Genomic DNA, 57,671 nt, shown 5'->3' with positions numbered 1-57,671 from the left:
GAGCAATTTTCTATCTTCTAATTCTTGCAGGACGAGCAAAGAATATGTTCAAAAAACTTCGTGGCATGTTTTCGAACGACCTATCTATCGATTTAGGTACTGCCAACACTTTGATTTATGTAAAAGGCCAAGGCATCGTCCTAGATGAGCCTTCAGTAGTTGCTATTCGTCAGGACAAAGGTCGTGGCGGAAAAAGCGTTGCAGCGGTGGGTCATGCTGCGAAACAGATGCTCGGTCGTACACCTGGCAATATTTCTGCAATTCGTCCAATGAAAGACGGCGTGATTGCCGACTTCTACGTAACGGAGAAAATGCTGCAGCACTTCATCAAGCAAGTGCACGAGAACAGCTTCCTAAAACCAAGCCCTCGCGTGTTGGTGTGTGTACCATGTGGTTCAACCCAGGTTGAGCGTCGTGCGATCCGTGAATCAGCGCTGGGCGCGGGTGCGCGTGATGTGTACCTGATTGATGAGCCTATGGCCGCGGCTATTGGTGCCGGCCTGCGCGTGTCAGAGCCGACGGGCTCGATGGTGGTTGATATCGGTGGTGGTACCACAGAGGTTGCCGTGATCTCACTCAACGGTGTGGTTTACTCTTCATCAGTGCGCATCGGTGGTGACCGTTTTGATGAGGCGATCATTAACTACGTTCGTCGTAACTACGGCAGCTTGATCGGTGAAGCAACAGCTGAGAAGATCAAGCATGACATCGGCTCGGCTTATCCGGGCGACGAAGTGCGTGAAATCGAGGTTCGTGGTCGTAACTTGGCCGAGGGTGTGCCGCGCAGCTTCAGCCTCAACTCGAATGAGATCCTTGAAGCCCTGCAAGAGCCGTTGACAGGTATTGTTTCTGCAGTCATGGTTGCGCTAGAGCAATGTCCACCTGAGCTGGCGTCGGATATCTCTGAAAACGGTATGGTCCTCACTGGTGGTGGCGCGTTGCTGCGTGACCTTGACCGTTTGATTGCTGAAGAGACAGGTATCCCAGTGGTGATCGCAGAAGATCCTCTGACCTGTGTTGCCCTTGGTGGCGGTAAGGCTCTAGACATGATGGATATGCATGGCGGCGATCTATTCAGTGAAGAGTAATGACACCAGCACTCAGTTGTTGTAAGGGGGGGCGTTGACTCCCCGTTTAATGATCGAGGAACTCTCATAATATGAAGCCGATTTTTGGCAGAGGACCTTCGCTTCAACTACGTCTCTTTATTGCCGTTGTACTATCAGCCAGCCTTATGCTGGCTGATAGTCGTTTAGATGCGTTTTCAAGTGTCCGTTATTTTCTTAATACTCTAGTGTCCCCTTTGCATTACGTGGCGGACACGCCTCGTCGTATGTTTGATGACTTCTATGATCGCTTTCATACTCGGGGTCAGTTGCGTCGCGATAATATGGCGATGCGTCAAGAAGCGCAGATCCTGCAAAGTGAGTTGCTCTTGTTGCAGCACTACAGAGAAGAAAACCAACGCCTGCGCAAACTGCTTGATTCACCATTCATTCGCGATGAACGCAAGGTCGTGACCGAGGTTATGGCGGTGGATACCACGCCATACAGTCGCCAAGTAGTGATTGATAAAGGCTCTTTAGATGGTGTGTTTGAAGGGCAGCCGGTGATCAATGAAAGTGGTGTTGTAGGGCAGGTAACCTTTGTTGGCTCGCACAACAGCCGTGTTTTATTGCTTGGTGACAATCATAGCGCGATACCGGTCCAGGTGCTGCGCAACGATATCCGCGTGATCGCCTCCGGCTCTGGCTCGATTGATTCCATCGAGCTTGACCATATTCCAACCAGTACAGATATCCAAGAAGGGGATATGCTGGTCAGCTCTGGATTGGGTGGCGTCTACCCAGAGGGCTATCCAGTTGCCGTCGTTAGCTCTGTCAATAAAGATACACGCCGTGAATTTGCTTCAATCCAAGCCGAGCCAACCGTCGATTTTGAACGCCTGCGTTACTTGCTGCTGGTGTGGCCAAGTGATGAGCGAGGTGAAAGAGTCAATCATACCGTAGAGGAAGAGAGTAATGAGGACTAGCTCGCTCGGTGGGCGTCTGATTATATACGCAACGTTCTTTATCGCCTTAGTGCTGCAGATGTTGCCTTGGCCTGGTACCTTCGATGTTTTTCGTCCAGCATGGTTGTTACTTGTGGTCTGTTACTGGGTGATGGCGTTGCCGCATCGAGTTAACGTTGGCACTGCACTGATCCTTGGTTTGTTGTGGGATATACTGCTCGGATCTACCCTAGGCATTCGCGGTATGATGTTCTCTATTATCGTGTATTTAGTTGCGCTCAATTTTCTTGTTCTGCGTAACATGGCGCTTTGGCAGCAGGCATTATTGGTTGCGATATTGGCTATGCTATTGGAGATACTGGTCTTTTGGGGCGAGTATCTGATTCAAGATATCGTGTTTAACCCGTCCTCATTATGGAGCGGATTGGTGACGTTTGTCCTCTGGCCATGGATGTTTTTACTCCTTCGCCGCGTGCGACGTCACTGGCACATAAAATAACCATCCAAGAGAGGTTAGCAGGTGACTGAAAAACGGTTGATATTAGCCTCTGGCTCGCCGAGACGAGCCGAACTGCTCGAGCAACTAGGCTATCGTTTCGAGATTATTAAACCCGAGGTTGAAGAACGTCAACTGGCGGGAGAAAAGCCGTATGACTATGTCGTGCGGCTATCACAAGATAAAGCTCAGGCAGGTTTGGGCCTGATCAGTGATGATCAGGCGGTAGTGATTGGCTCTGATACGATAGTGGTCAGTGGCGACACCGTGCTTGAGAAGCCTTGTGATCTGCAGAACTCAAAACAGATGTTGATGCAACTGTCAGACAGCCAGCATCAAGTCATGACAGCGGTGACCGTCGTGTCTCGGAAACAAATTTATACCAGTGTCGTGACGACCAAGGTGTGGTTTAAGCCATTAAGCGAACAAGAAATCGAACAATACTGGCTATCGGGAGAACCTCACGATAAAGCAGGCAGTTATGGCATCCAGGGGCTCGGTGGGCGCTTCGTGACTCGCATTGAAGGAAGTTACCACGCGGTGGTTGGTCTGCCCTTATACGAGACCGACCAGTTGCTGCACAAGTTTTTATAAATAGGATTGGGGTGCACATGAGTGCGGAGCTATTGATTAACGTGACACCGAGCGAGACTCGGGTTGCGATGATTGAAGGAGGAGTCCTTCAAGAAGTCCATGTGGAGCGAGAAGCGAAACGTGGCATCGTCGGAAATATTTATAAGGGCAAGGTCAGCCGAGTGCTGCCAGGGATGCAAGCGGCCTTCGTTGATATTGGCCTAGAGAAGGCGGCATTTTTGCATGCGTCTGATATTGTGCCACACACAGAATGCGTGGCCGAAAATGAGAAGAAGCAATTTCAGGTACGAGACATCTCTGAGCTGGTGCGCCAAGGGCAAGATATTGTGGTCCAGGTGGTGAAAGATCCGCTCGGCACCAAGGGTGCTCGCTTGACTACCGATATCACATTGCCATCGCGTTACTTAGTCTTTATGCCAGGTGCGAGCCATGTTGGCGTGTCACAGCGTATCGATAGCGAAGAAGAGCGTCATCGCCTAAAGAAGGTCGTATCACAATACTGCGATGAAAACGGCGGGTTTATTATCCGCACGGCAGCTGAGGGCGCTGAGTGTAAAGAACTGGCTCAAGATGCTAAGTTCCTTAAACGCTTGTGGACTAAGGTGCAAGAGCGCCGCAGTAAGTATATCACTCGATCGACCTTGTATGGTGAGCTTGGTTTATCTCACCGAGTATTACGTGACTTCGTGGGTACTGAGCTGACCAAAATCTTGGTGGACTCACGCCTAGAGTACGAAAACTTGTTGGAGTTCTGCAGTGAATATGTCCCTGAGCTTGCCGAGAAGCTGGAGCTTTACGAGGGCGATAAACCTATCTTTGATATGTACGACACCGAGAATGAGATTCAGCGCTCTCTCGAGCGCAAGGTGGAGTTGAAGTCTGGCGGCTACCTGATCATTGATCAAACCGAGGCGATGACCACGGTAGATATCAACACTGGAGCCTTTGTCGGTCGACGTAATCTTGAAGAAACCATCTTCAATACCAATGTTGAGGCCACGCAAGCGATCGCACGTCAATTACGACTGCGTAATCTTGGCGGTATTATCATCATAGACTTTATTGATATGGCTTCTGAAGAACACCGTAAGCGAGTACTTACATCGCTTGAGTCTGCTCTCAGTGCAGACCGAGTTAAAACCAATATCAATGGCTTTACTCAGTTGGGGCTGGTTGAGATGACTCGCAAACGCACGCGTGAGAGTATCGAGCACGTACTTTGCACGGGATGCCCAACTTGTGAAGGGCGCGGTAGCGTCAAAACAGTCGAGACGGTCTGTTATGAGATCTTGCGTGAGATCACGCGAGTGAACCGTGCCTATGATGCGGATAATTTCGTGGTTTATGCCTCGCCTGCGGTTGCAGATACGCTTGAGGGTGAAGAATCGCATGCTTTAGCTGAGCTGGAAATCTTTATCGGTAAACAGGTACAGGTACAGGCGGAGCCACTCTACATTCAAGAACAGTTTGACGTTGTGATGATGTAGGGGCTCTCGTGAGTAAAGCAATGACGCGCTTATGGCACTGTATTTTGTGGCTGTTGGTTTCGGTGATGGTGATGTTGGCCATTGCCGTCACCGCCTTGCGCGTGACGTTACCTAAACTGAATCAATTTCAGGATGAAATCCACCTTTTCGTCAATCAGTACACTGGACTCGATCTTGAGATCCAGGATGTGCGTGGTTATTGGCGTAACACCCACCCTTCAATTTCACTGCAAAGCATTCATGTCGACTTGCCAGCTGACACAGAAATTCAGCTGGTTGCTGAGCGTCTGGATATTGAGTTTGATATCATCCAGTCCTTGTTCAGGCTCAAGCCTGTCGTGGCTGAGCTCAATGTGCATGGACTCGATCTCAACCTGCAGTCGGTTGATTTGTTCAACCCTGTCAATGAGGCTGGCGAAGTGGGACAGCCTCGCGATACCAAAGCGCAACTAAAGCAGATTGAACAACTGTTTTTGCGTCAGCTCGATGACTTTTCTCTTTATGACTCACGGATTGCGTATCTTGGCATCGACGGTGAGTTGCGCGCCCTAGACATCGATAAACTACGTTGGCGAAATATTGGCAAACGCCACCTAGCAGAGGGCGTGGTGAGTATCGCCGATGCCAATATCAGTGCCCTCAAGGTGAGTGCTGACTTTCGTGACCATGGCTCATTAGCGGATATTTCTGGGGAATTCTATCTTGAGGCAGAATCTCTGTTTGTGACCCCATGGCTCAACAGTTACCTGCAAAGTGAGACGGGTATCCAGAGCGGTCACTTGAGCTTTGCAACTTGGATATCCCTAGCCAATAGCCGACCGGTTGATGCTTATCTTGAGTTCAACCCATCTGAGTTGATTTGGCAAGAAGGTGCTCAACATGAGCTGATGCTTGAATCTGGTGTATTTAAGCTTTTTCCAACTGAAAATGGCTTGCAGGTGAGTGGGCACTCACTCGAGCTACGAACCGACGATATTCAGTGGCCGGAGCTGGACTTGGCGTTTGATCTGTCTAGTACCGGTTGGCGCTTGAATGTCTCCGAACTGGACATTCAAGCGGTGACACCACTGGTGAAGTTGTTACCAGACTCTGAGCAAGCCTCACAAACCATTGAACAACTGGCCCCTTATGGTCGGGTGGAAGATTTGCGCATCTCGATGAGTGAGGGGATTGACTCTCTCACCTATTCTGTCGACGTGCACAATTTAGGTATCGCCCAGTGGGGCCTATTGCCAGAGGTGCACAAGGCGAACCTATCGCTATTTGGCAATGCCTATCAAGCGCGAGCGACGCTGTCGTTATTCGATGATGTGCTGCCTTATGGCGATGTTTTCCAAGCCCCCCTGAATATGCGCCAAGCCCATACCGATATCGTTTGGCAGCGCGATGAGAGCGGCTGGTCACTGTGGGCTGACAAAGTCACAGCAGCGACCCCTGATATTCAGGTATTGGGTGCGTTTCGCTTAGACTTTCCTAAACAAAAAAGCCCGTTCCTTTCTTTCTATGCTGAGGCAGATCTGTTTGATGCTGGTCAAGTGTGGCGTTACCTGCCTACGCGTGCTTTGGGGTTGGGACTCACGGATTATCTGTCAACCGCTATTCAGGGTGGTCGAGTCGAGACCGCCAAACTGCTTTGGTATGGCGAATTAGGCGACTTCCCCTACCGTGATAACGAAGGAGTGTTTCAGGCATGGGTGGGGCTGCGTGAAGCAAAATACAGCTTCGAAACCTCATGGCCTGCTTTGACGGATATGCAGCTTGATTTGTTATTCGAAAATGAGTCGATGTACCTTGATTCAAGATCGGCCAAATTAATGGACATTGAGGCCTCTCGCGTAGTGGGGCGCATACCTGCATTACACAGTGATGGGCATATTGAGATTGAGGCGCGGGCAATCGGTCCCGGCCCAGCGGTGCGTGATTACATGACGGCCTCACCTTTGGTTGATTCTGTCGGGGCCGCACTAACTGCGATTGATGTTCAAGGTGAAGTCGAGGCGAGTTTTCAACTCAATATACCCTTTGAAGGCAGCGAAGAAGCACGCGCATGGGGCCGCGCAGAGCTAAGCGATAATCTTGTTACGATAGATACCCCGCCGATGGTACTCGAGTCGGTCAGCGGCACGATTGAATTCGATAATGACGTCGTGCGCTCGACAGGGCTGGATGCGCAGCTGCTCAGCCAACCTGTTTCAGTCGACTTTAGTGGTGAAAATGCCGGCCGTGGCTATGCGGTTAATGTTGATGTGCTAGGGGATTGGCAGATTAAGCCTCTTTATCCCTATGTCGGCCAGCAATGGCTTGAGCCTGTCACTGGGCATGCGCCATGGAATGTTGGCATAGATATCCAGCTCAATGATGTTGGATTCACCTATCAAATTGACGGTGAGGCGCAGTTGAGTCAGTTAGCAAGTGCTCACCCATACCCACTTAATAAGCCTTTGGGTAAAGCCGGCAAGCTGCGACTGGAAGCCTCGGGTAATCAGGAAATGATTTCTGCGCGCTTGCAACTGCCACAGGCCAAGTACCAAGCAGAAATTGATATCCGCCCACAAACGCCAGTTCTAGCAGCAACCCATTTAGTCGTCGGCAGTGGTAGCTTTAAAATGAGCCCGATTGTGGGTCACACTGCGCAGATCCGAGCGAATCGATTTAACCTCGATCACTGGATGAGTGCGGCAGAGCCGAGTCAAGGTAAGCCAAAGGCTGCGCTTGATGAGCTCAACACGCCGGAGATCCCACTTCCTCAGCGAATCGATTTGGATGTTAAACGGCTCTCTTTTGCCACCATGGATTGGCATGATGTGAGCTTTAACGCACGCAAACGTGGCCAAAATTGGCGTTTTAATCTTGATAGCCAACAAGCCAAAGGGCACGCCAGTTTTGAAGGCGGAGATCAACTCAATATCGCTCTTGAGCAACTGAATATCTTTGTGCCGGCCCTTGAAGACAATGCCGATCAAGAGCCTAAGTTGGTAGAAAGTTTGGAGTCCGATCAACCTTTGATCTCTGAGCATGATCGCCATCTGCACGCCAGTTTGCCCAACATTGATCTGCAGATTGATGATTTTTGGTTGCAGGGCTACAAGGTTGGTAAGGTCAATGTGGACTTGCGTCGTGAGGGGGATACCCTCAATTGGCGCACGATTAAGATCCAAAGTGGCAGAAATCAAATGGATCTTTCGTCACAATGGACGTTGACGGAAGATCAAAGCTATACAAAGCTGAAAGTAGACATCAAGGGTGAAAACAACAGTGATGTGATGGAGCGCTTTGGGATCAGCTCAGGTGTCCAGCAAGCCCCATTTGAGTTGCAAGCCCAAAATCAATGGCAAGGGGCGCCTTGGTCAATGCGTATCGATACCCTGCAGGGTAATGCCAGTGTTAAGCTGGGTAAGGGCATGATCTCTGATGTTTCGGGTGCGGCACGTCTGCTTGGTATGTTTAGTCTCGATTCGATCATCCGTCGTATGCAGTTAGACTTCACTGACGTGTTTGATCGTGGCATGGCCTTTAACTCCATTACCGGCCAGGGGGAGATTCGTAATGGCGTGTTTGTTACCAACGATATCCGTATGGATGCGATTGCAGGAGAGATGATCATCAAGGGACTGGCGAATCTCAACGACCAAACCGTGGATGCCGAGGTGACCTTTACACCGGATATCACCTCGGGGATCCCGGTACTGACCGCTTTCGCCGTTGCGCCACAGACAGCGCTGTATGTGTTGGCGATCACCACGGTGGTATCGCCTATTGTTGAGGTTTTCACCCAAGTTAATTATGAAGTCAAAGGCCCGTTTGATGCACCGTCGGTACGGGAGATATCTCGAAGCCAAGGCGAGTACACCTTGCCAGAGGAGCTAAGAGGCAAGTAAACCAATAAGGAAGTGGATGACATGGAGCGTGTCGGCATCATACAGATGACCTCGGGACCTGACCCGATAGAAAACCTGACGTATATTAAAGAGCAAGTCTTTCACCTGGCAAAGCGCGGCGTTAAATGGATAATGACGCCTGAGAATGCGCTGGTGTTTGGGCGCAAGAGTGACTATCACGCCGTGGCTGAGCACTTAGGGGTTGGCGCACTGCAACTGGAACTCGGCTTGCTCGCCAAAGAGGCCGGGGTATGGCTGATCATCGGTAGCATGCCAATACGCAGAGCCGGGGGCGTGTCCACCTCAACCTTGGTCTTTAATGATCAAGGGCTATTGGTAACACACTACGATAAACTGCATATGTTTGACGTCGATGTCGACGATGCCCACCGCAGTTATCGTGAATCGGAGACCTTTACGGCAGGCAATGCCGTAGAGTGTATCGATACGCCATTTGGTCACCTTGGGCTGTCTATCTGTTACGATCTGCGTTTTCCACAGCTCTATTCAGAGCTGGTTCGCCTCGGTGCAAATATCCTCTTGGTTCCAGCGGCATTTACCGCGGTGACAGGAGCGGCGCACTGGCGCTCTCTATTGACCGCGAGAGCGATAGAAAATCAGGCCTATGTGGTGGCGGTTAATCAAACCGGACGACATCCATGTGGGCGAGAAACCTGGGGGCACTCGATGGTTGTGAGTCCTTGGGGAGAAGTGATCATTGAGTTGGGGCAGCGGGCACAAAATGGGATTGCGGAGATAGATCTTTCCGTGGTGAAAGAACTAAGACACAATATGCCAGTCACTCAACATTCAAGATTTCAAAATCGATTGATCAAGTAGAATAACTTTTAATAAGAGCAATTTATGAGCATAGACCGCATTGAAGAGGCCCTATTGGCCCCAGCAGGATTAACTGAACAAGATATTGCCGATACGCTCTCCAGTATCGCGACACGTCAGATTGACTATGCTGATATTTATTTCCAATCCAGCTGGCATGAGTCACTGGTGCTGGAAGACAGCATTATTAAAGATGGCTCGTTCAACATTGACCGTGGTGTTGGTGTTCGTGCGATAACGGGGGAGAAGACCGGTTTCGCCTACTCTGATCAAATCCAACTCGATAGCCTTAAGCAGAGCGCTATTGCCGCTCGTGGTATTGCTCAGCAAGGGCAAAACGGCTCGGTGCAGGCGTTTAAACGCAGTGATAATCAGGCCTACTACCAAGCGGTCAATCCGCTCAAGTCTTGGCAAAAAGAGCAGAAAACCAAATTACTGAAAGAGCTTGATGCCTACATTCGTACCAAGGAGCCACTGATCCAAGAGGTGTCGATTAGCCTTAACGGCGTGCATGAAAATATGCTGGTGGCGGCGACAGATGGCACCTTTGCTGGAGACATTCGCCCACTGGTGCGCCTATCGATCAGCGTGCTTGCCCAGCGCGGCGAGCGCCGTGAGCGTGGTAGTGCGGGTGGCGGTGGCCGCGTGGGTTATGATTTCTTCCTTGATGATCTTGAGGGTCAACAGCGTGCTTACCACTTTGCCGATGAGGCAATTCGCCAAGCGATGGTTAACCTCGATGCTGATGCCGCGCCTGCTGGTACGATGCCGGTCGTGTTGGGTAATGGCTGGCCAGGCGTTTTGCTGCACGAAGCGGTTGGCCACGGACTCGAGGGGGACTTTAACCGTAAAGAGTCTTCTGTCTTTAGTGGCAAGATCGGCGATCAAGTGACTTCGAGCCTGTGTACAATTGTTGATGATGGCACCATGGCCCATCGACGTGGCTCGCTCAATGTCGATGATGAAGGCGTTAATGGTCAGTACAACACCCTGATCGAGGGTGGCGTGCTCAAAGGCTACATGCAAGATAAGCTCAATGCGCGCCTAATGGGTGTTAACCCAACCGGTAACGCTCGTCGTGAGTCATATGCCCACCTACCAATGCCACGCATGACCAACACCTACATGCTACCTGGTGAGCATACCCCTGAAGAGATCATCTCTACGGTGAAGAAAGGCCTGTACGCGCCAAATTTTGGTGGCGGTCAAGTCGACATCACCTCAGGTAAGTTCGTATTCTCAACCTCAGAAGCCTACTTGATTGAAGATGGCAAGATCACCCGCCCAGTCAAAGGCGCCACCCTGATCGGGTCAGGTATCGAAGCGATGCAGCAGGTATCCATGGTCGGTAATGATCTCGACATCGATCGCGGTGTCGGCGTGTGCGGCAAAGCCGGCCAAAGCGTCCCAGTCGGCGTCGGCCAACCGACACTCAAACTCGATGCTATCACTGTTGGCGGAACCGAATAACTAAAAAGCAGCCTCAGGGCTGCTTTTTTATTCCCTTCGGGAAGAGGCGAGAAGCGAGATCGCGTTGCTGCGAGAGTCGAGATTTAACCACGAACACTACTCGCCTCTCGACTCTCGATTCCCGCCTCTGCCTTAAAGGCCATCACGCTCAATCGGGCAGCTCATACAGCGGGCGCCGCCGCGTCCTCGGCCGAGTTCGTTACCGGGAATAGGCAGAACCTTGATCCCTGCTTTATCGTACTTTTCATTGGTGTAGACGTTGCGCTCATAGCCAATCACGACGCCAGGTTTGACGGTTAGCACGTTGTTGGCATCGTTCCACTGCTCACGTTCGGCCTCGTAGCTATCACCGCCGGTGGTGATAATTTTTAGGTAATCGAGTCCTAGTGCGAGCTCAATCGCGTGGATAAAGCTTGGTACTTGCTCAACCTTTACCGCGCCATTTTTCGGTGACAGTCGCCAAGTCGGCAGATCGTCGCGCATGATCTCAGGGTAGATAGAAAAGGTGTCGACATCGATATGGGTCATGACGGTATCAAGGTGCATGCATGAGCGATGTTTGGGCAGCTCAACCGCAATCACTTGTGTTGCTTGGCCATGCTTGAACAGCTGCGCTGCTAGGTTCTCAACCCCTTGAGGCGTGGTGCGCTCTGACATACCAATCAATACTGCACCCTTGCCAATCACCAGAACATCACCGCCCTCAATGTTGGCGTTGTCATAATGCAGGTCCTCATCACCGAAGTACTTGACGAAATCTTGACCTGCGAATACCGGGTGCCAGCGATAGATCGCACGTAAGTGATTGGTTTCACGTTGACGTGCAGGTTTCATCATTGGATTGAGGGAAACCCCGCCGTATACCCAGCATGAAGTATCGCGAGTGAAAAGGTGATTGGGTAGCGGTTCAATGACGAAATCGAGTGGGCGGTGCATCTTAGGCAGCATTGATGAGGATTTGAGCTGCAACTCTGAGTAAGCAAGACCACCTAGCAATACCGTCGCGAGGTGTTGGTTGTCCATCTCTGCCAAGTAACCTCGCAGATCATGGGCGAAAGTGGGGCCATAGCGAAAGTCTGAAATTTGATTGGTCAGTAGCCACTGCTTTGCCTCTGGCACCGCTAGGGTCTCTTCAAGCAAGTCGTGCAGCAACAGAACCTCAACATCTTGCTCGCGCAGGGTATTGGCAAAGATATCGTGCTCTTCGCCTGCAGCCTCAACCGCAAGCACGTCATCAAACAGCAGCTCGTGACAGTTAGATGGCGTTAGGTGGGTGAGGGCGCGCTCTGGGCGGTTGAGCAGTACTCTTCTTAGCTGTCCAACCTCTGAACCCACGTACAACTTACTCATTGTGTATCCTTACTTGTTTGTCCTAGGGGTATTTATGACAAGCTTGATATCAAGATGCAAGTTAAAAAATACCGCTCTCATCCTGTTAAAGGAACAAAATTAAGCAATTAATTTTGTATTTATGCAAAATGGCCAAACAAAGATTCAATGCACTACAGCTGAGAGTTAGATCACAAAAATGACTGGCTATGCGATGTGAATGACTCAAACTGGCAGTCTATGCGTTCAAGAACCATATCGAAGCGATACCTTGCCATAGGGGGACACTCAAGCGATTGCACAATATCCTAAATTGCGCGGGTGAGCTCGCTAAGGGGATTGGACGGAGAGTGAGCGTAAAACATCGATTTATGAGTGAATATCTGGTATTTGGCAAGGATCCGTGCCATATTTCCACGCAAACTCATATCTTTAAATTATTCCACCTTGGAGTCCCTTACTATGTCTCATGAAGATGAATACATGTCTGTTGAAGAGCTGATTGAATTTCAGAAAGAAGAGACACGCGATATTATCCAAGCGCTGCTAGAAGATGGCAGTGAGCCAGATTCCCTGTATGAGATTGAGCACCACCTGTTTTCCGAAGATTTTGACAAGCTAGAAAAGGCGGTTGTTGAAGCGTTTAAGATGGGCTTTGAGGTGCTTGAGGCAGAAGAGACCGAAGACGAAGATGGCAACAAACTGCTTTGTTGTGATGCGACCATGGAGTCGGCATTGAACGCTGAAGCGATTGATGCTCAAGTCGAAAAGCTGGTCCACCTCGCTGAGAAATACGACATCATCTACGACGGCTGGGGCACCTACTACGAGGGCGAAGATGCCATTTACCCAGAGGAAGATGACGAGCAAGAGTAGTCTTTGTTAAGCGCTACCACAAACTCAGCATCTTGAGTGTAAAGAGAAAAGGTCGAGCTGATGCTCGACCTTTTGCTTTTCAACAATGGATACTTTGAATTATTAACAACACCAACATCAGCATAAGCATCGGCAAAAATCTGTGCCTTGAGGTTAGGTGGGGTTAGCGTTAGTATTTGCAGCTCGAATTGATCACAAAAAGATGGACTGGGCGGTGTTAAGAGTTGCCATTAACGGATTTGGACGAATTGGGCGTAATGTTCTTCGTGCAGTGTATGAAAGCGAAAAGGATCAGCAGATCAAAGTTGTGGCGGTCAATGAGTTAGCTCAGCCCGACGCCATGGCACACCTGCTGCAATACGATACCAGCCATGGGCGGTTTAAAAAGCGCATCAGCAACGATCAAGAGCATATCTATGTTCACCATGACACCGGTGAACGGGATTCAATTCGTATCCTGCATTTAGCTGAGATTGAGCTGCTGCCTTGGCGCGACCTTGAGGTTGATATCGTCCTAGACTGCACGGGTGTGTTTGGCTCTCAAGCCGATGGACAAGAGCACATCAAAGCCGGCGCAGGCAAAGTCTTGTTTTCACACCCAGGGGCGACGGATCTGGATAACACCATCATTTATGGCGTTAATCACACCAGCTTGCGCGCAGAAGATAGAGTCGTCTCTAATGGCTCTTGCACCACCAACTGTATCGTACCCATCATCCAGGCACTGGATGACGCCTTTGGTATCGATTCTGGCACCATCACTACCATCCACTCGTCGATGAACGATCAACAAGTGATTGATGCCTATCACTCTGACTTGCGCCGAACCCGCTCGGCTAGCCAGTCGATCATCCCAGTTGACACAAAATTACATAAAGGTATCGAAAGAATCTTTCCGAAATTTTCCAACAAATTTGAAGCGATTTCGGTGCGCGTACCGACGGTAAACGTCACTGCGATGGACTTAAGTGTCACAATTAACGCAAATGTGAAAGTTAATGACGTAAATCAAGTCATTATTGATGCCTCTCAGTGTACATTAAGGGGCATAGTTGACTATACTGAAGCGCCGCTCGTTTCCATCGATTTTAATCATGATCCCCACAGTGCGATCGTGGATGGAACCCAAACACGAGTGAGCAACGGGCATCTGGTTAAGATGCTGGTCTGGTGTGACAACGAATGGGGCTTTGCCAATCGAATGCTGGATACAGCGCTGGCAATGCGGACATCAAGCGCCAGTTCATAAAACCGGGAGATTTATTTATTTTTTACTTGAAAATAAATCAAATATCTCCATATTCGATAGTAGTTTGAAGGATTAACGAGTTCGGCCGGATGCCGGGCTTAACAAACACTTTAATTATTTAGTTGAGAGGACAACATGTCTGTAATCAAGATGACTGACCTGGATCTAGCAGGTAAACGCGTATTTATCCGTGCTGACCTAAACGTTCCAGTGAAAGAAGGCAAAGTAACTTCTGATGCACGTATTCTAGCATCACTTCCAACCATCAAGCGCTGTCTAGAAGCTGGCGCTAAAGTTATGGTGACGTCACACCTAGGTCGCCCAACTGAAGGTGAATACGCAGAAGAATTCTCTCTACAGCCAGTAGTAAACTACCTAAACGACGCACTAGACTGCGACGTGAAACTAGCAAAAGACTACCTAAACGGTCTTGAGCTAAACGCAGGTGAGCTTGTTGTTCTAGAAAACGTTCGCTTTAACAAAGGCGAGAAGAAGAACGACGAGGAGCTATCTAAAGCTTACGCAGCACTATGTGACGTATTCGTAATGGATGCATTCGGTACTGCTCACCGTGCACAAGCTTCAACGCACGGCGTTGGCATGCACGCTCCAGTAGCATGTGCAGGTCCTCTACTTGCTAACGAGCTTGAAGCTCTAGCAAAAGCAATGGACAAGCCAGCTCGCCCAATGGTAGCTATCGTTGGTGGTTCAAAAGTATCAACTAAGCTAACTGTGCTTGAGTCACTATCAAAAGTGGCTGACCAACTGGTTGTTGGTGGCGGTATCGCAAACACCTTTATCGCAGCAGCTGGCCACAACGTAGGTAAGTCTCTATACGAAGCAGACCTAGTTGACACAGCGAAGAAGCTAATGGATGAGTGTGCAATTCCAGTTGCAACTGACGTTGCTTGTGCAAAAGCATTCGACGAGAACGCTGAAGCTGAGATCAAGAACGTGGCTGACGTTTCTGACGACGACATGATCTTCGACCTAGGTCCAGACTCAACAGCTGAGCTTGCTGAGATCCTGAAAAACGCTAAGACTATCCTATGGAACGGTCCTGTTGGCGTATTCGAATTCAAGAACTTCGAAGCAGGTACGAAAGGCATCTCTGAAGCGATCGCCGCTTCTGAAGGCTTCTCAGTTGCAGGCGGTGGTGACACACTAGCGGCTATCGATCAGTTCGGCATCAAAGCGGACGTATCTTACATCTCAACAGGCGGCGGTGCTTTCCTTGAGTTTGTAGAAGGTAAAGTACTTCCAGCGGTTGAAATGCTAGAAGCACGCGCTAAGTAATTTTGTAAAGCGGGGGACGAAAGTTTCCCGCTTTTCTATTTTCTGCAGGCGGCGACAAAATTTGCTAAATTTTGATCACTGCAGGTAAGCAGAAGCAAAAGTTTAAACGTAACAGTTATTATTTAAACGACAGATATAAATAGGATTGGATCCATGTCTAAGATCTTTGATTTCGTAAAGCCTGGTGTTATCGCTGGTGATGACGTACAAAAAGTATTTGAAGTAGCAAAAGAGAACAACTTTGCTCTTCCAGCGGTAAACGTTGTAGGTACTGACTCTGTAAACGCAGTTCTTGAAGCAGCAGCTAAAGTTAAAGCACCTGTTGTAGTTCAGTTCTCTAACGGCGGCGCAGCGTTCTTCGCAGGTAAAGGCCTTAAGCTTGAAGGTCAAGAAGCGCAGGTTCTTGGCGCAGTTGCTGGTGCGAAATACGTACACGCAGTTGCTGAGTCTTACGGCGTACCAGTGATCCTACACACTGACCACGCAGCTAAGAAACTTCTACCTTGGATTGACGGTCTACTAGACGCGGGTGAAGAGTTCTTCGCTCAAACTGGTAAGCCACTATTCTCTTCTCACATGCTAGACCTTTCTGAAGAGTCGCTAGAAGAGAACATCGAAACTTGTGCTAAATACCTAGAGCGCATGGCGAAGATGGGTATGACTATCGAGATCGAACTAGGTTGTACTGGTGGTGAAGAAGACGGCGTAGACAACACTGATATGGATCAGTCTGAGCTATACACTTCTCCAGAAGACGTTGCTTACGCATACGAGAAACTAAGCGCTGTTTCACACCGCTTCACTATCGCTGCGTCTTTCGGTAACGTACACGGCGTTTACAAGCCAGGTAACGTTGTTCTTACTCCAACTATCCTACGTGACTCTCAAGCACACTGTGCTGAGAAATTCGGTATCGCGTCTAACGCACTGAACTTCGTATTCCACGGTGGTTCTGGTTCAACTGAAGCTGAGATCCAAGAGTCTATCGGCTACGGTGTAATCAAAATGAACATCGATACTGATACACAGTGGGCAACATGGGACGGCGTTCGTGCATACGAAGCTGACAACCGTGACTTCCTACAAGGCCAAATCGGTAACCCAACTGGTGACGACGCGCCAAACAAGAAGTACTACGACCCACGCGTATGGCTACGTGCTGGTCAAGCGTCAATGGTTGCACGCCTAGAGAAAGCGTTCGCTGACCTAAACGCAGTAGATGTACTATAAGTTAGCCCTTGGCTTTCTTTTGGGGCCGCCTAGCGCGGCTCACTGATTGATAAAAACCTGCTCATTGAGCAGGTTTTTTTATGCCCACCTTAAAACAATTAACTATCTGCTAACAAAAATCTGGAATTAATTTAAGAAGTTGCATACGCTTGTTAGCAAACAGTTTAGCTCGAGGAAAACGAGACTGTTGATTGTGTGGCGTTCGCTCGCCACAACAAAAACCAAAGGTGTTCGCCAGTATCAAGTTAGGTTGTCGGTTACCGGTTTGTAATGCCAGATAAGCTCTACATTAAGCTATATAGATTGGATTTTAAGGGGTAACTATGTCAACCGAATCTATTGATATTGAAGAGTCCTTGGTCAACGGGGTGGCCGAGGCAGAGAAGTGGTTTAGTAATAACAGTGACCTGATCATTCAGTATGGGGTGAATATCATCTCGGCACTACTGATCCTGTTTATCGGTAACATCATTGTTAAGGCAGTGGCCAACAGCGTTGCCAAGCTGCTCAAGAGCAAGGATATGGACAACGCGGTGGTCGAGTTTGTCCATGGTCTAGTGCGTTATCTTCTATTCGTGATCGTTCTGATTGCGGCATTAGGACGGATTGGGGTCCAGACCGCATCGGTCGTTGCTGTGATAGGTGCCGCCGGTTTGGCGATTGGTCTTGCTTTACAAGGCTCGCTATCTAACTTCGCCGCTGGTGTGTTGATCGTTGCCTTCAGACCGTTCAAGTCGGGTGATTATGTAGAGGTAGCTGGTGTGGCCGGTAACGTCGCCTCGATTCAGATCTTCCAAACGGTTTTGACTACGCCGGATAACAAGATGGTTGTGGTGCCGAATGCTGGTGTGATTAATGGGCCCATCACCAACTATTCGCGCCATGATAAGCGTCGCGTCGATATGGTGATTGGAGTGGCTTATAACGCCGACCTGCAGTTGACCAAAAGCGTGATCCGAGAAGCGCTTGAGAAAGATGAGCGTATCCTCAAAGACCCTGACATTACCATTGGCGTTCTTGAGTTGGCTGACTCTTCGGTCAATTTTGTTGTTCGTCCATGGTGTAAAACAGCGGACTATTGGCCAGTGTACTTTGAGTCGCATCAGGCGATCAAAGAAGCACTCGATGTAGCAGGTATCGAGATCCCATTCCCACAACTGGATCTTCATATGGATAAGGCGCCCGCTTAACTGCCCGCGCTCGCGAGGTCGTAAAGACCTCGCTTTCACTATTTAGATAACATGGACAGGGTTGGGCAGTGTGGCTAGCAACTGCTCCAAGCCCTTACCACTTAGTGCAAAGGTGATATCCGGCTTACCTGGGGTGTAGAAAACTTCATCATGGCTTAGCAGGCGTTTATCGATCACTAGGCTAACACTCGCATCTAGGCCAAACGGGCACACGGCGCCAGGAAAGCAACCGATCTGGCTCTGCATCTCTTCATCACTGCAGATTGTGACGCGCTGACCGAGCACATTTTTTATCGCCTTGCTATCCATACGCGAGTCTTTGTCGGTGACAAAAACGGCGTACGTATTGGAGTTCTTGGTCTTGAGAAACAAGCTTTTGCTGTGAGTCCCTTGCCAGCCAAGCTGCTTGGCGACTTTAATATCGGTGGCAAAGTCAAAAATGGGTTCATGGTGCCACTGTTGATAAGCGATATTGTGCTTCATCAGCTGATCTTGATTCCAATTAAAAAGGCGTTGGCAACTTTGCTCTATCCCGAGCGTTATCATTTTAAGTTCATCCTTGTTGGTTAGTATCCACGGCCCTAGAGTAAATCGATGGGTGCACGATAGCCAAGAGATATTGACGGTTAGGTTGAATTAATTGTCGAGTTTCCGGTCAATAGGGTAGGGCATTGATAGCACTAAGTGAAAAAGGATTGATGTAATGATGATGAACTCTTTTCGATGGACAGGTTTTTCTTTTATCGGCTGGTTGAGCTTGGCTGTAATTTCAGTGATGCCAGTAAGATTGGCAATGGCGAATCAGCTTGATTTTGCCCATATACAAACCAGTGGATTTGGCGAGGTAAAGGTGGTGCCAGACCAAGCTTTGCTGAGATTGCGGGTAGAAGAGCATGGCAAGACAGCAAAAGAGGTGAAATCTGCTGCAGACTCGAGCGTTAACTCGCTGCTTGAGTTATGGCTAAGCGCGGGCATCAAGCGTGAGCAAATCGAGAGCTCAAACCTGCATATCGCCCCTCAATACCATTACGCGAAAAATGATCGTCCCCGCGAGCTTGCAGGTTACAAGGCCTCTCGCAGTATTACGCTGCACGTCGATGATATTAGCCAGCTTGAACAATATATGGACATAGCAATGACCGCTGGTGTTAATCGGGTTGATAGTATCACGCTACAATCCTCGCAGTTTGAGCAGCATCAACAGCGAGCCTTACAGCTGGCGATTGAGGATGCCAAAGCCAAAGCAGCCCGATTGGCGGCAGGCTTCGATCGAAAGGTCGAGCAAGTTTGGCGGATTGACTACTCACCCGCTCGAGTTCAACCGATGAGGGCGCAAGCGATGGACAGTCAGGTTAAGACTGACTCGTATCAAGATCAATCGATAGCGATCAACGAACGCGTCGACGTGATATTTAAACTGGCGCAGTAAGACTAATGCTTAAGCACTTGTCCCCAAGTCATGCCTCATCGGACTGCATCTCGGTGTCACTTGGGTATAATGTGCCGCATGAATCTGGACCTGCAGAGGCACAGCAATCGATGCAAGAGAGAGATTATAGGTGAGACCACTGCGACTGCTTGGTTTATCCACTCTAGTTTTTATTACTTTGTTGGTGGTGATCTTTGCTAATTACTACCAGCGATATTTAGACAGTAAGGCCGCTACACTGGAGTTTGCTGTCACTGAGTCGCAAACTCAGTTGAACCATATCAAAAGCGAATTCGCTCTACTGCGTGGGAGGTTGATCGCGGCCTCGCGCTTGTTAGCCAATAGTCAGCCCCTGAACGATTATCTAAGCTACCCCGAAGAGGATAGTCGTACTGTCTTGTATAATTTTTGGCTAAATGTGGCTGATAAGCAGGAGTGGTTTTCTTCAATTCAAGTACTTGGCCTCGAGGGGCAAGTACTGCTGGCAATTGATGACTTAAATGGCAGTAAGCAAGCTGACGCCGGAAGTCATCAAGCGCACAATGACGTAGCGGAGTATTTTGATTACCTGATCAATATCCCCGATGGGCAGTTAGCGACTTGGGGAATAGAGACCAGTTATCAGTATGGTGGTGAGACACAACTGTCCCCATCCCTAAAGATCATGATGCCTCTTGTGTATCGTGATCAACGGCTGGCTTATTTGGTCATTGATATCGACCTTGAACAAGTTTCGTCTCGATTGGCCTTTTCAACTGATCCCACCCTAGTTGCGGATTTGATCTCTGGGGATGGTCAGTTTGTCAATCCCCTATCAAGGTATAAGCGAGCGGATTTGTTTGCCACACAATACCCAAACTTTTGGCAGGCGATGCAAAGCAATCCGGAGTTTGGTTACCGAATACAAAATGGAGCTCTGTCTATCTATGCATTTGTCGGTGTTGTTAGTGAGCCCGCATTGTATGCAGTGATCCATATGAGCCCAGAGCAATTAGCGCAGCGAGCAGAGCAAGATATTAGTGCCATCGTTCAAGAGGCGATGTTTGTGGTCGTGCTGCTACTGATTATTTTATTGCCAACCACCTACTTGGTGTTTATCTCTTCGAAAAAAAGTCTCGAGAGCAAGCTGGCTATGGCGGCTCTCGAGGGAGTCTCAGCTGTGATGATCACCGATGAGTATGAGCGCACTGTGTTGGTTAACCGTGAGTTTACGCGCTTGACGGGGTATGGCGAGGCGCATGCCAAGGGAAGAGCGATGCTCGACGCTCTGCTTGGCGCTGAAGGGTCTGATGTGTACAGCAAGATTGAAGCTGAGCTCGCGGGTGACCGCCTATGGGAAGGAGAGCTCGTGCTAACAAAACGCGATGGGGGAAGTGTCGCGGTGATATGTCGCATCCAGGCTGATTTATCGCGCCGGGGAGATCTCAACTACTACATTTTTTCGTTTGTCGATATCGATCAGCGCAAAAGGTTAGAAGATCAATTGCGTATATTGAGTGAGAGAGATGATCTTACTGGACTTTGGAATCGGAGAAAATTTGAGAGTGAGCTAGACAGAGTCGCCTCATTGATTGAGCGCTATCCTGAGTCTCCGACCTATTGTCTGGCTCTGATCGATATCGATCATTTTAAACGCATTAATGACCAACAAGGCCACGACGAGGGTGATCGCACCATTCGAGATGTCGCGCAAGTGATCACGCGTAGTGTCCGAGATACGGATTTTGTTGCTCGAGTGGGTGGGGAAGAGTTTGCGCTTATACTCCCTCATACCACACTCAGTGAGGCGCAAAGTCTATTGGAGCGGGTGTTGATGAGTGTTGCGAACGAGCCTAAGCTCAAAGTCACGGTGAGTATTGGCTATACCGACATGACATCGGATAGGCAGCGCAGCTATAAGTGGGCAGATATCGCCTTGTATGAATCTAAAGCGCTGGGGCGTAATCGAGTGTCTCAATGTCTCAGTAACGAAGAGTATATGTAGACTTGAAACAAAAAATAGGCGAACTGAAGATAGAAAAACAAAAAAGAGAGCCGAGGCTCTCTTTTTTCTTAGCAAGTGTTCAGCGAATTATAGTACGTGAACAGATGCAGTGTTAGTTGTACCAGAAGCAACTAGAGCACCAGAAACCATCACTACGATGTCGCCTTTCTTACCTAGGCCAGTTTCTAGAGCGATCTCTTTACCAGCTACGTAGAATGCGTCAGTGCTGTCGATAGACTCAACAACAACTGGAGTAACACCTTTAGTAAGAACTAGCTGAGCAGCAGTCTTAGTGTTAGTCGTTACCGCGATGATGTTTGCAGTTGGGAAGTATTTACGTACAGAACGTGCAGACTTACCAGCTTCAGTAGCAACAACGATTAGTGGAGAAGCTAGCTTCTCAGCTGTGTCTACTGCGCCTTTACATACTGCTTCAGTGATGCGTAGACGTGGGCTGTCTAGACGAGAACCTAGCTCAGCTTTTAGAGCGCCGTCAGTACGAGCACAGATTTGCGCCATGATAGCTACAGATTCAACTGGGTACTTACCTTTAGCAGTTTCGCCAGAAAGCATTACTGCATCAGTACCGTCCATTACTGCGTTAGCAACGTCGCCCGCTTCCGCGCGAGTTGGACGTGGGTTGTTGATCATAGAATCAAGCATTTGAGTTGCAGTGATAACCATCTTACGAGCACGGTTACACTTCTCGATCATCATCTTCTGAGCGAAGATTACTTCTTCAGCTGGGATTTCAACACCTAGGTCACCACGTGCAACCATGATGCCGTCAGATAGCTCAAGGATCTCGTCGAAGTTATCTACACCTTCTTGGTTCTCAATCTTAGAGATGATGTGGATGTCTTGACCGCCGTTCGCGTCTAGAAGCTCACGGATTTCTTTAACGTCAGCTGCTTTACGGATGAAAGATGCTGCAACGAAGTCAACGCCTTGCTCACAACCGAATTTAAGGTCAGCTTTGTCTTTGTCAGAAAGAGCTGGAAGCTGTACAGAAACGCCAGGTAGGTTAACACCTTTGTTTTCGCCTAGTGCACCGTTGTTAAGAACTTTACACTTAACTTCAGTTTCAGTAGTTGCGATAACTTCCATTTCGATTAGGCCGTCATCTACTAGGATAGTGTTACCTGCAGATAGGTCAGCTGCGAAACCTGCGTAAGTTACTGCTACGATGTCTTTGTTACCAACTACAGAAGCGTCTGTAGTGAAAGTAAATTCTTGACCTGCTACTAGATCAACGTCGTTGCCGTCTTCTAGTTTGATAGTACGGATTTCTGGACCTTTAGTGTCTAGAAGGATTGCTAGCTGTTTACCAGTGTTAGCCATAACTTCACGGTAGTTAGCGATACGTACAGCATGCTCTTCGAAGTTACCGTGAGAGAAGTTCAGGCGCATTACGTTCATGCCTGCGTTTACTAGTTCAGTTAGCTTCTCTACAGATTCAGTTTTAGGGCCAATCGTACATACGATTTTGGTCTTTTTCATGGAAAATACTCTCCGGTAAGTATTGTTACAATTTGAAATTAAAATTCTTAGCCAGAAGTGTAGGTGAAAAAATGAGAAATGCGTGCACTTCTCGGTCAGTATCAAAAGTCTCACCTACCGTTCTAGTCGTGAAAGTCTTTCACGTGCTTTAGTCATTTTATGACTGTTTCATTTCCAAAAAATGAAAGATTATTTCGCCTTTATCCCAGTTCACGTCATTGGGAGCAAAAAATCGCGGCTAATTTTGTAATTAACTTTCTTTTGATGGCCGAGATTCTACCACTGTAAGTCGACAAATTCACGATCAGAGTTTGTCTTAGGACAAGGTTTTGCCCTGTAATTTTAATTTTTCACTTCAAAATAAATAGACGAGCCCCTTTCGTTTCGACTACACTATCTTTCGTTGTGAAACTTACTATTGATAATTTGATGTCGAAACGAAACACACAGATGCGCCGACACGCGATTTCCAATCTCGTAGAAGAGAAAGGAGAGATCAGTGTCGAGGAGCTATCAGTACGCTTTGAAACCTCTGAGGTCACGATTCGCAAGGATCTTGCCTCGCTAGAGAAAAACGGTCAACTTTTGCGCCGTTACGGTGGTGCGATTGCACTGCCAAAAGAAGTGGTGACAGAAGCGCTCAGTAGTAAAGTTTCGACTCGAAAGGTTATGCTTGCCAAGTGTGCAGCAGACCTGATCCGCGACCACAACCGTATCGTGGTCGACAGCGGCAGTACCACAGGCGCGTTAATCGAACAACTAAGCACAAAGCGTGGCTTAGTCGTGATGACCAACTCATTAATGGTCGCTAATGCCCTGAATGAATTAGAAAACGAGCCTACACTCTTAATGACAGGGGGCACTTGGGACCCGCATTCAGAGTCGTTTCAAGGCCAAGTGGCCGAGTCGGTGTTGCGCTCGTATGATTTTGACCAGTTATTTATCGGCGCCGATGGTATCGACCTTGAGCGCGGAACCACTACGTTTAACGAGCTGGTGGGGCTAAGCAAGGTGATGGCTGAGGTCTCACGCGAAGTGGTCGTGATGATCGAGTCGGAAAAAATTGGTCGTAAAATCCCAAATTTAGAGCTCAGCTGGGAGCAAATTGATGTCTTGGTTACCGATGCAGATATCAGCTTGCAACAGCGTGAGACAATCGAAAACAAAGGCGTAAAGGTCATTTGCGCTCAATAATTAACCCTCTCACATATGGCGAGCCTATGGCAGTCATTGGATGAGAACCTCTCTACTTGGAGTAACGTTATGTGTGGAATTGTAGGAGCTGTCGCTCAACGCGATGTCGCTGAAATTTTGGTTGAAGGTCTACGCCGTTTGGAATACCGCGGCTATGACTCTGCGGGTGTGGCTGTGGTGGATAGCGAGAGCAATCTAACCCGTGTGCGCCGCCTGGGTAAGGTTCAAGAGCTAGCCGATGCTGTCGATGAAGCCAAAGTGATTGGCGGCACGGGTATCGCGCACACACGCTGGGCAACCCACGGCGAGCCTTCTGAAATCAATGCGCATCCACACATGTCTGGTGATATTGCGGTCGTGCACAACGGCATCATCGAAAACCATGAAGAGTTGCGTGAGCTTCTCCAATCACGTGGTTACGTGTTCGAGTCACAAACCGATACTGAGGTGATTGCACACATGGTGGAGTGGGAGCGTCGCTCTTGCGATAGCCTACTTGAAGCTCTACAAAACACAGCTAAGCAGTTAGAAGGAGCTTACGGCACGGTTGTGGTTGATCGTAAAGATCCATCTCGCATTGTCGTCGCTCGCTCGGGCAGCCCAATTGTGATTGGCTTTGGTGTGGGTGAAAACTTCCTCGCCTCAGATCAGCTTGCATTGCTAAGCGTTACTCGCCGCTTTATGTACCTTGAAGAAGGTGATGTGGCTGAGATCACGCGTCGTGAAGTTAACGTGTTTGATATCAACGGCAAGCCGGCTGAGCGTGAGATCGTTGAGTCAAATGCAGAGCACGATGCCGGTGACAAGGGCAAGTTCCGTCACTTTATGCAAAAAGAGATCTTTGAGCAGCCAAAAGCGCTGATCAATACCATGGAAGGACGCCTGTCTGACTCTGCGGTGATCACCAACGCGATTGGTGTCAATGCTGAGGAAATCCTGAGCAAAGTCGAGCACGTGCAGATCGTGGCTTGTGGTACCTCATACAACTCAGGCATGGCAGCACGCTACTGGTTTGAGGATATCGCTGGCGTCAGCTGTGACGTCGAGATTGCCTCTGAATTCCGCTACCGCAAGTTTGTTACTCGTCCAAACAGCCTACTTGTGACCCTTTCACAGTCGGGTGAAACGGCAGATACACTCGCGGCACTGCGCCTAGCGAAAGAGAAGGGCTACATGGCAGCAATGACGATCTGTAACGTGGCAGGCTCTTCGCTGGTACGTGAATCAGACTTTGCCTTTATGACCCGCGCTGGTACTGAGATTGGCGTAGCATCGACTAAGGCGTTTACTACCCAGCTAGCAGCAATGCTAATGATGGTGGTATCAATTGGTCGCTTGCAAGGTCGCGTTGATGAAGCTCGTGAGACAGAAATCGTTAAAGCACTGCATGAGCTGCCAAGCCAAATTGAGGCGGCGCTAGAATTTGACGCACAAATTGAGGCGCTAGCCCCTGATTTTGCCGATAAGCACCACACCTTGTTCCTAGGTCGCGGTGAGTATTACCCAATTGCAATGGAGGCGTCACTTAAGCTAAAAGAGATCTCCTACATCCACGCAGAAGCGTACGCGGCGGGTGAGCTTAAGCACGGCCCACTGGCATTGATTGATGCGGATATGCCGGTTGTTGTGATTGCGCCAAGCAACGAATTACTTGAGAAGCTTAAGTCTAACGTTGAAGAAGTCCGCGCTCGTGGCGGTATCTTGTACGTATTTGCTGACCAAGACGCAGGCTTTGAAGAGGACGAGAGCATGAAGATCATCCGCATGCCACACGTCAACGAGATCACTGCGCCTATCTACTACACGGTGCCAATGCAGCTGCTGTCTTACCACGTAGCATTGATTAAGGGTACGGACGTTGACCAACCGCGTAACCTAGCAAAAGCGGTGACGGTTGAATAAGTCAAGACGACTGGGCTAAGCCTCTAAGTTAAGAGTTAGAGACAAACAGTCTCTAATTAATACTACAAAAAAAGCAGCGTACCCTAGTACACTGCTTTTTTATTATATTCAATATAAGCTTACATAATCACTTTGGTTGATTTTGTGTTTTCTTGAGCATCGACCGTCATAAGCTATGTGTGTGATTATATAAATAATATCCAGTTCTGTATATTTTCAGTATGAATGACGATAAAAATAACCGTGCATCATTTATTTTTGCCCTTTTATCTTAATGATGTTCTGTATAAATTGATCAAGTTAAAGTTATAACTTTAATTGATGATTGTTAAAGTTAATTGTTTTTAATTAAATTAAAAAAAATTGTGTAAACGCTTCCAATGCAAAGTGATGTCAGCTATTTTATCGCGTCTGTTTGACTGCTTTATATGGAGGTAATATGCACGTCACAAATAAAATCGAAGAAAGTTTAGAATGGTCAAACGAGAGGAGTGCGATTTACAGCGCTTTTGGTCTCACCCCTTACCTGATGCAAAGAGAGGTGGTGAAAATAGGAACTTTACCCATCCATTCTGAGCTTTATCATCACAGTGCAGCTGCACCGTGCTTGCTATTTATACCTGGCATCGGTACATACAGCGAAATCTATTCCGAGTCACTAGCTAAGCTTGCCTCTCGTGGCTTTAACGTGCTGAGCGTGGACCTGCGGGGACACGGCTATTCGGGAGGAGTAAGAGGTGACTATGTTTTGTCACAAGTGATAAGCGATTTAAAACTTGTTCTTGATTATCTCCAGGTGCGCTACGCGGGGGATATTGCTGCGGTAGGATGCTCTATTGGTTCGCGTATAGCACTGGCGCTGAGTGAGGCCGATAGTCGGGTTAGAGCCTTAGTTTGTCACACATTGTTTATATCAGAAATAGCGCCTGATCTTTATCACTCTATCGGCTGGAGCAATCTTTCGATCGTTGCTAGATGGGTGCCAAATCTGACCATCAACCTTCGCACTTTCGTTGATATCAATAAGATGTATATTGATCTACCCGAGCCGTTTGAATCTCACCCAATGGGTAAATTTGCGCTTGAAGATGAGAGAATGGTTTGGGACTACACAGTAAGGACCCTTGATAGTGTTTACAATCAACCTTGTCGAGCATACTCCACACCTTTATCTATCCCTGCAGTCATTGTCGTAGGGGAACTGGATACGATTGTTAAACCAAGTTATATTCGCAAGCTTATAGACAAAGTAGCTCATCCTTTTGAATATATTGAGCTCAAGCAGGCAGGGCATGTTTTACCAATAGAAACTATTGAAAAATGGGTTGACGCTTGTGACCAATGGCTAAAGTTGGCCCTATTAGATACGAAAGTGGCCTAATGATTTTCAAGGACTTTAAATCGAAGTAAAGTGGAGCGCCAAGTTACTCTTGGTATCAGTTGTAGTGCTATCTGAAAGGACTACTTTAAGACAACGTATAATATTCAAAGAGATTAGCGGCTTTTAAATGAGCTACAATTAGTGAAATACTTTGTTTTTTTAGTCATTGAAGGAATTTAATTTTGCCATTGAATGTGGATATTGGGTGATTTATCTTGTTACTATTAGATTGTAATGGCAATAGCTCAATAAGAATAACTTCTATTAGCTATGTTTTCATATAAAACTTAAGATACTTTTCGCTATAGATACTCTCGTGCTTGTCAGCTAACTTTGGTGTTGCTCTGATTTGTTTTTATTGCAGAATAGGCGGCTAAACCGTACGGCAGGCCGCCTTTTAAACTTGATTAGATATTTATCAATATCTAATCAAGTCAGGCTATAGCCCTACTTTTTCTTTTGGTATTTCATCGAGTCGAGTGCCACGGCGAAGATAATGATGCTGCCTTTGATGATGTATTGCCAATAAGGACTCACGCCAATATAGGTCATGCCATAGTTGATCACGGTGAAGATCAGCACGCCAGTGACCACCCCAGCGACACTGCCCACACCGCCAGCAAAAGACACCCCGCCGACGACACAAGCCGCAATCGCATCCAGCTCGTACATAAAGCCGAGGTTGTTGGTGGCACTACCGATTCGTCCGGCTTCAAGCATCCCACCAAAAGCGTAGAACACACCAGATAGCGCGTAGATTTTCAGCAGCGTCAGTGGCACATTGACCCCAGACACTTTTGCCGCTTCTGGGTTACCCCCGATTGCAAAGATGTTTTTGCCAAACACGGTTTTGTTCCACAGCACCCAGACAAAGGCCGTAGCAATAATGGCGTAGAAGGTAATGTAGGACAGCCTAAAGTCACCTAGCTGCACAAAACCCTGGGCAAAGGTCGAGAATCGCTCATCAAATCCAGCGACAGGAGAGGCACCAACCGAGTCGAAGTAGAGCGAGTTGATCCCATAAACTATGATCATACTGCCCAAGGTAGCGATAAACGGCGTGACCTTGAGATAAGCCACGACAATACCGTTCATTAGGCCAATTAGAGCACCGACGCAGCATACCGCGATGATCACGGCGACAATTGGGATCTCACCGAGGTTAGGGAACACCTTATTGACGTTGTCGACCGACTGCAACAAGGTTGCCGACAACACCGCGGCAAGGCCAACTTGGCGACCAGCGGACAAGTCGGTGCCTTGGGTGACAATCAGGCCTGCAACCCCAAGGGCAATAATGATCCGCACTGAGGATTGAGTCAGAATGTTACTTAGATTTCTCAGGCTCAGAAACGAAGGCTCTTGAATGATGATAATAGCCAACAGAATGATCAGAACCGCATAAATGCCGCCTTCTTTGAGATAATCAGCGATTTTTATGTCTTTGGGTGGGCGTAGCTTTGCGATATCCATTTGCGCGTCCTTATAAATACTTTGAGGCGAGATTGAGGATCTCATTTTGATCGGTGTCTTTGGTGACGAGCGTACCTGCAGCTCGACCGTTACTCATGACTAAGATGCGATCGGTGATCCCGAGCAATTCTGGCATCTCAGAAGAGATGATGATGATGCCTTTACCTTTTTTGGCCAGATCCAAGATCAATTGATAGATTTCAAACTTTGCCCCAACGTCGATGCCTCGGGTGGGCTCATCCATCATTAGCACCTCTGGCTCAGTTAGCAGCCAGCGGCCTATGACGACCTTTTGCTGGTTTCCGCCGGATAGGGAACCGATTTGAGTCTTATGGCTAGGGGTTTTGACGCTCATTGAATCAATCACCCACTGGGTATCGCCCTTCATCTCTTTGTTGCTCAGTAACCCCGACTTCTGACGATAGCTCTCGATATTGGCAACCAGGGAGTTAAAGGTCACATCCAGATTGGCGTAAATGCCGGTCGAGCGGCGCTCTTCTGTGACTAAGGCAAAACCATTTTGGATCGCTTCATGGGCATCTTTATTGCGCATCAGCTTGTCGTGCAAATAGATATCCCCGCCCTGCTTCTCTCGCACACCAAAGATGGTCTCAACGATATCGGTGCGCTTGGCGCCGACCAGGCCTGCAATGCCTAAAATCTCGCCTTTGTGCAGCTCAAAGTTGATGTCATTGATTGACGGTTGGTTTTTGGCCGTTAGGTTGTTGACTTTGAGAATGACCTCTTGAGGGGTATTGTTTTTCTGCGGGAAGCGTTGGGTCAATTCACGGCCGACCATCATGGCAATGATCCGCTCCATGGTCAGGCCTTGTAAGCGGCAGGTTTGTACCCATTGGCCATCGCGCAGCACCGTGAGCTCATCGCACAGGGCAAAGATCTCTTCCATCTTGTGTGAGATATAGACAATGCCACAGCCTTTGTCCTTGAGTTTACGAATGATGGTGAAGAGGTGATTAACCTCTTTCTCTGTCAGCGAGGAGGTGGGCTCATCCATGATCACAATCTTAGCGTCATAAGAGAACGCCTTGGCGATCTCGACCATCTGCATTTGTGATACCGAAAGGGTGGCGACTTTTGCGCGCGGATCGATATCGATATCGAGCTCTTGGAAGATCGCCTTGGTGTCGTGATACATCTTGTTATGATCAACAAACAGGCCATTTTTGGGGTAGCGTCCCAACCACATATTGTCCATCACCGTGCATTGTAGGACTTGGTTGAGCTCTTGGTGCACCATAGACACACCATTATCAAGCGCCTCTTTAGAAGAGGTGAAGTTGACGTCTTGGCCCAAAAATCGTATCGAGCCTTCGTCCTTCTCGTAGATGCCAAATAAGCACTTGAGCAGGGTAGATTTGCCCGCTCCATTTTCCCCCATCAGGGCATGGATAGAGTGGGGGCGCACTTTTAAGGTGACGTTGTCCAGAGCTTTGACCCCGGGAAAAGACTTACTGACACCGGTCATTTCGAGTAGCCACTCTGGTTGCGTTTGGGTTTTTAATACAGCAGTCATAGCAGTGTCTCTATAAGCAAATAGGGCAACCCGAATGGGTTGCCCTTGAGGAACTAGTCGAGATTAGAGGCATCGACACCGACGTAAGGAACACGGACAACCTTGTTGACAATATTCCACTGTGTGCCTTCATCTGGCAGTTTACCTTGGGCAAGGTTACGAGTGATCTCAAAGGTTGCCTTGGCCTGATTGCCGGCATCATTGAGTACGGTACCTTGCATCTCACCGGAGCGTACCAAAGCTAATGCTTCGCTGAGCGCATCCACACCAAAGACAGGGATCTCACTGCGACCAGCGGCTTTGAGTGACTCAATCGCCCCCATTGCCATCGCATCATTATTGGCGATCACCACCTCAATCTTTTTGCCGTTCGGGCCCGATATCCACGCATCGACCTTATCTTTGGCCATCGCGGTGTCCCACATGCCGGTATCTAGGTGCAGCTCTTCGGTCTCTATATTGTGTTGCTCATTGAGGGTTTTGATCACATAGCTTGAGCGCGCTTCAGCATCAGGGTGACCAGGCTCACCCTTGAGCAAGACATATTGCAGCTTGCCATCACCATTGACGTCCCAATCCGGGTTTTGCCCCCAATGCTGCGCAATCAAGTCGCCTTGGATAATCCCTGACTCTTTAGAGTCGGTGCCAACGTAATAGGCTTTGTCGTAGCTGGCTAAAGCCTCAGGGCTGGGCTCTTTGTTGTAAAACACAATCGGCACGTTATCGAGTTTGGCTTTGTTGATCACCACTGGAGCGGCAGCAGGGTCAACGAGGTTGATGGCGAGCGCTTTGACTCCTCGAGCCAACAGGACATCGATTTGGTCGTTTTGCATCGACTGGTTGTTTTGCGAGTCATTCATCAGCAGGCGGACATCTTTGTCGGTTGAGGCTTCCGATTCAATCGCTTGCCTAACGACAGACATAAAGTTGTCATCGTACTTATAAACGGTAAAGCCGAGGGTGGTTTTTGCTTGGGCAATGCCCGATACAGCGAAGCCAGCAAGCATTGACAGTAGAAGTGTTTTTTTATTCATTATGCATTCCTAGTTAACGTTATTGGTTTGATGAACTAGCTATGTGACGTTAACGCAAAAGACTTGAACTAAATGTGATTAATGTTAAAAACTGGTATCGTTTACATATTCGAATTGATTAAAACGTGAACAGTGCGAGTGTTTGGTGAAACTGAATTCGAAGAATTTTTGGCTAATAAAATGTTGTTATTTAAATGGTTTGAAGGGGGTTGTGAGTGGTGTAGAAATGCTTTTAGCCGTTAGTGCAACAGCATTTATCGATATCCAATCGTTCAGGAGTAAACATTTTGTTAACGATTACATTTTTATCTGAGTTTTCTCAAGTCTAGCGTTGAGTCTAAGCCAGGATAGTTTTCTCAACATGTATCTGAAATGATTGCTGCCAAAAGGATGTAAAGAGACAACATCAGACCTGCCAGCGGATTAGGCTAGCTTGTCGAGATACGGGATAACCTGATCTAGCGATGAGAGTAAGGTGACTTTATCTTGATACTCAGGCAGAGTAGGGAGCAGGTCAGGGATTATGATCACCTGGCAGTTCGCGGCCAACCCAGCATGAGCGCCATTATTGGAATCTTCCAATACCAAGCACTGTTGGGCGCTAAGGCCCAAACTTTGATACGCCATTTGATAACAGTCAGGGTTGGGTTTTCCGCGCTTGACATCTTCTGCGGTGATCACGAGGTCAAATTGAGACAGATAGTCACTTCGTGAGAAGTTGTGCTCAACATCAGCACGAGGAGCAGAGGTGACAATGGCGGTTTTTAATTGCTTGGATTGAATGGCTGAAAATAGCTCGGCAAAACCGGGCTTAAAGGGGATCCCTTCAGCTCGCGCGTTGTGAAAGTGCTGATCACGAACTTGAATAAAACGCTGGAGATCAAATTGGTCAGCAAACGCTTCGACTAGCATTTGTTCACACTCTGGGTCTTGCACACCGATAAAGTTTTGGTAAAGGTCTTCACTGATCACCAAGCCTTGCTCGCTGGCGGCGAACTGCCAACTGCGCTTGTAGAGTGATTCACTATCAAAGATCAATCCATCCATATCAAACAGCACTGCTTTGATCATCTTATCTCTCCATCTTCTCATCGATTTCTTTGATTAAGTAAAACACAAATTAATCAAATTTGAGGCAGACCAATAGTGTAATAAAATTACCAAATATGGCCTTTGGTGCGATTTACTGACAATTTTATGGCTGAAAACCAGTCTAATTTCGCTATAGATCCAGTTTGTCGCTGAGTTAATTTTCCTTAGTGTGATCAATATCACTAGTTATTGATGGGTGATTGAGTTGCAGAAGGTGATCGAAATCACACTTAAGTGAGAATTATTCGTAACTATCGCGGTGTGTAATTTATAAACAAGTAAAAAGTGTGATCGATGATCGTTAGTGATTATTGATGGTGGTTTTTTAGTATCTGGTTGATCACAAAATTGCCGTCATTAAGGTGTTTTTGAAATCTTGTGTTACATTTTATTCAAAATATACACAAGATTACTGCGACCTTATTGTCGCCCAATAACAAAAAACTGAGGCACCTGTATGCTATCACCTGATGCAAAGATCAAAGTGCAAAACTTTGGTCGATTCCTCTCCAACATGGTTATGCCCAATATCGGCGCATTCATTGCTTGGGGTTTTATCACCGCTCTATTTATTCCCACTGGTTGGCTGCCCAACGAGACTTTAGCTGCCCTAGTCGGGCCAATGATCACGTATTTGCTGCCACTTTTGATTGGCTACACCGGCGGTAAGATGGTTGGCGGGGATCGAGGCGCGGTGGTTGGTGCCATCACCACCATGGGTGTGATTGTCGGTACCGATATCCCAATGTTCATGGGGGCGATGATCGTCGGGCCTCTGGGTGGTGCGGCAATAAAACGTTTTGACCAAGCGGTTGAAGGCAAGATAAAAAGTGGCTTTGAGATGCTGGTCAACAACTTCTCAGCCGGCATTATCGGCATGATCTGCGCCATTATTGCCTTTGTCGTGATTGGCCCTGCTGTCAAGGTGTTGTCCAACCTGCTTGCCGCTGGGGTTAACGCCATGGTGGAGACTGGGCTGTTGCCACTGGCGTCAATCTTTGTTGAGCCAGCGAAGATCTTGTTCCTCAATAACGCGATCAACCACGGTATTTTCTCTCCGCTAGGCATTCAGCAATCGGAAGAGGTGGGTCGCTCGATCTTCTTCCTCATTGAAGCTAATCCAGGCCCAGGTCTTGGGTTGCTGCTTGCCTATATGGTATTCGGTAAAGGTAATGCTAAGCAGTCTGCTGCCGGCGCTTCGATTATTCATTTCCTTGGCGGGATCCACGAGATCTATTTCCCTTATGTCTTGATGAATCCACGCTTGATTATTGCCGTGATTGCTGGGGGCATGACCGGGGTGTTTACCAATGTGATGTTCAACTCTGGTTTGATTTCACCGGCGTCCCCAGGCTCAATTTTTGCGGTGCTGCTGATGACGCCAAAAGGCTCCTACATCGGAGTCATCCTTTCGGTGATTGCCTCTGCTGCCGTCTGTTTTGTCGTGGCATCGATTCTGATGAAGACCTCATCGGCAACCGAAGAAGACGATGAGTCATTGGAAAAAGCTTCTGCCGCAATGCAAGACATGAAAGCCTCATCTAAGGGGGCGACTTCTGGCGCACAGGTCAACTTAGCCGATGTGAAATCCATCTATGTGGCGTGTGATGCGGGGATGGGCTCGAGTGCGATGGGCGCCAGTCTGCTGCGTAAAAAAGTGGAGGCCGCAGGACTCGGTATCGAGGTGAGTAACCTTGCTATCAACAATTTACCTGCTGATTCACAGCTTGTGATCACTCATAAAGATCTCACTGACCGCGCTCGTACCCATGCGGGCAGTGCAATGCACATCTCTTTGAGCAACTTCCTAGATGGCGATATCTACGACAATCTAGTCAGCAAACTGCTCGGCAGTCAGAAGGCAGGGGCGTCTGAGCCACAGGTTGCGCCAAGTGCTGGCAGTGAACCTCAGTCCAACACCCTAAGCTTAACTAAAGACAATATCTTCCTTGGATTGCACGCCAGTGAAAAGCAGCAAGCTATCCAGTTCGCGGGTGACCAATTAGTCAAGCTTGGCTACGTCAACCCAGAATATGTTGCTGGGATGTTTGCTCGCGAAGAGATGGTGTCCACTTACCTCGGTGAGTCGATTGCCGTGCCACACGGCACGATTGAAACCAAAGAGCATGTACTCAAAACCGGTATTGTCTTTTGCCAGTACCCAGAGGGTATTCGCTGGGGCGAGGACGAAGATGATGTTGCCAAAATGGTCATCGGCATCGCCGCACAAGGTGATGAGCACAATATGGTGCTGATGGCGATCACCAATTCACTTGATGATGAGGCAGCCGTTGAGCGTTTGCAAAACACCACAGATCCTGAGGATGTGTTGCGAATTCTCAATAGCTGATTTCATCTCGCTCCTGAGTGAATGAGGCCGGCCTTCCCCCGCTGGTCTCCCTTTCAGCCCAGTCTGTATAGCCTACCGCTCAGAGGGATGTTGAGCCGTTCGCTATAGAGATTCATTAGGTATAGGGTTCAAATTATGAAAGCATTACATTTTGGCGCCGGGAACATTGGACGTGGCTTTATTGGCAAGTTGCTCTCCGATGCTGGCATTAGCGTGACATTTGCTGATGTGAATGACACCGTGGTCAACGAGCTACAACGCCGTAATCAGTATCCAGTGAAGGTGGTTGGCGAAGAGTGCGTGGTTGAGACAGTCACTAAGGTGACCGCCATCAATTCAGCCACATCCGCGGTGGAAGATTGCATCGCAGAGTTTGACTTGGTGACGACCGCCGTCGGACCGACAGTGCTGAAGATCATCGCGAAATCGATAGCAGCAGGCATCGAGAAGCGTGCTAGCCGAGCCCACACGGCGCCTCTCAATATTATTGCGGCAGAGAATATGGTGCGTGGGACCAGCCAACTTAAAGAGAGTGTTTATCAGCTGCTGTCACCGCAGGTGCAGGCTTTTGCTGATGAGCATGTCGGCTTTGTTGACTCGGCGGTCGATCGCATTGTGCCACCGCCAGAGGCAGGCGAAACGGATCCCCTAGCTGTCACTGTTGAGACCTTCAGCGAGTGGATTGTCGATCAAAGCCAGTTTAAGGGCCCAATCCCGACTATTCCCGGCATGGAGTGCACCGACAACTTAATGGCGTTTGTCGAGCGTAAGTTGTTTACCTTGAATACAGGGCACCTGATCACTGCCTATCTAGGGGTACTGGCAGGATATGAAACGATTAAGGAATCAATTGAGGATCCGGCGATCCGCAGTGATGTGACGGCCGCGATGCAAGAGAGTGGGGCGGTTTTGATCCAGCGCTATAGCTTTGATCCGCAAGCACATGCGGCCTACATCGAAAAAATCTTAGGCCGTTTTGCCAATCCTTATCTGCGTGATGAGGTGGACAGAGTTGGGCGCCAGCCGATTCGCAAGCTCAGCCCGCAAGATCGTCTCATTAAGCCGCTCAACGGCACTATCGAGTACGGATTGCCCAATACTCATCTAATCAAAGGCATCGCAGCTGCCTTCCACTACAAGAACGATGATGATCCCCAGGCGGTCGAACTTCAAGCCATGTTCGCCGAGAAAGGCTTTGCTGAGACGTTAGCCCATTATTCAGGGCTGAATGTTAGCGATGAAGTTGTTAAACTAGCTGAAAATGCGTATCACGCGCTTAATTAATTGATTTACCAAGTGCCACTACGGTGGCACTCGTTGTTATGAAGTCGCTATGCCTGTACACAGTCGCCATGAAACTGAGCTCCTAGAGGCGCTCGCCGAGTCCAATAACGCTGCAGAGTGCCTGCTTTGCGCCTTTGATGCCCTAGAAGATATGATTGACGCTCTTTTGCAGAATGTCTTTCACAAAGATGACTATTCGGTCAAATTTGTTGTTGAGCCGTTGCTGACTGCAGACGGTCCACTGGGGGATATCATGATCCGCACCAAGTTGCTGCTCGGTCTCGGGATATTGAGTAAGGGCAACTACGATGACATCGAAATCTTTGTCACCCTCAAAGAATGGGTCAAGGCGCAGCAAGGGCAGGTTGATTTTTGCGATGAGAATATTCTGTTTGAGCTCAATCGAGTCCAAGCCATCAAGCAATCGATGCCGATTGAATTTTCCACTGCCGCGCTCAATGATCTCTCTGATGAATTACAACAAATGTACCTAATGCGCCATTTCCAAAAAGTACGCTCAACCATCGTACTGGTAGTCACAGGCCTAATCCAAGGCCTAAGCCAAGACAACCCCCTAACCTCATAATGACTCAAAATAGTTTTTGTAATTAGGGCAAGTAAGCACTGAGGATTTCCATTCTTTAGATCGGACATTTCCCGCACGCAGTTCTCCTCGAACCCCGTAGGGCAAAGCCCGTACCCGCTCCTCGCCCCTTTGTAATTAGAGTCCTTTGATATTCTCCGCCTCTAACTCAGAGAAGTATTTCACCGTCTTAACCTTGAGCTCTTGTTGAGCAGGCTCATCGGCAACAATGATCGCTTTAGGGTGCATTTGCAGCGCTGTCACGGTCCACATGTGGTTAATTGAGCCCTCAATCGCCATCTGTAGTGCGAGCGCCTTGTTGTGTCCTAAAGACAGGATCATCACCTCTTCGGCATCCAGCAAGGTCGCCACACCAATCGTTAGTGCGTATTTAGGGACTTGATCAATATCGTTGTCAAAAAAGCGCGAATTGGCGATTCGGGTGTCTTCAGTCAGGGTTTTAATTCGAGTGCGCGAGCGCAGAGAGGATCCTGGCTCATTAAAGGCGATATGACCATCAATACCTACTCCCCCCATAAACAAGTTGATCTTGCCATAGGATTTGATCTTCTCTTCATACGCGGCGCAGTGCGCATCGATATCTGTGGCTAAGCCATCGAGCAAGTTGATGTTCTTCTCCTGAATATCAACGTGATCAAAGAAGTTGCTGTACATAAAGGTGCGATAGGACTCGGGATGATTCGGGTCAATACCGACGTATTCATCCATATTGAAGGTCACAACATGCTTAAAGCTGACAAAGCCTGAGCGGTACAACTCGATCAACTCTTTATAGGTGCTCAACGGGGTGCCACCGGTGGGTAATCCCAGCACGAAGGGCTTGTCTTCGCTCGGGTTAAACTTATTGATCTTTTCCGCAATATGGCGCGCTGCCCACTTGCCGACTTGTGCTGCGTTTTGAAGAGGAATCAGTCTCATGGTCAATGTCCTATGTGAGTATTAGGTTGCCTTGTTAAGTTATTTTGCATTGTAAATTAACTTTATTGCTGTCGCTATCATTTTGCGAATTAAAGCTGTGGATTGTGATCATTGATCACGAATTGGACTGATTAAAGATCCTATATGCAAGGTTATTTCACTGGGATTATAAAGTGACTTTATCGACAAGGAGAGGAGTAGACACAGCCTTAAGAGCACTCAAGGCTGTGTGGTAGGGCGTTAAGATTGGTGATAATCGAGGTACTGCTCGGCGCCCTGCGTACCCATGTAGCGACCTAGGGTCTTGCTTGGCACGCTGCGCATATCGACCACAATCAGGCCATCAAGTGCGTTATTGAAATCAGGATCAACATTAAAGCAAACCAACTTACCATTTAGAGCAAGGTATTGCCTGAGGAGCACAGGCACCCCTTTGCCGGCATCGACACGCGCAATCACCCGCGAGAGCAGTTGTAAGTCAACCAGAGAGGCAAGCAGTTCACTCTGCCAAGAGCAACGCTCTGTGACTAAAGGATTAAGCGGCTTCACTAAACAAGCAGACTCTTGATCGTAATGGTGCAGAGCCAGTGTTTCTGTCAGGAGTTGTTTGGCCGTATCATTATATTCATCACTGATACTCACCGGTCCAAACAAGTGGGTGTAATGTGGGTTGCGCGCGACAAAGGTCGCAATCCCTTTCCACAGCAGGAGCAGGGAACTCATGCTCTTTTGGTACTGTTTGGCGATAACTGAGCGCCCCATTTCTATCGCATTACCCTGTCTCATACGCTCGACAAATTGCTCTTGGTAGTCAAACAAGGTACGAGAATACAGACCATCAATGCCATGACTGGCAAGGATCTCATCGACTAATCCTAATCGATAAGCGCCAACCAATTGTTGCTGTTGATTGTCCCAGACAAACAAGTGGCGGTAGTACTGGTCAAACTGGTCGATATCGAGAGCTTTTCCTGTGCCCTCACCCACCGCTCGAAAGTTGATTTCACGCAAGCGACCAATTTCATGCATTAGGTGGGGGATGGCCTGTTGCTCTGTGCAGTAAACCTCAAACTGCCCACTTTCAAGCAGTTTTGCCTGCGCAGGCAAAGCAGCGATCTCAGCCAATAACAGGCCAACAGGCTTGGCGGGAGCCACTGTAGCCATCGACTGGTTATTATCTATTTTGGGCTGCGCATGTTGGGCGCGATGGCGGAGTAAGTAAGTGTTTAGGCGCAAATAGTGCACCGCTTGTTGGTCGGTGAGCGAGTGGATCTCTTTGAACTTGATCGGCTCACCTACAGTCAGTGAGATTGGTGCACTTTGCTTGTTCAGTAGCTCTCTACCGAGCATAAGGGTGCGCAGCATCGGGTGGATTTTACCCGCCATATAAAAGGGTTTCGAGTTATGGCCGTGGATAAAGAAGGGCACGGTTGTGGCTTTATGGCGCTTGATCAGTGAGGCGACGGAGCGATGCCATGCCTTGTCTTCGACAAAGGTCAGATCGCGCGCAGTTGGGTGCGAGACCTCACCAGCAGGAAAAACCAATAGCAGTCCATCTTGGGCAAGGTGTTGATTAGCCTGACGCAGGGCATGGACATTGGCGCTTTTACTGCGATCTTGCTCAAGCACATCCACGCCGATAAACAGCTCACTCAGCTCAGGTACCAATTTAAGATACTGATTGGCTAGAATCTTTACATCCGGTCTTACCATCAGCAGCAGCTCGGCAAGAATCACGCCTTCAATACCGCCCAATGGATGATTGGCAATCACTATGGTCGCACCCGTGGTTGGCACTGAGCTCATTTCACCACTCTCGAGCTGATAGTCGATACCAAGAGCCTCTAGCGTGAAGCGTAAAAACTCTTTCGCTCCGCAACCGGCGGGGCGCTGAGCATAAAGTCGGTCGAGACGGTTTAGTCCGGTTGCCCACTCAGCCATGTTTTCACCAATGCCGAATGGGGTTTTTCTTGGTAAGCGAAATGGACTCGTTTCCATTTTTATATCCCTAAGCGTCAATCCTGACACACCAACATAGAAGAGCAAAATGACATTTTAGCGGCGAAAATATGAACAACCCATGATCGAAGTATGAATTTCCGCCAAGCAGCAAAAACTGATCAAAAGTCATTGAGCTTACAATTGTACGCTGATATTCTAGCTTACAGTTGTTCACTGAAACGGTAAATAGGGAAATGAAACAGGATGCAAAAACGATCGAGGAGAAACCGCCTCTGATCTGGCTTAATGTGATGATTTTTGCGTTAACGGCATTAGTCGCGCTGATCGGTGTGCCTTGGTACGCCTGGCAGGTTGGCTTTGAGTGGTATCACTTAGTGTGGTTTTTGATCACATTCAGCTTGTGTAATTTATCGATCACGGCGGGTTATCATCGTTTGTGGTCGCACAAGGCCTATCAAACTAAAGAGTGGATCCGCGTCCTGTTTGCTCTTGGCGGGGCATTTGCATTACAAAACAGTGCCCTGCATTGGTCTTCAGATCATCGCCCACATCATAAGTTTGTCGATGATAATCAGAGAGATCCATACAGTGCCAAACGCGGTTTCTGGTATTCACATATCGGCTGGATGCTAAGACACTACAACCACGCTTGCTATGATGATTATGCTAATTGTCGCGACCTGCAAAAAGACCGCGTTGTGATGTGGCAGCACCGCCACTATATCCCCCTCGCATTAGCAACCAATTTCGGTATCCCGCTACTTCTCGGGGTTATTTATGGTGATCTACTCGGAATGCTGTTAGTAGTAGGTGTTGTTCGGTTGGTGCTCAGCCATCACTCGACCTTCTTTATTAACTCGCTGGCACATATTTGGGGCTCTCAGCCATACACCACCAAGAACACTGCTCGTGACAATGGTGTGCTGGCGGTGTTTACCTTTGGTGAGGGGTATCATAATTTTCACCATATCTTTGAGGGCGACTACCGCAATGGCGTGCGCTGGTGGCAGTACGACCCAACCAAATGGCTGATCGCTGGTTTGGCAGGTTGTGGCCTAGCAAGCAATCTGCGTATCACGCCAAATTTTCGCATTGAGAAAGCAAGAGCGCTCGCTAAGCTAAGCAAAGCCAAAGATCACTTAGCGCAGCGTCCAAACTGTCAGTACTTAATGACTCACCTGCAGGCTGAGTACGAGCAGTTGATTGCCAAGATGGGTGACTATTACGACCTGCAAAAGCGCCTGCTGGAGAGTAAAAAGAATAAGTTATCGAGAAAGTATGAGCTATCGGTAGCCAAGCTCGAATGCGAACAGATGAAACGCCGTTTCTTCGAGCAGAGAGCGCGATGGAATGCGTTGGTAGGGCAGTACGCCTAGTCGGAGCCGCTCGACAAAAAAGAATGGCCTGAGAAGTCTTTGTCTTCTCAGGCCATTTAACGACTTTGCTTGTAATCTATCTAGCTAGCATTTAAACAAAATGGACACTTAGTCTTTGTTTGCCAGCATGGCCTCAGCTTTAGCCACACCAGCTTTGTATGCTTTAGTAAAGTTAGGGTTAATTTCGTCACAGGTACCCGCGTAGTAACCGCCAGATAGGGCAACTTTTTCACCGTCTTGGCTACAGAACTCACCAAGCCCTTTTTTGTAGCCTTTGTGATACTCGGCGAAGGCATTGCCTTCAAACTTTGACGCTTCAAGGACTTTGGCACCGCGCATCGCAGCCTCATAGCCATAGTCTTCCCACGTCTGTCCATCTTTCAGTGCCACGGAGGATGAGCAACCGACTAACGCCAAAGCCACACTCGCTAACACAAGTTTCATTTTTACATTCATAGTTAACAACTCCGTTTAACTGTATTACTTTGGCCTTTCCTAACCAAGAAAATGCCACGATTGGATAAACTATTAATCCCGCACTCAATTGCGTGCCAGTATCATATACGAATTTATACTAAGCGACTTGCCGTTTACCAATTTATGGGATATCAATCAACAATGATGTATATGTGGTTTACAAATATTTCATAATGGTAACGGAATGTAAGTTGAAAGTGACAATAATCTGTTGCCAATGTATAAGTGTTATGTCCGCTGTTGCACACCGTGTAACTCTTTTAGTTGCGCTCATTTTTAAAATAGATAACTTTCCCAAATTTTCAGTGCCTTACCCTAGCAGTTGTCGCGATGCTCAAAATTAAAAACTATTAATTAGTGCTGGAGTAGATAGCTCAATACCATCGAATTAAGTTCTTATCCTGTCACTTAGTTTGCTCGAAAACGATACAGTGTAGACGTTAAAGTAATGGTCGATGAGTTATTCAGGCGTGTAGGTTAAATGAAATGATATCTCAACGCTCAAAATTGGTTAAACAATAAGCAGGTGGATTTCAGCGTAATCTTGGTTTTGGTTTTTCAGGTCTGAAACCTTGGTAGATGGCCTGTTGAGTTATAATGATCCTTTTGCTTTTTATCAGCCCGCGACTTGTTAGGAGAAGGGAGGCTCTGAGGTTTTTGAGCTCACCTAGGGTAAAGTGTCAAAAATTCCCCAGCTTAGATAAATCTGCGCAAGTCGGGGTGACTGAGTGTTAGAGTCGTAAGAGCGAATCAGCTATCGACACTCAAAAACAATGTGCGCGATATAAGCATCTTCCATACTGGAATGATAAGCAGCACCTAACGCTGATGTTGTTGCGCCTGCTTTTTCAGCGGTCTTATCATCACTGAACACCCATAGAGCTGTGCCTCCCGCTTGCGCAGCCTTCGCGATCTGTTTTCGACTTTCATACTGCTCTTGAGAAATCGATGCCTCAAATCTGTTCGTCTCCTCTACGATTGCAGGAGCTTTAGAAAACTGTTCACAGTAATGACGAGTTTGAGCGAGGGCTTCTCGAGTTGCATCAGTCTGTGATTTAGCGGACACAGTGACATAGTGTTGTCCATCAATACCTGGTCTCACATCATCAAAATGTGCGCAGCCTATTAGAAACATGGGCAGAGCAATCAGGGTGGTTTTCCTTAGTTTCATAATTATTGCGTCCTTAAGCTTCTTATAAAATTAACAATTTAAGTGTGGTAAGTTTTTTTTTGTTGTAGCGCTAGATAGGTTTAAAGAGATCTAACAAATGTTCTAGTCGTTACAGTTGCCTCGTTTTATGCTTCGACAAACATAGCCAAGTTTGTATCCAGATAACCTCTAGATGCAGTTTGAGCGATACTGGCTTGGTTTGCAGCTAAAGCGGCGAGTAAGAGATCTCGTCGATCCCAATCGAGAGTATAGACCTGTTATTTAGAATAAATCGACGACAGCTCTCAGTGGATGCTATTTGAGGTTATTCAAAGCCCGAGTCTTTGACTCACAGCTCAAATCCAGTCTTTTGCGATTGCTCGCTTAACACCAATTAGATCATGGGTGACCAAAAGCTATAAATCCTGTCCCAAAGTCCATGCCAGGTTGAAACCCAAATTGGGCCACGTCTCCATGAATACAACTCATTCCCAAGTGGGCCAAGTATAATCACTTACCCCTGCATTTTTAGTGCAGGGTAATTGATACCTCATCACAGCTAAAGCGATTACAAGCCGAAATATTGACTTCATCAGGAAGCTTTTCAAACTGTAAAACTGGCTCGGTGGTCAACTTACCATTTATATACCAACGAACTTCCTCAAACGGATAATTGCTTTTGAGCGAGAGTCGATTAAGTTGTTGTCGAAAAAAATGCTGCCCCGAACGCAGGTTGCTGATTTGCACTGGATGACCATGCTGTTGTGCCTGTGGCATTCCCTGATACTTGTTTTTCATCCATGTATGTAACGAAGAGGGCATTTGATGGTTTTTTACTTGACCTGTTAGCAACTCTAATGTCGGAGGGGTTCGCCCCTCTATCGTCATCGCTTGTCGTAACTGCTGACATTTCTCTAATGGCGTAAATTGCTTTGCCATTCCCCCTGGCCAACATACTTCGACGATTTCAACATCATCTGGTTTTGGCAAAGGCTTGTGCTCTGCGGGCAGCAAATCAAATAGGTCAAACATCACCGGACCTGCCAATGTCGCACCTAAGTGTCCTACCATAGGGCTGCCATCTGGTCTACCCACCCATACTCCGACGGTATAGGCGGGGCTAGAGCCAACGGCCCACATGTCACGATAACCGTAGCTGGTTCCGGTTTTCCATCCGATCTGACGGCGGAGCTTGTTCGCGGGGCGATCATAAGGGGGAATGCTCGCCAGCATCGTATGGGTTATCCAACTAGCCTCCTTGCTGAGCAGCGGGGTAGCCTGCACTGACGCTGAATCAACACCGAAGCGAAGAGGCTCGACCATTCCATCCACTGTCAGAGCACGAAATAGCATCACCAATGACTGTAAGTTGGTTCCGGTTCCACCAAGCCCTACAGAGAGATTTGATTTATCATGCTGAAGTTCAATACCAGTGGAGCGCAAAACTTCATCAAATTCTTTCGGCGTTAAATGCTGCAATACCTGAATCGGTGGAATATTGAGTGACATGCGCAATGCGGTACTCACACTCGTTGCTCCGCGAAAGTGACCATCGAGATTACGTGGTCGATACCCAAAAAAATCCGTTGGAATATCGGCAAGCATACTTTCAGAGTGAATAAGTCCTTTATCAAGTCCAAGTCCATAGATAAAAGGCTTTAGAGTCGAGCCTGGTGAACGAACCGCTGTGACCATATCAACGTGACCAAAACGATTATCGTTATAAAAATCAAGTGATCCCTTATAAGCCAATACCTCGCTGGTCGAGTTATCGACGATCAACGCCGCAACCGAGGTTTTCTCTGGTGTATGGTACCTCACTCGTTGTACTAGCTGCTCTAATTGACCCTGGAGCTGTCCATCGATGGTTGTATGAATAACGGCTAGATCTGGGTGCGAGCTTCGCAGTCGCCTTGCCAGCAATGGTGCCATTGTTGCAACCCGATAACGCCCAGCTTTAACTGGATCAAGTTGATAGCGCGTTGCAAGATCTTTATCGAGTTTGCCCTGCTGTACCATACGCTGAGTCACCTTATTGCGTGCTGCTTGTGCGCGCTCGGGAAAACGGTCTGGGCGGTAAAACGATGGACGCTGCGGAAGGACAACCAATAGATGGGCTTCATTCAGGTTAATATCAGCAACCGATTTATTGAAATACAGCCGTGCTGCGGCCTCAATCCCTTCAATGTTGCCACCAAACGGCGCATAGTTGATATAAAAGGTTAGGATCTCGTTTTTGCTGTAGTGCCACTCGAGTTGCAAAGCTCGAAACACCTGTTGCAACTTACCCCGCCAACTGCGGCGGTGGGGCGACAGGATCCTAGCAACCTGCATCGTTAATGTTGAAGCGCCAGAGATGACTCGTTGATGGCGGATCACCTGTCCCATTGCACGCACAGCAGCCAACGGATTGACTCCTGGATGATAATAAAACCAGCGATCCTCATACGCTAACAACGCCTCGATATAGATATCTGGTACTTCATCAAGGGTAATAATGTGACGGTGAATTCCCTTGTCATCTGCAAAGCTGCGTAAAGTCTCCCCTTTGCGATCAACAACAACCTGTGCCAGCATTTGATTATCCGGCAGTGGCAATGGGAAGAGCTTATCCAACCCCCAAAAAAGAGTGGTCAGCATCAGAATGCTGACCACTAAACACTTAAATTTCATCGCTACCGGTTCTAGTCCACAGTGTCGCCAATAACCAAGGTTTCAATGCTGCCTGGCTGAATGATCCGACGCTCTGGGCTGTACATGTCCTCAATAAACAGTGGTGGAAGCTGGTACTCACCCGGCACTTCAGCTCTTAAGGTATAACTGTATGCCACCCCAGAGCCCTCACTTGCGAAATGATCCGCGACGACAAAACGATCATCACGAAACTCGCTATACAGAGGTTTACCGTTAACAAGGTCGGCTAGCTTTGTCGGCTCCGAGGCCGCATCGTCACCCTGAACCACAAAAGCCTCTGGATTGACTCCCCCACCTAGAGCTGGGTTCTCAAGCACAAATCCCGCTGGGATCAAGTCCACTAGCATGCCATCAGGCACTTCTTCTTCAAGTGAGAGCTCAATAAGTGCCACAATGCGGTCACCGGGCAGTATTGGCTTACTCCCCTGATACAAAGCTCCCTCTTCGGTAAACAATGTGCGCTTAACATGCTGGAAATCGATGCTGCTTTGAGCCATTTGCGTATTCTTCGAGTAGCCCTGTAAGAAACTCTCAATATAAACAGGCTTATCAGTCGTGTTCGACAGGACCAGTCCCGGCTTTGCAACCACTGAGCCCGCTCCATCATGAGTCTGGCTTTCTCCGTTAACCTCTATGGTTAATGGTGCACGATTAAGATCGGCGGCAATACCCCCAGCGAGAACCAGAGCGTTATTTTCTTGCGTACTTAGCCAACGCTTTTGGTTAGTTCGAGCAAGTGTTTGATTAAACAATTTGACCTTAGTTTCTGCGACTCGATCACTGTCTATCAACCCTCGCCGTTCTAGTTGGTCTAATATGGCATACACCAACGCATCATCACGCAACTCACTGCCGTAATCACCAATATAGCCGTTTACACGACGAGTTGATGATAAGCGGCGTAACATCGCCTCGACGCGCTCTGGATCCCCTGCCATTGCGAAGGCCGCATTAAGTTGCACATAACTCAAGCGCGATGGCCATTGAGTTCGAAACACTGAGGGCGCATACCGCTGCTCAAAGCTGCGAATATCTCCCCAGTTAATCTCTCCTTCACGCGCCATCACATAGGCTGCATACGCGCCAATGACTTGACGCTGTTCCTTACTTGGTATTAGGCGGTGCAGTGTACTGTTTTGTTTTACATAGGCCTGCACACGCTTTTTCGCATTCGCTAACATAGTCTCAGGCACTAGACCTGGGTAACGCTGTTGGGTAAGCAGTAAGAAGTCTGTGACGTACACTGAAGCCCAAGGGTTTTCATCCCCCGCTTCAGACCAGCTATTTCCAGCCCACATGCTAAAACCACCCGTTGAGCGCTGCATTGAGGCGAGATGATCGACCGCATTTTTGAGTTGAGTCTTTTGTGCTTCCTCATCAATCAGTGCACTTTGTAGCTCCTGCACCGAGATGGAATCGAACACATAAGGCATCGCTTTACTGGTCGTCTGCTCTGCGCACAAATAAGGGTAAATCTGCAGAGATTGTAAATGGTGGTCGATGTTCAGTTGAGGTGTATGGCTGAAACGAACCGTTCCACCCCCAAGCAATGGGGTCAAATCACCCCAGTCACCCACAGTGAGTTTTAGTTCTCCACCTGAAGGCAACACGGCTTTTTGATGCAAGGTCTCACGAGGAACAGCAGGGCGAATAGGCACTCGCCAACTGCGCTCAACGCCAAGCTCATCGCCGGTCGCTCGCAAGGTAAACTCTGTTTGATTAAGCAGGTGCTGTTGTTCAACATTAAAGCGCATCAGTATTGAGCGGAAATCGCCATCGGCGAGGACCACTTCACCCGGTTGCTCATCAATCAGAGCGATGCTCGCGCCAGTGTCCAGCTCAACATGCAGTGTTTGCTCAGAGCCACTGAGGTTGTGCAGATCAATCGTCACCGCGCTTCTGTCACCCGGCACGATAAAGCGAGGTACCGCGAGCTCAGCCACTAATGGCGCAGCAACAACTAAATCACGCGCGACATGCCCAAACTCTTGCTCACCAAACGCGGTCACAACGACCTCAACTTCACCATTGTAATCTGGAATGTCAAACTCAAAGTAAGCCTTGCCTTCGCTATCAAACTCGACAAGTTCACTCATCAAAATAACGGTTTTGACATCAACGAGATCAGGGGTCTCCAATAGCTCATCACTGGTTGCGGCATCACTACCAAAGCGTGGTGTTGCAAACGGGTCAGGTCGGTTTTGATACAGACGCGAATACAGGTCAACAATGTCAGTGCTGTAACGCTTTCTGCCAAACATAAATTGGGCTGGATTCTGTGCTCGGTAGCGACTGATATTAAGAATACCTTTGTCTACAATTGACATGGTCGCCCAATAACGCCCTTCCTGGCCAGGTTCAATTTGCACCGGAATGCGCACCGTGGTCATTGGCTCAAGCTTTTCTGGCAGTTCAGCGTTAACCTCGAGCGTGCGCTCACTGCGGTCCAATTTGAGGTGTTCGATGCCAAGGTAACGCAGAGGTATCGCTGACTTACCATTACCTGTCAGCAAGCCGGTCACATAGAGGTCGTGTCGCAGCCACTGCTCTGATACCGGAATGGATACAAGGTTGGTACCCTTTTCAACTTGGATGCGCTCACTCCAAAGCAGCTCACTCCCTTCAACGCTCACCAGCAAGTTTCCAGAAATTGGCGCATTGAACGTCGCCTCAACCGTTGAGCCATTGGCATAGGCTGAGCTGTCGAATGAAATATCAAGGTGATCCGGCTTAGCGGCTATCTGAGAGGTACTCTCAGACCAACCTGCATAGAAACTAAACTGGGTAACTGCGCCGCTCTCTGGCTCGGTGACGGTTAGGCGATAATTTCCCCAATTTAGACCGAAGGTTTGTTGCGCAATATCATCACTGACAACCACCTTACGTTCTTCAACCGACTCCCATTCAGGCTGATGATGACGCTGCCATCCAGCGCCTTCCTCGTAGCTCCAATAATACGGACCACGGTTACGCTCTAGAACAACTTCCAGCTCTGCGCTACGCAACTCTTGCCCATCAGGGCTAAGCAGTGCGATATCAAACTCACCAGGTTGTTTATATCTAAAACTACCGGTTTGAGGGCGAATCGCTGGCATCGGTGCATCCGCAACCACGGTAAACGATGCCTGACGCTGCACAGAAGGACCACCAGATTCTTGCAAATCGACACTGACTGAGCCTCGAACTGGACTTAATAACGCTTCCTCCGGCGCAGGGATCATGATTGTACCTTCCCCCTTGCTGTCTAACTCAATATCATCTAAGCGTAAGTAACTAGGGTACAAGCTAAATTCTTGTCCTAGATGGAACTGCTGATAGGGGCCGCTAAGATGGCGTATTGGCTGATAACTAACCCTACTGGTCACGCGATTACCATCCGCTGGGGAGCCAAAGAGATACCGTCCGCTTAACGACAGTTCCAGCTCTTCGTGAGCCAAAATGGTCTCGCGCTGAGAGGTCAAGATCAGATCCATTCGCTCCGGAATAAACTCCTCAACTTGAAAACTAAACCGATTAAGTGGCTGTCCGGTTGGGTCGGTACGAACCTCCGCCTGCCAACGACCAACCGGAGCACTATCCACGATATCAAGCTCAGTTGAGTAAAAGCCAGCCGCTAATGCAGTGAGCTCTTCAGTGTGAGCAACTTGATTATCAGGACGGCGTAAGGTCAAGTGAACAGGCTGCTCAGGCAACAAACGACCATCAGCATCACGCAACAAAATATTTAACGGTAAGGCATCACCCGGTCTCAAGAGATCGCGATTACTGTATATATACGCCTGTTGAGATTGGTAATTCGCTCCACCTACGGTGAACTCCGATAAATCAAGAGGGATCTCTTGCAATGGCAGCAAGGTGGTTTGTTGTCCCGAATCAACCACGATACTATGCTGTCGGCCAACATTGACCGGAAGTGTCGCCGTGCCTTGCTCATCAAGCTTTTCTTCGGCGACTAACTCATCTTTGTCATACACCCTGACGCGGCCAGTTTTCACCGCGAGTCCATCAGACAGAGAAGAAACAATAACCGCTAGGGAGTCAGGATACAGGCGAGCTTGTACCCCCAAGTCAGTGATCAGCACATAGCGGATTTGCAGCTCGCTGTTACTAAATGACCCTGCTGGCTTCATAACGGCAATATACCAACCTGGCTCGAGATCAGCGGACAGCGCCAAACGAGATGCAACAGATTGGTTCTGCTGATAGCCATTAACGGTATACCGCTCAATAAACACGCTCTCAAACTCTCGGCGCAACCGATCTAACGTGTAGCCCGATAAACGGCTAGGCAAATAGTAATCACGCAATAGCTTTTGTGGCGTAGATGGACGCAACAACTCGAGATCAACCTGCTCTACATTCGTCGTTGTAATAGGCAGCGCTCGCTCGGAATTTGCCGGAACAACCGGCCCCTGACCAACAAAATAGGCCGAAGGGGGCAACCAGTGCTCCTCGTCAGCATAAAGTAAGCCTATGTGGCTAAAAAAGAAAAAAAGCAGCGAGTAAACAGGGAGTAACCCACGCCATCTGGACCTCATTTTTATACTCAAAATTCTACCTTGCACCTTATACGCGATTGAAAAAATAATTCACAACATTACCGGACGGACAGTCACAGCAAATCAGAGTGAGCGCCTTAACGTCCTATACCCAAGTGAGGTATTAATTCAAATAACGACCTATGCACCTGTAAAATAAATAAAAATCCACAAGAAGGGTAAAATAATTGTAAGCACACTACGAACCAACAGGGCGTGATTAATCTGAGTTGGAAATAAGGATAAAGGGGGAACGGGATGCTGGCTCCAAGAGTGGCTCTGAGGTAGTTCTTACTGAAGTGAGCAGCTTAATTCGCTTTTGGATCATGGGTGACCATTCCCTCATTAAGCTCCTTTTATCGGCCTTCGTACTGTAGTCCTATCGCGGTGTTAAACGACATTAACTCGCTAAATTAGCCCAGAGACACGCGAGTAAGGCTACTGTTGGTCGATATCGATTTGAGGTTGGGAATATGCTTGTGTAGCGACTTGGTATAGTCATTTAGCTGGATAGATGACTGGACACAATGAGAGAACGGAGATAGACAGGCTAATACGAAAAAAGCCTGACGAGTCTCCTCATCAGGCTTTCTGGAATCTGGTGGCCCCTCGCAGACTTGAACTGCGGACCAATCGATTATGAGTCGACTGCTCTAACCACTGAGCTAAGGGGCCGAATAGGTGGTTGATTATAGGGGAAGGGCGCGAAGCTGTCTAGGTGGTGAGTAAGTAAATATGTTTAGTTTTTACCCACTTAGACCTGGAAATAAAAAAGGTGAGCATGTGCTCACCTTTTTGTGTCTATTCAGCGACTTGATTACTCGTCAAGGAAGCTACGCAGGGTCTCTGAGCGGCTTGGGTGACGTAGTTTACGCAGGGCTTTCGCTTCGATCTGACGGATACGCTCACGCGTTACGTCGAACTGCTTGCCCACTTCTTCAAGCGTGTGGTCAGTGTTCATATCGATACCAAAGCGCATACGCAGTACTTTTGCTTCACGCGGTGTTAGGCCAGCAAGCACGTCTTTGGTCGCACCTTTTAGGCTGGTTGCTGTCGCAGAGTCTACTGGTAGCTCAAGCGTGGTATCCTCGATGAAATCACCTAGATGCGAATCTTCATCGTCACCGATTGGCGTCTCCATTGAGATTGGCTCTTTAGCGATCTTCAGTACCTTACGGATCTTATCCTCAGGCATCTGCATGCGCTCTGCCAACTCTTCTGGTAGCGGCTCACGACCCATCTCTTGCAGCATCTGGCGCGAGATACGGTTGAGCTTGTTGATCGTCTCGATCATGTGTACCGGGATACGGATAGTACGCGCTTGGTCAGCAATCGAGCGAGTGATCGCCTGACGGATCCACCACGTTGCGTAAGTCGAGAACTTGTAACCGCGACGGTATTCAAACTTGTCTACCGCTTTCATCAGACCGATGTTACCTTCTTGGATCAGATCCAAGAACTGCAGACCACGGTTGGTGTACTTCTTCGCAATCGAGATAACCAGACGCAAGTTCGCTTCTACCATCTCTTTCTTCGCGCGGCGTGCTTTTGCTTCGCCGATAGACATACGACGGCTGATGTCCTTGATGCTTTGAACGGTCAAAGAAGTCTCTTCTTCGATCATCTTCAGCTTCTGGATGCTGCGACGGATATCTTCTTCGCTGCGACGGATCTTGTCCGCATATGGCTTATCTGAAGCCAGTACTTCATCTAGCCAAGCTTCAGTCGACTCGTTGCCAGTAAATAGAGCAATAAATGATTTCTTAGGCATCTTGCCGTATTCCACCACTGAACGCATGATTAGGCGCTCTTGGGTGCGTACACGGTCCATCGACGTACGTAGCGATTCTACTAGGTAGTCAAACTGCTTAGGCGTTAGACGGAACTCAGCAAAGACTTCTTTAACCAACTCACCGGTTTGCTTAGCTTGTTCACTATCTGGGCCGTGCTCGTTGATCGCTAGCTGACGGTTTTGGAAGGTGTTACGTAGTTCAGTAAACTTCTCAAGCGCCAGTTCAGGGTCAATACCTGTATCTTCTTCTTCGTCGCTGTCGTCGTCGCTTTCTGAATCTTCATCAACATCTTCGCCATCTTCGTCTTCAAGGTCAGCTTCCGCCAACTCAGAGCCGATGTGCGTTGCTGTTGGTGCAGCCGTCTCGTCATCGTTCGGATCAACAAAGCCCGAGATGATGTCCGTTAGGCGCAGCTCTTCAGCTTGAACCTTGTCGAATTGCTCAAGAACGTATGGGATGGTACCTGGGTATTCAGTTACCGCGTTCTGCACCTGGTTGATACCATCTTCAATACGCTTAGCGATATCAATCTCGCCTTCGCGGGTAAGAAGCTCAACGGTACCCATTTCACGCATGTACATGCGCACAGGGTCAGTGGTGCGGCCAATTTCGTTTTCTACACTTGAGAGTGCAGCAGCAGCGGCTTCAGCAGCGTCTTCATCGGTGATGTTGTTATCATCATTGATCACAAGATCATCAGCATCAGGAGCGGTTTCAACTACCTTAATGCCCATGTCGTTGATCATTTGAATGATGTCTTCTACCTGTTCTGAATCGACGATCTCAGCAGGTAGGTGGTCGTTAACTTCTGCGTAGGTCAGATAGCCTTGTTCCTTGCCCTTGATGACAAGACTTTTTAGCTGTGACTGCGGATTTTGCTCCATAGACGGTATCCAACTTCGTATCTGGTAAAGTTTAGTATGCGAATGCAAACCACGAATGATAACAAATTTTCTTTATGCTGACTAATTCAACAGGGTTACGCTTTTAAATCAAGCATCAAGGCTTGTAGCTCCCTTTTTTCCTCGGTTGATAAACCGACGCTTCTTGCTTTTGCCTGCAGGTTTTCAATTTGCTGTTCAACACATTGGGCAAGAATTTTGTCCAATGAGTCGATAAATATGTCTTCTTGATTGTCATCGTCGAGGGGGATATCCCAGCTCGCGAGACGAGACAGAAGTGCCTCATTTTGGCGTCCACGCCACTGTTCCATTAACTGGCCTGTGCTGATATTGGGGCTGGCTTGACAATATTCAAGCACCTCCATCAATAAACTTAGTCCAGGAAGTGATAAATGTCTCACGGTTGATAAATCGGGCACCATTTCAGCATAGCTTGGATTTTGGATAAGCAAAGCGATAACCGCACGCATCGGGGTGCGTTTTATCTCTTTATGTGGCTGTGGTCGAGTTTCTGCTGGCGCCTTGCGCTTGGCTCTCTGACCCATAAAGCCCGTCAGCTTATCGAGCTTCTCGTCGAGCTCTTGCTGCAGCCCTTCATTAGGGATCTTATTAATCAACTCATTGGAGACATTGCGCAGGGTAGATTTCCCTTCACTGTTGCCCAGGTTAATGTTGTTAGTTTCAATCAGATTAAGAAACAGGTACTCGGAGAGCGGGATCGCGCTGTGTACTTGCTGCTCAAATTGCTCTTTGCCGTATTTACGGATATAGCTGTCTGGGTCCTCACCATCGGGCAGGAACAGAAACTTCAGGGTGTTGCCGGATTTGAGGTATTGCAGCGCATTTTCAAGTGCGCGCCACGCCGCCTCTTTACCTGCTCGGTCACCATCGTAGCAACACACCACGGTGTTGGTTTGACGAAACAGGTTATGGATATGCTCACCGGTGGTCGAGGTGCCAAGCGATGCGACAGCGTAGTCGACACCATATTGAGCCAGTGCCACCACATCCATATAGCCTTCTACCACCAGCACTTGGGGCGGCTCGCGATACGCTTGCATCACTTCATACAAGCCGTAGAGCTCTTTTCCTTTATGAAAGATGGGGGTTTCTGGCGAGTTGAGGTATTTTGGGGTGCCGTCACCAATTACGCGGCCACCAAAGCCGATCACCCGCCCACGACGATCGCGGATCGGGAACATGACTCGACCACGAAAGCGGTCATAGCGGTTGCCTTTGTCGTTTTCGATTAGCATGCCGCCGGAGACGAGCATCGCCTGAGCCGGTGGATTGTTGCCAAAGTTCTTGCGCACCAAGTCCCACTCATCCGCGACATAGCCGATACCAAACTTCTGCACGATCTCTTTGGAGAGGCCACGCTGCTTGAGGTAATCGATAGCCACTTTGCTGCTGCCGAGTTTAAGCTGCTGGCGATAGAACTGAGCGATACTGCCCATCATATCGTATAGGTTGCGCTTTTGTTCAGTATTCGCGGTTGGACCTTGGTAGGCTCTTTGACCTGAGCGCTGCTCGCGCGGTACCTCTAAGCCGAGCGATGAGGCAAGCTCTTCAATGGCTTCGACGAACTCAAGGCGTTCGTACTCCATCAGAAAGTCGATGGCATTGCCGTGCACACCACAGCCGAAACAGTGATAGAACTGCTTTTCTTGGCTAACACTAAAGGAAGGAGTTTTCTCGTTGTGGAAGGGGCAGCAAGCGCCGTAGTTTTTGCCTTGTTTCTTTAGCTTTACCCGTGCGTCAATGACGTCGACAATATCCAGTCGAGCGAGTAGGTCATCAATAAAAGCGCGAGGAATGATTCCAGCCATAGAAGAAAATGTAACCCTTTGACAATGAGACTATATCAATAGCAGGTATGAACGACAGATACAAACAAGCCGTGCATTCCGAAGGAGAGCACGGCTTGTTGTAATTAGGATTGGGAGTTAAGCCAATTTAGCGCGAACTAAACCACTTACTTTACCCATATCTGCACGCCCTTGAATTTGCGGCTTCAGCACACCCATCACTTTGCCCATGTCTTGCATGCCCGCAGCACCAGAGTCAGCAATTGCACTTTCAATCAGTGCCGCTACTTCATCTTCGGTAAGCGGTTGAGGCATAAAGTCCTCAAGCACAGCGATTTCGGCCTGCTCCGCGTCTGCCAAGTCTTGACGACCTGCAGATTCGTACTGAGCGACAGAATCGCGACGTTGTTTAACCATCTTGGTCATTACAGCAACAATGTCGTCGTCTGAGAGAGTGATCTGCTCATCCACTTCACGTTGCTTAATCGCCGAAAGAGCTAAACGAATAGTGCCAAGGCGCAATTTGTCCTTGGCTTTCATCGCTAATTTTTGCTCTTCTTTGAGAGTATCAATCAGAGCCATAACTAAAATCCTTTAAAGAGCTTTAGTTATTAGTACAGGCGAACGCGACGAGCGTTTTCGCGAGCTAGCTTCTTAGCGTGACGCTTTTGAGCTGCTGCTTTAGCGCGTTTGCGAACTGTAGTTGGCTTTTCGTAGTGCTCACGACGACGCACTTCAGAAAGGATACCTGCTTTTTCGCAAGAGCGCTTGAAACGACGTAGAGCAACGTCGAACGGTTCGTTTTCACGTACTTTAACTACTGGCATATGCCTTTCACCTCAGGGGTTATTCGTTAACGCTGGAAAATACTAGGACCAGAACACACTATTTGTTCGGTCAATAACCAGCTTGATCAAAAATGGTGCGGAATTTTAATCCGATCACAGTGGCTTTGTAAAGCCTTTTGTCGATTATTGTCTGTACAAAATTTGTTTGCAAAGCCAAGGCGCGGTAAGATTGCGCCCATTGAGAGAATTATCGAAAGTGAAACGAGAATATCATGCGTATTATTGGCATTGAAACCTCATGCGATGAGACAGGAATTGCGATTTATGATGATCAGCAAGGCCTACTGTCGCATCAACTCTATAGTCAGGTGAAGCTGCACGCTGACTACGGTGGTGTCGTACCTGAGCTCGCTTCGCGCGATCACGTTAAGAAAACCATCCCTCTTATTAAAGAGGCCCTTAAAGATGCCGGTCTGACCCCGAAAGACATTGACGGCGTGGCGTATACCGCAGGCCCTGGCTTGGTCGGTGCGCTGTTAGTTGGTGCGACGATTGGCCGTAGCTTGGCCTATGCGTGGGGTGTGCCTGCCGTGCCAGTACATCACATGGAAGGGCACCTGCTTGCCCCGATGCTGGAAGACAATCCACCGCCATTCCCGTTTGTCGCGGTATTGGTCTCTGGCGGACATACTATGATGGTGGAAGTGAAAGGCATTGGTCAGTACAAGATCTTGGGTGAGTCGATTGATGATGCGGCGGGTGAAGCCTTTGATAAAACCGCCAAGTTGATGGGACTGGATTACCCTGGTGGTCCGCTGCTCTCACGCCTTGCTGAGAGTGGAACGCCAGGTCGCTTTAAGTTCCCGCGTCCAATGACAGACCGTCCTGGGCTAGATATGAGCTTCTCTGGCCTTAAGACCTTTACGGCTAACACCATTACCGCCAATGGTGACGATGAGCAGACTCGCGCTGACATTGCCTTGGCGTTTGAAGAAGCAGTGTGTGATACCTTGGCCATCAAGTGTCGTCGTGCCCTTGAGCAGACGGGCTTTAAGCGTATTGTTATCGCCGGTGGTGTGAGTGCTAACAAGCGCCTGCGCGCCGAGTTGGCTAAACTGGCGAGCAAAGTCGGTGGTGAGGTGTACTACCCGCGTACCGAGTTCTGTACCGATAATGGCGCCATGATCGCCTTTGCTGGTATGCAGCGCCTGAAAAATGGGGAAGTGGCGGATCTGAGTGTTCAAGCCACGCCGCGCTGGCCAATTGATAGCCTGACGCCAGTGGCGTAAGAAAAATTCAGTTATCTCAAAAACACCCAGTTATTAGAGAAACGCGCTTTAGGCGCGTTTTTTTTCGCCTACTTTGGGCTCAGTGCCCTCTAACAGTCGGCGAATGTTTTGATGATGGCGCAGGATAATAAGGCAGCACAGCATCGCTACGGGTAGCGTGTATTGCGGCTTGATCCACCAAGTGTACAGTGGTGCAAGCAAGACAGAGATGATCGCGGCCAGTGAGGAGTAACGGAAAATCGCCACGATGAGCAGCCAAGTGGCAATCACCAGGCCAGTCAGATCTAAGCCGATTGGGGCGAGTGCACCCAGGGCAGTCGCCACGCCTTTGCCACCGCGAAAGTGGAAAAACAGTGGGTACATGTGGCCAAGGCAGGCTGCAATCGCAATCACACCTAGGATAACCGCGTCAATTTGGAGGAAGTAGCCAGACCAAACGGGGATGGTGCCCTTAAGCATGTCGCACAACAGCACCGCTACTGCGGCTTTTCGTCCGCCAATACGCAAGACATTGGTGGCGCCCGGGTTTTGCGAGCCTTGCGTGCGTGGGTCGGGCAAACCTAATAGTCGACAAATGAGCACAGCACTGGAGATCGACCCAAGTAAATAGGCAAAAATGATCATGCTAAGCGCAAGTGGCGTCATACAAGGTTACTCGTGTTAAAAGATGGTCTTATGACCGATAGCTGGTATCATATCGCGATATTTTTATATGCACTACCGTAATGATGCGATTGATTATCTTTGGGTAAATGTCGATGTCTTGCATTTTGTTTTGCAAGGCAAACCGGGCTGACCTGATTATAGTAGGTGCTTTGATTCATTTTAGGTATCCGACCTGTCTAATATCGGTACCGCAAGCGAATAGGAACGTCATTGTGAAAGACATGGTTTTTATCGAGCAGCTCGAAGTGATCACCACGATTGGTGTGTATGACTGGGAGCAGGAGATCAAACAAAAGTTGGTGCTGGATATCGAGATGGCTCACGACAACCGTCCTGCTGGTTTGAGCGATGATGTGCAAGATGCCTTGGACTATTCCGAGGTGAGTGAGGCAGTACTCAACCATATCGAGAATGGTCGTTTTCTTTTGGTCGAACGTGTAGCAGAAGAGATCGCTCAGATCATTATGGATCGCTTTGGTGTCAGCTGGATCCGTATTCGCTTGACTAAGCCTGGCGCGGTGGCTCAGGCACGCGGTGTTGGTGTTGTCATTGAGCGAGGAGCACGATGACTGAAGTTTATATTGGTGTCGGTACCAATATACA

The 57,671-nt window shown here is 48.4% G+C and carries 43 protein-coding genes and 1 tRNA gene (1 of these 44 only partly in view); 25 read left to right on the top strand and 19 right to left on the bottom strand.

The features are described 5' to 3' along the window. Positions 1-44: 44 nt before the first annotated feature. The 8 genes from ACSTTG_RS04560 (at position 45) to tldD (ending at position 10,776) form a co-directional block, all read left to right on the top strand. The gene (locus ACSTTG_RS04560) at positions 45-1,088 is read left to right on the top strand and encodes a rod shape-determining protein (protein WP_438459259.1); all 1,044 of its coding nucleotides are present in this window, start codon (positions 45-47) and stop codon (positions 1,086-1,088) included. 71 nt (positions 1,089-1,159) lie between these two features. After that, entirely contained in the window at positions 1,160-2,032 is an 873-nt protein-coding gene (mreC, locus tag ACSTTG_RS04555; RefSeq protein ID WP_438459258.1) for a rod shape-determining protein MreC, read from the top strand. Next, the gene (mreD, locus tag ACSTTG_RS04550; RefSeq protein ID WP_438459257.1) at positions 2,022-2,510 is read left to right on the top strand and encodes a rod shape-determining protein MreD; all 489 of its coding nucleotides are present in this window, start codon (positions 2,022-2,024) and stop codon (positions 2,508-2,510) included. Before mreC ends, mreD begins: the two co-directional genes overlap by 11 nt. A gap of 21 nt (positions 2,511-2,531) precedes the next feature. Next, complete coding sequence (locus ACSTTG_RS04545; protein WP_438473890.1) at positions 2,532-3,101, top strand: Maf family protein; 570 nt, start codon at positions 2,532-2,534, stop codon at positions 3,099-3,101. Between the two features lie 17 nt (positions 3,102-3,118). Continuing rightward, a complete protein-coding gene (rng, locus tag ACSTTG_RS04540) occupies positions 3,119-4,588 on the top strand; it encodes a ribonuclease G (RefSeq protein WP_438459255.1) in 1,470 nt (489 codons plus the stop codon). An 8-nt stretch (positions 4,589-4,596) separates the two neighbouring features. After that, a complete protein-coding gene (locus ACSTTG_RS04535) occupies positions 4,597-8,466 on the top strand; it encodes a YhdP family protein (protein WP_438473889.1) in 3,870 nt (1,289 codons plus the stop codon). Between the two features lie 21 nt (positions 8,467-8,487). Beyond that, positions 8,488-9,306 carry a carbon-nitrogen hydrolase family protein gene (locus tag ACSTTG_RS04530; RefSeq protein ID WP_438459253.1) on the top strand — a complete coding sequence of 273 codons (819 nt, stop codon included), beginning with the start codon at positions 8,488-8,490 and terminating at the stop codon, positions 9,304-9,306. A gap of 24 nt (positions 9,307-9,330) precedes the next feature. Continuing rightward, positions 9,331-10,776: a metalloprotease TldD gene (tldD, locus tag ACSTTG_RS04525; protein ID WP_438473888.1), complete on the top strand. Its 1,446-nt coding sequence runs from the start codon at positions 9,331-9,333 to the stop codon at positions 10,774-10,776. Between the two features lie 132 nt (positions 10,777-10,908). On the opposite strand, the gene arcA is transcribed toward tldD, so the two are convergent. Next, on the bottom strand, positions 10,909-12,126 hold the full coding sequence (gene arcA / locus ACSTTG_RS04520; RefSeq protein ID WP_438459251.1) for an arginine deiminase: 1,218 nt from the start codon (positions 12,124-12,126) through the stop codon (positions 10,909-10,911). A 441-nt stretch (positions 12,127-12,567) separates the two neighbouring features. Here arcA and rraB point away from each other — a divergent pair, with 441 nt between their 5' ends. The 5 genes from rraB (at position 12,568) to ACSTTG_RS04495 (ending at position 17,946) form a co-directional block, all read left to right on the top strand. Next, positions 12,568-12,981, top strand: a complete 414-nt coding sequence (gene rraB, locus ACSTTG_RS04515) for a ribonuclease E inhibitor RraB (RefSeq protein ID WP_438459250.1) — start codon at positions 12,568-12,570, stop codon at positions 12,979-12,981. A gap of 214 nt (positions 12,982-13,195) precedes the next feature. After that, positions 13,196-14,230, top strand: a complete 1,035-nt coding sequence (gene epd / locus ACSTTG_RS04510; protein WP_438459249.1) for an erythrose-4-phosphate dehydrogenase — start codon at positions 13,196-13,198, stop codon at positions 14,228-14,230. Positions 14,231-14,365: 135 nt separating this feature from the next. Beyond that, positions 14,366-15,526, top strand: a complete 1,161-nt coding sequence (locus tag ACSTTG_RS04505) for a phosphoglycerate kinase (RefSeq protein ID WP_438459248.1) — start codon at positions 14,366-14,368, stop codon at positions 15,524-15,526. A 153-nt stretch (positions 15,527-15,679) separates the two neighbouring features. Next, positions 15,680-16,756 (top strand): class II fructose-bisphosphate aldolase, encoded by a 1,077-nt coding sequence (gene fbaA, locus ACSTTG_RS04500; protein WP_438459247.1) that lies wholly within the window; start codon positions 15,680-15,682, stop codon positions 16,754-16,756. A 323-nt stretch (positions 16,757-17,079) separates the two neighbouring features. Continuing rightward, positions 17,080-17,946 (top strand): mechanosensitive ion channel domain-containing protein, encoded by an 867-nt coding sequence (locus ACSTTG_RS04495; RefSeq protein WP_438473887.1) that lies wholly within the window; start codon positions 17,080-17,082, stop codon positions 17,944-17,946. 42 nt (positions 17,947-17,988) lie between these two features. Here the strand turns inward: ACSTTG_RS04495 and ACSTTG_RS04490 are convergent, their stop codons facing one another. Then, the gene (locus ACSTTG_RS04490) at positions 17,989-18,429 is read right to left on the bottom strand and encodes a YbaK/EbsC family protein (RefSeq protein ID WP_438473886.1); all 441 of its coding nucleotides are present in this window, start codon (positions 18,427-18,429) and stop codon (positions 17,989-17,991) included. 220 nt (positions 18,430-18,649) lie between these two features. On the opposite strand from ACSTTG_RS04490, the gene ACSTTG_RS04485 reads away from it, so the two are divergent. Both ACSTTG_RS04485 and ACSTTG_RS04480 read left to right on the top strand, forming a co-directional pair. Beyond that, positions 18,650-19,375 carry an SIMPL domain-containing protein gene (locus ACSTTG_RS04485; RefSeq protein WP_438473885.1) on the top strand — a complete coding sequence of 242 codons (726 nt, stop codon included), beginning with the start codon at positions 18,650-18,652 and terminating at the stop codon, positions 19,373-19,375. 130 nt (positions 19,376-19,505) lie between these two features. Continuing rightward, a complete protein-coding gene (locus ACSTTG_RS04480) occupies positions 19,506-21,359 on the top strand; it encodes a sensor domain-containing diguanylate cyclase (RefSeq protein WP_438459243.1) in 1,854 nt (617 codons plus the stop codon). A gap of 87 nt (positions 21,360-21,446) precedes the next feature. Here the strand turns inward: ACSTTG_RS04480 and pykF are convergent, their stop codons facing one another. Beyond that, positions 21,447-22,859, bottom strand: coding sequence for a pyruvate kinase PykF (pykF, locus tag ACSTTG_RS04475; protein WP_438459242.1), 1,413 nt, complete (start codon positions 22,857-22,859; stop codon positions 21,447-21,449). Between the two features lie 429 nt (positions 22,860-23,288). Between pykF and ACSTTG_RS04470 the strand changes: the two genes are divergently transcribed. The 3 genes from ACSTTG_RS04470 (at position 23,289) to ACSTTG_RS04460 (ending at position 27,336) form a co-directional block, all read left to right on the top strand. Continuing rightward, positions 23,289-24,053: a DeoR/GlpR family DNA-binding transcription regulator gene (locus tag ACSTTG_RS04470; RefSeq protein WP_438459241.1), complete on the top strand. Its 765-nt coding sequence runs from the start codon at positions 23,289-23,291 to the stop codon at positions 24,051-24,053. A gap of 69 nt (positions 24,054-24,122) precedes the next feature. Next, a complete protein-coding gene (glmS, locus tag ACSTTG_RS04465) occupies positions 24,123-25,955 on the top strand; it encodes a glutamine--fructose-6-phosphate transaminase (isomerizing) (protein ID WP_438459240.1) in 1,833 nt (610 codons plus the stop codon). Positions 25,956-26,394: 439 nt separating this feature from the next. After that, positions 26,395-27,336 carry an alpha/beta hydrolase gene (locus tag ACSTTG_RS04460; protein ID WP_438473884.1) on the top strand — a complete coding sequence of 314 codons (942 nt, stop codon included), beginning with the start codon at positions 26,395-26,397 and terminating at the stop codon, positions 27,334-27,336. A 447-nt stretch (positions 27,337-27,783) separates the two neighbouring features. Here ACSTTG_RS04460 and mglC read toward each other — a convergent pair whose 3' ends face one another. The 4 genes from mglC to ACSTTG_RS04440 all read right to left on the bottom strand — a co-directional run bounded on the left by mglC (position 27,784) and on the right by ACSTTG_RS04440 (position 32,448). Next, on the bottom strand, positions 27,784-28,809 hold the full coding sequence (mglC, locus tag ACSTTG_RS04455; protein ID WP_438459238.1) for a galactose/methyl galactoside ABC transporter permease MglC: 1,026 nt from the start codon (positions 28,807-28,809) through the stop codon (positions 27,784-27,786). 10 nt (positions 28,810-28,819) lie between these two features. Beyond that, on the bottom strand, positions 28,820-30,343 hold the full coding sequence (mglA, locus tag ACSTTG_RS04450; RefSeq protein ID WP_438473883.1) for a galactose/methyl galactoside ABC transporter ATP-binding protein MglA: 1,524 nt from the start codon (positions 30,341-30,343) through the stop codon (positions 28,820-28,822). Positions 30,344-30,396: 53 nt separating this feature from the next. After that, on the bottom strand, positions 30,397-31,377 hold the full coding sequence (gene mglB, locus ACSTTG_RS04445) for a galactose/glucose ABC transporter substrate-binding protein MglB (RefSeq protein WP_438459236.1): 981 nt from the start codon (positions 31,375-31,377) through the stop codon (positions 30,397-30,399). A 423-nt stretch (positions 31,378-31,800) separates the two neighbouring features. Next, positions 31,801-32,448 (bottom strand): HAD family hydrolase, encoded by a 648-nt coding sequence (locus ACSTTG_RS04440; RefSeq protein WP_438473882.1) that lies wholly within the window; start codon positions 32,446-32,448, stop codon positions 31,801-31,803. 478 nt (positions 32,449-32,926) lie between these two features. Between ACSTTG_RS04440 and ACSTTG_RS04435 the strand changes: the two genes are divergently transcribed. The 3 genes from ACSTTG_RS04435 (at position 32,927) to ACSTTG_RS04425 (ending at position 36,689) form a co-directional block, all read left to right on the top strand. After that, complete coding sequence (locus ACSTTG_RS04435; RefSeq protein ID WP_438473881.1) at positions 32,927-34,819, top strand: PTS mannitol transporter subunit IICBA; 1,893 nt, start codon at positions 32,927-32,929, stop codon at positions 34,817-34,819. A 135-nt stretch (positions 34,820-34,954) separates the two neighbouring features. Then, positions 34,955-36,103 carry a mannitol-1-phosphate 5-dehydrogenase gene (locus ACSTTG_RS04430; RefSeq protein ID WP_438473880.1) on the top strand — a complete coding sequence of 383 codons (1,149 nt, stop codon included), beginning with the start codon at positions 34,955-34,957 and terminating at the stop codon, positions 36,101-36,103. Between the two features lie 49 nt (positions 36,104-36,152). Further along, entirely contained in the window at positions 36,153-36,689 is a 537-nt protein-coding gene (locus ACSTTG_RS04425) for an MltR family transcriptional regulator (protein WP_438459232.1), read from the top strand. Positions 36,690-36,824: 135 nt separating this feature from the next. Here the strand turns inward: ACSTTG_RS04425 and nagB are convergent, their stop codons facing one another. Both nagB and ACSTTG_RS04415 read right to left on the bottom strand, forming a co-directional pair. Beyond that, positions 36,825-37,625 (bottom strand): glucosamine-6-phosphate deaminase, encoded by an 801-nt coding sequence (nagB, locus tag ACSTTG_RS04420; protein WP_438459231.1) that lies wholly within the window; start codon positions 37,623-37,625, stop codon positions 36,825-36,827. 240 nt (positions 37,626-37,865) lie between these two features. Beyond that, a complete protein-coding gene (locus ACSTTG_RS04415; RefSeq protein WP_438473879.1) occupies positions 37,866-39,623 on the bottom strand; it encodes a bifunctional lysophospholipid acyltransferase family protein/GNAT family N-acetyltransferase in 1,758 nt (585 codons plus the stop codon). A 197-nt stretch (positions 39,624-39,820) separates the two neighbouring features. Between ACSTTG_RS04415 and ACSTTG_RS04410 the strand changes: the two genes are divergently transcribed. Further along, positions 39,821-40,963, top strand: coding sequence for an acyl-CoA desaturase (locus ACSTTG_RS04410; protein ID WP_438459229.1), 1,143 nt, complete (start codon positions 39,821-39,823; stop codon positions 40,961-40,963). A 108-nt stretch (positions 40,964-41,071) separates the two neighbouring features. On the opposite strand, the gene ACSTTG_RS04405 is transcribed toward ACSTTG_RS04410, so the two are convergent. The 9 genes from ACSTTG_RS04405 to rpsU form a co-directional block, all read right to left on the bottom strand. Further along, positions 41,072-41,407, bottom strand: coding sequence for a DUF2799 domain-containing protein (locus ACSTTG_RS04405; protein ID WP_438459228.1), 336 nt, complete (start codon positions 41,405-41,407; stop codon positions 41,072-41,074). A 787-nt stretch (positions 41,408-42,194) separates the two neighbouring features. Next, entirely contained in the window at positions 42,195-42,611 is a 417-nt protein-coding gene (locus ACSTTG_RS04400; RefSeq protein WP_438459227.1) for a hypothetical protein, read from the bottom strand. A 507-nt stretch (positions 42,612-43,118) separates the two neighbouring features. Further along, complete coding sequence (gene pbpC, locus ACSTTG_RS04395; RefSeq protein ID WP_438473878.1) at positions 43,119-45,263, bottom strand: penicillin-binding protein 1C; 2,145 nt, start codon at positions 45,261-45,263, stop codon at positions 43,119-43,121. Positions 45,264-45,274: 11 nt separating this feature from the next. After that, positions 45,275-49,726, bottom strand: a complete 4,452-nt coding sequence (locus ACSTTG_RS04390) for an alpha-2-macroglobulin family protein (protein WP_438473877.1) — start codon at positions 49,724-49,726, stop codon at positions 45,275-45,277. Positions 49,727-50,421: 695 nt separating this feature from the next. Continuing rightward, a tRNA-Ile gene (locus tag ACSTTG_RS04385) sits at positions 50,422-50,497 on the bottom strand. A 142-nt stretch (positions 50,498-50,639) separates the two neighbouring features. After that, a complete protein-coding gene (gene rpoD / locus ACSTTG_RS04380; RefSeq protein ID WP_438459213.1) occupies positions 50,640-52,499 on the bottom strand; it encodes an RNA polymerase sigma factor RpoD in 1,860 nt (619 codons plus the stop codon). A gap of 95 nt (positions 52,500-52,594) precedes the next feature. Then, positions 52,595-54,346 carry a DNA primase gene (gene dnaG / locus ACSTTG_RS04375; RefSeq protein ID WP_438473876.1) on the bottom strand — a complete coding sequence of 584 codons (1,752 nt, stop codon included), beginning with the start codon at positions 54,344-54,346 and terminating at the stop codon, positions 52,595-52,597. 117 nt (positions 54,347-54,463) lie between these two features. Further along, positions 54,464-54,907 (bottom strand): GatB/YqeY domain-containing protein, encoded by a 444-nt coding sequence (locus ACSTTG_RS04370; RefSeq protein WP_438459211.1) that lies wholly within the window; start codon positions 54,905-54,907, stop codon positions 54,464-54,466. Positions 54,908-54,936: 29 nt separating this feature from the next. After that, the gene (gene rpsU, locus ACSTTG_RS04365; protein ID WP_001145625.1) at positions 54,937-55,152 is read right to left on the bottom strand and encodes a 30S ribosomal protein S21; all 216 of its coding nucleotides are present in this window, start codon (positions 55,150-55,152) and stop codon (positions 54,937-54,939) included. Between the two features lie 233 nt (positions 55,153-55,385). On the opposite strand from rpsU, the gene tsaD reads away from it, so the two are divergent. Then, positions 55,386-56,402, top strand: a complete 1,017-nt coding sequence (gene tsaD, locus ACSTTG_RS04360; protein WP_438473875.1) for a tRNA (adenosine(37)-N6)-threonylcarbamoyltransferase complex transferase subunit TsaD — start codon at positions 55,386-55,388, stop codon at positions 56,400-56,402. A gap of 48 nt (positions 56,403-56,450) precedes the next feature. On the opposite strand, the gene plsY is transcribed toward tsaD, so the two are convergent. Further along, positions 56,451-57,047, bottom strand: coding sequence for a glycerol-3-phosphate 1-O-acyltransferase PlsY (gene plsY, locus ACSTTG_RS04355; protein ID WP_438459209.1), 597 nt, complete (start codon positions 57,045-57,047; stop codon positions 56,451-56,453). Between the two features lie 230 nt (positions 57,048-57,277). On the opposite strand from plsY, the gene folB reads away from it, so the two are divergent. Then, positions 57,278-57,637, top strand: a complete 360-nt coding sequence (folB, locus tag ACSTTG_RS04350; protein ID WP_438473914.1) for a bifunctional dihydroneopterin aldolase/7,8-dihydroneopterin epimerase — start codon at positions 57,278-57,280, stop codon at positions 57,635-57,637. Then, on the top strand, positions 57,634-57,671 hold the beginning of the coding sequence (gene folK / locus ACSTTG_RS04345) for a 2-amino-4-hydroxy-6-hydroxymethyldihydropteridine diphosphokinase (protein WP_438473874.1). 460 nt of this gene lie beyond the right edge of the window; the window shows 38 of its 498 coding nt (coding positions 1-38); its start codon is at positions 57,634-57,636; the stop codon falls past the right edge of the window. The genes folB and folK overlap by 4 nt, the downstream gene beginning before the upstream one ends.

Origin of the sequence: Vibrio glycogenivorans (assembly GCF_051660965.1) — a bacterium.
In the GTDB taxonomy this organism is placed as follows: domain Bacteria; phylum Pseudomonadota; class Gammaproteobacteria; order Enterobacterales; family Vibrionaceae; genus Vibrio.
Note: the sequence above shows the minus strand (reverse complement) of the source record. Positions and strands in the feature narration are given on the sequence as shown.

Excerpts from the sequence above, each read along its gene's own strand:
- pykF (WP_438459242.1), bottom strand. The coding sequence starts at position 22,859 with ATGAAAAAGACCAAAATCGTATGTACGATTGGCCCTAAAACTGAATCT.
- ACSTTG_RS04560 (WP_438459259.1), top strand. The coding sequence starts at position 45 with ATGTTCAAAAAACTTCGTGGCATGTTTTCGAACGACCTATCTATCGAT.
- mglA (WP_438473883.1), bottom strand. The coding sequence starts at position 30,343 with ATGACTGCTGTATTAAAAACCCAAACGCAACCAGAGTGGCTACTCGAA.
- ACSTTG_RS04470 (WP_438459241.1), top strand. The coding sequence starts at position 23,289 with ATGTCGAAACGAAACACACAGATGCGCCGACACGCGATTTCCAATCTC.
- ACSTTG_RS04400 (WP_438459227.1), bottom strand. The coding sequence starts at position 42,611 with ATGAAACTAAGGAAAACCACCCTGATTGCTCTGCCCATGTTTCTAATA.
- fbaA (WP_438459247.1), top strand. The coding sequence starts at position 15,680 with ATGTCTAAGATCTTTGATTTCGTAAAGCCTGGTGTTATCGCTGGTGAT.
- tsaD (WP_438473875.1), top strand. The coding sequence starts at position 55,386 with ATGCGTATTATTGGCATTGAAACCTCATGCGATGAGACAGGAATTGCG.
- ACSTTG_RS04495 (WP_438473887.1), top strand. The coding sequence starts at position 17,080 with ATGTCAACCGAATCTATTGATATTGAAGAGTCCTTGGTCAACGGGGTG.
- ACSTTG_RS04440 (WP_438473882.1), bottom strand. The coding sequence starts at position 32,448 with ATGATCAAAGCAGTGCTGTTTGATATGGATGGATTGATCTTTGATAGT.
- ACSTTG_RS04530 (WP_438459253.1), top strand. The coding sequence starts at position 8,488 with ATGGAGCGTGTCGGCATCATACAGATGACCTCGGGACCTGACCCGATA.
- ACSTTG_RS04430 (WP_438473880.1), top strand. The coding sequence starts at position 34,955 with ATGAAAGCATTACATTTTGGCGCCGGGAACATTGGACGTGGCTTTATT.
- ACSTTG_RS04485 (WP_438473885.1), top strand. The coding sequence starts at position 18,650 with ATGATGATGAACTCTTTTCGATGGACAGGTTTTTCTTTTATCGGCTGG.
- mglC (WP_438459238.1), bottom strand. The coding sequence starts at position 28,809 with ATGGATATCGCAAAGCTACGCCCACCCAAAGACATAAAAATCGCTGAT.
- tldD (WP_438473888.1), top strand. The coding sequence starts at position 9,331 with ATGAGCATAGACCGCATTGAAGAGGCCCTATTGGCCCCAGCAGGATTA.
- ACSTTG_RS04490 (WP_438473886.1), bottom strand. The coding sequence starts at position 18,429 with ATGAAGCACAATATCGCTTATCAACAGTGGCACCATGAACCCATTTTT.
- dnaG (WP_438473876.1), bottom strand. The coding sequence starts at position 54,346 with ATGGCTGGAATCATTCCTCGCGCTTTTATTGATGACCTACTCGCTCGA.
- arcA (WP_438459251.1), bottom strand. The coding sequence starts at position 12,126 with ATGAGTAAGTTGTACGTGGGTTCAGAGGTTGGACAGCTAAGAAGAGTA.
- ACSTTG_RS04425 (WP_438459232.1), top strand. The coding sequence starts at position 36,153 with ATGCCTGTACACAGTCGCCATGAAACTGAGCTCCTAGAGGCGCTCGCC.
- mreC (WP_438459258.1), top strand. The coding sequence starts at position 1,160 with ATGAAGCCGATTTTTGGCAGAGGACCTTCGCTTCAACTACGTCTCTTT.
- ACSTTG_RS04435 (WP_438473881.1), top strand. The coding sequence starts at position 32,927 with ATGCTATCACCTGATGCAAAGATCAAAGTGCAAAACTTTGGTCGATTC.
- ACSTTG_RS04410 (WP_438459229.1), top strand. The coding sequence starts at position 39,821 with ATGAAACAGGATGCAAAAACGATCGAGGAGAAACCGCCTCTGATCTGG.
- rpsU (WP_001145625.1), bottom strand. The coding sequence starts at position 55,152 with ATGCCAGTAGTTAAAGTACGTGAAAACGAACCGTTCGACGTTGCTCTA.
- nagB (WP_438459231.1), bottom strand. The coding sequence starts at position 37,625 with ATGAGACTGATTCCTCTTCAAAACGCAGCACAAGTCGGCAAGTGGGCA.
- ACSTTG_RS04460 (WP_438473884.1), top strand. The coding sequence starts at position 26,395 with ATGCACGTCACAAATAAAATCGAAGAAAGTTTAGAATGGTCAAACGAG.
- glmS (WP_438459240.1), top strand. The coding sequence starts at position 24,123 with ATGTGTGGAATTGTAGGAGCTGTCGCTCAACGCGATGTCGCTGAAATT.
- rraB (WP_438459250.1), top strand. The coding sequence starts at position 12,568 with ATGTCTCATGAAGATGAATACATGTCTGTTGAAGAGCTGATTGAATTT.
- rpoD (WP_438459213.1), bottom strand. The coding sequence starts at position 52,499 with ATGGAGCAAAATCCGCAGTCACAGCTAAAAAGTCTTGTCATCAAGGGC.
- ACSTTG_RS04505 (WP_438459248.1), top strand. The coding sequence starts at position 14,366 with ATGTCTGTAATCAAGATGACTGACCTGGATCTAGCAGGTAAACGCGTA.
- mreD (WP_438459257.1), top strand. The coding sequence starts at position 2,022 with ATGAGGACTAGCTCGCTCGGTGGGCGTCTGATTATATACGCAACGTTC.
- ACSTTG_RS04405 (WP_438459228.1), bottom strand. The coding sequence starts at position 41,407 with ATGAAACTTGTGTTAGCGAGTGTGGCTTTGGCGTTAGTCGGTTGCTCA.
- ACSTTG_RS04415 (WP_438473879.1), bottom strand. The coding sequence starts at position 39,623 with ATGGAAACGAGTCCATTTCGCTTACCAAGAAAAACCCCATTCGGCATT.
- plsY (WP_438459209.1), bottom strand. The coding sequence starts at position 57,047 with ATGACGCCACTTGCGCTTAGCATGATCATTTTTGCCTATTTACTTGGG.
- rng (WP_438459255.1), top strand. The coding sequence starts at position 3,119 with ATGAGTGCGGAGCTATTGATTAACGTGACACCGAGCGAGACTCGGGTT.
- mglB (WP_438459236.1), bottom strand. The coding sequence starts at position 31,377 with ATGAATAAAAAAACACTTCTACTGTCAATGCTTGCTGGCTTCGCTGTA.
- ACSTTG_RS04370 (WP_438459211.1), bottom strand. The coding sequence starts at position 54,907 with ATGGCTCTGATTGATACTCTCAAAGAAGAGCAAAAATTAGCGATGAAA.
- pbpC (WP_438473878.1), bottom strand. The coding sequence starts at position 45,263 with ATGAAATTTAAGTGTTTAGTGGTCAGCATTCTGATGCTGACCACTCTT.